Annotated in this window: 39 protein-coding genes and 2 rRNA genes (1 of these 41 only partly in view); 9 read left to right on the top strand and 32 right to left on the bottom strand. The window is 75.0% G+C overall.

Annotation, left to right across the window (positions count from 1 at the left end):
• Nucleotides 1-153 carry the 3' end of a hypothetical protein gene (locus tag ABT263_RS05840; RefSeq protein WP_329487705.1) on the top strand. It extends 618 nt beyond the left edge of the window, so only the last 153 of its 771 coding nucleotides appear in the window; its start codon lies beyond the left edge, outside the window; it ends in the stop codon at nucleotides 151-153.
• Nucleotides 154-562: 409 nt separating this feature from the next.
• Nucleotides 563-2719, top strand: coding sequence for a MinD/ParA family ATP-binding protein (locus ABT263_RS05845; protein ID WP_502885762.1), 2157 nt, complete (start codon nucleotides 563-565; stop codon nucleotides 2717-2719).
• Between the two features lie 95 nt (nucleotides 2720-2814).
• On the opposite strand, the gene ABT263_RS05850 is transcribed toward ABT263_RS05845, so the two are convergent.
• From ABT263_RS05850 to rimP, 10 genes are all read right to left on the bottom strand, one after another.
• Entirely contained in the window at nucleotides 2815-3759 is a 945-nt protein-coding gene (locus ABT263_RS05850) for a bifunctional riboflavin kinase/FAD synthetase (protein WP_329487707.1), read from the bottom strand.
• A 65-nt stretch (nucleotides 3760-3824) separates the two neighbouring features.
• Nucleotides 3825-7538, bottom strand: coding sequence for a trypsin-like peptidase domain-containing protein (locus tag ABT263_RS05855; RefSeq protein ID WP_352288006.1), 3714 nt, complete (start codon nucleotides 7536-7538; stop codon nucleotides 3825-3827).
• Between the two features lie 269 nt (nucleotides 7539-7807).
• Nucleotides 7808-8737: a tRNA pseudouridine(55) synthase TruB gene (gene truB, locus ABT263_RS05860; RefSeq protein WP_329487709.1), complete on the bottom strand. Its 930-nt coding sequence runs from the start codon at nucleotides 8735-8737 to the stop codon at nucleotides 7808-7810.
• Between the two features lie 34 nt (nucleotides 8738-8771).
• Nucleotides 8772-9875 (bottom strand): DHH family phosphoesterase, encoded by a 1104-nt coding sequence (locus tag ABT263_RS05865; protein ID WP_352288008.1) that lies wholly within the window; start codon nucleotides 9873-9875, stop codon nucleotides 8772-8774.
• Nucleotides 9876-9877: 2 nt separating this feature from the next.
• Nucleotides 9878-10318, bottom strand: a complete 441-nt coding sequence (rbfA, locus tag ABT263_RS05870; RefSeq protein WP_329487711.1) for a 30S ribosome-binding factor RbfA — start codon at nucleotides 10316-10318, stop codon at nucleotides 9878-9880.
• 154 nt (nucleotides 10319-10472) lie between these two features.
• Nucleotides 10473-10769, bottom strand: a complete 297-nt coding sequence (locus tag ABT263_RS05875) for a DUF503 domain-containing protein (RefSeq protein ID WP_329487712.1) — start codon at nucleotides 10767-10769, stop codon at nucleotides 10473-10475.
• 151 nt (nucleotides 10770-10920) lie between these two features.
• A complete protein-coding gene (infB, locus tag ABT263_RS05880; RefSeq protein ID WP_329487713.1) occupies nucleotides 10921-14082 on the bottom strand; it encodes a translation initiation factor IF-2 in 3162 nt (1053 codons plus the stop codon).
• A 249-nt stretch (nucleotides 14083-14331) separates the two neighbouring features.
• Nucleotides 14332-14580, bottom strand: a complete 249-nt coding sequence (locus tag ABT263_RS05885) for a YlxR family protein (RefSeq protein WP_329487714.1) — start codon at nucleotides 14578-14580, stop codon at nucleotides 14332-14334.
• Nucleotides 14581-14719: 139 nt separating this feature from the next.
• Entirely contained in the window at nucleotides 14720-15733 is a 1014-nt protein-coding gene (nusA, locus tag ABT263_RS05890) for a transcription termination factor NusA (RefSeq protein WP_329487715.1), read from the bottom strand.
• 57 nt (nucleotides 15734-15790) lie between these two features.
• Nucleotides 15791-16357 (bottom strand): ribosome maturation factor RimP, encoded by a 567-nt coding sequence (rimP, locus tag ABT263_RS05895; RefSeq protein ID WP_329487716.1) that lies wholly within the window; start codon nucleotides 16355-16357, stop codon nucleotides 15791-15793.
• A 1019-nt stretch (nucleotides 16358-17376) separates the two neighbouring features.
• On the opposite strand from rimP, the gene ABT263_RS38880 reads away from it, so the two are divergent.
• A complete protein-coding gene (locus ABT263_RS38880; RefSeq protein ID WP_502885763.1) occupies nucleotides 17377-17826 on the top strand; it encodes a ferritin-like domain-containing protein in 450 nt (149 codons plus the stop codon).
• A 130-nt stretch (nucleotides 17827-17956) separates the two neighbouring features.
• On the top strand, nucleotides 17957-18874 hold the full coding sequence (locus ABT263_RS05905; RefSeq protein ID WP_352288013.1) for an aminoglycoside phosphotransferase family protein: 918 nt from the start codon (nucleotides 17957-17959) through the stop codon (nucleotides 18872-18874).
• Here the strand turns inward: ABT263_RS05905 and ABT263_RS05910 are convergent.
• The 5 genes from ABT263_RS05910 to dxr all read right to left on the bottom strand — a co-directional run bounded on the left by ABT263_RS05910 (nucleotide 18847) and on the right by dxr (nucleotide 24395).
• The gene (locus ABT263_RS05910; RefSeq protein ID WP_352288016.1) at nucleotides 18847-19422 is read right to left on the bottom strand and encodes a GNAT family N-acetyltransferase; all 576 of its coding nucleotides are present in this window, start codon (nucleotides 19420-19422) and stop codon (nucleotides 18847-18849) included. The two genes, ABT263_RS05905 and ABT263_RS05910, sit on opposite strands and share 28 nt — an antisense overlap.
• 55 nt (nucleotides 19423-19477) lie before the next feature.
• Nucleotides 19478-20353 (bottom strand): GNAT family N-acetyltransferase, encoded by an 876-nt coding sequence (locus tag ABT263_RS05915; RefSeq protein WP_329492101.1) that lies wholly within the window; start codon nucleotides 20351-20353, stop codon nucleotides 19478-19480.
• Nucleotides 20354-20490: 137 nt separating this feature from the next.
• Nucleotides 20491-21651, bottom strand: a complete 1161-nt coding sequence (gene ispG, locus ABT263_RS05920) for a flavodoxin-dependent (E)-4-hydroxy-3-methylbut-2-enyl-diphosphate synthase (protein ID WP_329487719.1) — start codon at nucleotides 21649-21651, stop codon at nucleotides 20491-20493.
• A 140-nt stretch (nucleotides 21652-21791) separates the two neighbouring features.
• Nucleotides 21792-23096, bottom strand: a complete 1305-nt coding sequence (locus tag ABT263_RS05925) for a M50 family metallopeptidase (RefSeq protein ID WP_352288018.1) — start codon at nucleotides 23094-23096, stop codon at nucleotides 21792-21794.
• A gap of 54 nt (nucleotides 23097-23150) precedes the next feature.
• Nucleotides 23151-24395 carry a 1-deoxy-D-xylulose-5-phosphate reductoisomerase gene (gene dxr / locus ABT263_RS05930; protein ID WP_352288020.1) on the bottom strand — a complete coding sequence of 415 codons (1245 nt, stop codon included), beginning with the start codon at nucleotides 24393-24395 and terminating at the stop codon, nucleotides 23151-23153.
• A gap of 68 nt (nucleotides 24396-24463) precedes the next feature.
• Between dxr and ABT263_RS05935 the strand changes: the two genes are divergently transcribed.
• Nucleotides 24464-25129: an SDR family oxidoreductase gene (locus ABT263_RS05935; protein WP_352288021.1), complete on the top strand. Its 666-nt coding sequence runs from the start codon at nucleotides 24464-24466 to the stop codon at nucleotides 25127-25129.
• Between the two features lie 130 nt (nucleotides 25130-25259).
• Here ABT263_RS05935 and ABT263_RS05940 read toward each other — a convergent pair whose 3' ends face one another.
• From ABT263_RS05940 to ABT263_RS05950, 3 genes are all read right to left on the bottom strand, one after another.
• A complete protein-coding gene (locus ABT263_RS05940) occupies nucleotides 25260-26702 on the bottom strand; it encodes an aldehyde dehydrogenase family protein (RefSeq protein ID WP_352288023.1) in 1443 nt (480 codons plus the stop codon).
• 249 nt (nucleotides 26703-26951) lie between these two features.
• Nucleotides 26952-28520 carry a PucR family transcriptional regulator gene (locus tag ABT263_RS05945; RefSeq protein ID WP_329487724.1) on the bottom strand — a complete coding sequence of 523 codons (1569 nt, stop codon included), beginning with the start codon at nucleotides 28518-28520 and terminating at the stop codon, nucleotides 26952-26954.
• Between the two features lie 136 nt (nucleotides 28521-28656).
• Nucleotides 28657-30669, bottom strand: a complete 2013-nt coding sequence (locus ABT263_RS05950; RefSeq protein WP_352288026.1) for an ATP-binding protein — start codon at nucleotides 30667-30669, stop codon at nucleotides 28657-28659.
• Between the two features lie 300 nt (nucleotides 30670-30969).
• On the opposite strand from ABT263_RS05950, the gene gabT reads away from it, so the two are divergent.
• Both gabT and ABT263_RS05960 read left to right on the top strand, forming a co-directional pair.
• Entirely contained in the window at nucleotides 30970-32325 is a 1356-nt protein-coding gene (gene gabT / locus ABT263_RS05955) for a 4-aminobutyrate--2-oxoglutarate transaminase (RefSeq protein ID WP_352288028.1), read from the top strand.
• Nucleotides 32326-32831: 506 nt separating this feature from the next.
• Nucleotides 32832-33470, top strand: a complete 639-nt coding sequence (locus ABT263_RS05960; protein WP_352288030.1) for a phosphatase PAP2 family protein — start codon at nucleotides 32832-32834, stop codon at nucleotides 33468-33470.
• Nucleotides 33471-33767: 297 nt separating this feature from the next.
• On the opposite strand, the gene ABT263_RS05965 is transcribed toward ABT263_RS05960, so the two are convergent.
• Together ABT263_RS05965 and ABT263_RS05970 are read right to left on the bottom strand one after the other, a co-directional pair.
• On the bottom strand, nucleotides 33768-34439 hold the full coding sequence (locus ABT263_RS05965; protein WP_352288032.1) for a signal protein: 672 nt from the start codon (nucleotides 34437-34439) through the stop codon (nucleotides 33768-33770).
• A gap of 606 nt (nucleotides 34440-35045) precedes the next feature.
• Nucleotides 35046-35390: a DUF2218 domain-containing protein gene (locus ABT263_RS05970; RefSeq protein ID WP_352288034.1), complete on the bottom strand. Its 345-nt coding sequence runs from the start codon at nucleotides 35388-35390 to the stop codon at nucleotides 35046-35048.
• 176 nt (nucleotides 35391-35566) lie between these two features.
• On the opposite strand from ABT263_RS05970, the gene ABT263_RS05975 reads away from it, so the two are divergent.
• Nucleotides 35567-36193: a MarR family winged helix-turn-helix transcriptional regulator gene (locus tag ABT263_RS05975; protein WP_352288036.1), complete on the top strand. Its 627-nt coding sequence runs from the start codon at nucleotides 35567-35569 to the stop codon at nucleotides 36191-36193.
• On the opposite strand, the gene ABT263_RS05980 is transcribed toward ABT263_RS05975, so the two are convergent.
• Complete coding sequence (locus ABT263_RS05980; protein ID WP_352288072.1) at nucleotides 36084-37025, bottom strand: EamA family transporter; 942 nt, start codon at nucleotides 37023-37025, stop codon at nucleotides 36084-36086. The genes ABT263_RS05975 and ABT263_RS05980 overlap by 110 nt on opposite strands.
• Before the next feature lie 106 nt (nucleotides 37026-37131).
• Between ABT263_RS05980 and ABT263_RS05985 the strand changes: the two genes are divergently transcribed.
• A complete protein-coding gene (locus ABT263_RS05985) occupies nucleotides 37132-38037 on the top strand; it encodes a LysR family transcriptional regulator (RefSeq protein WP_352288039.1) in 906 nt (301 codons plus the stop codon).
• A gap of 73 nt (nucleotides 38038-38110) precedes the next feature.
• Here the strand turns inward: ABT263_RS05985 and ABT263_RS05990 are convergent, their stop codons facing one another.
• The 11 genes from ABT263_RS05990 to ABT263_RS06040 form a co-directional block, all read right to left on the bottom strand.
• Nucleotides 38111-38902, bottom strand: a complete 792-nt coding sequence (locus ABT263_RS05990) for a ZIP family metal transporter (protein WP_352288042.1) — start codon at nucleotides 38900-38902, stop codon at nucleotides 38111-38113.
• A 245-nt stretch (nucleotides 38903-39147) separates the two neighbouring features.
• A complete protein-coding gene (locus ABT263_RS05995) occupies nucleotides 39148-40878 on the bottom strand; it encodes a restriction endonuclease (protein ID WP_352288044.1) in 1731 nt (576 codons plus the stop codon).
• A 113-nt stretch (nucleotides 40879-40991) separates the two neighbouring features.
• Nucleotides 40992-42794, bottom strand: coding sequence for a hypothetical protein (locus ABT263_RS06000; RefSeq protein WP_352288047.1), 1803 nt, complete (start codon nucleotides 42792-42794; stop codon nucleotides 40992-40994).
• A 198-nt stretch (nucleotides 42795-42992) separates the two neighbouring features.
• On the bottom strand, nucleotides 42993-43307 hold the full coding sequence (locus ABT263_RS06005; RefSeq protein WP_352288050.1) for a cupin domain-containing protein: 315 nt from the start codon (nucleotides 43305-43307) through the stop codon (nucleotides 42993-42995).
• Between the two features lie 160 nt (nucleotides 43308-43467).
• On the bottom strand, nucleotides 43468-44124 hold the full coding sequence (locus tag ABT263_RS06010) for a YigZ family protein (RefSeq protein WP_352288052.1): 657 nt from the start codon (nucleotides 44122-44124) through the stop codon (nucleotides 43468-43470).
• A 173-nt stretch (nucleotides 44125-44297) separates the two neighbouring features.
• Nucleotides 44298-45587: a DUF6986 family protein gene (locus ABT263_RS06015; RefSeq protein WP_352288054.1), complete on the bottom strand. Its 1290-nt coding sequence runs from the start codon at nucleotides 45585-45587 to the stop codon at nucleotides 44298-44300.
• A 143-nt stretch (nucleotides 45588-45730) separates the two neighbouring features.
• Entirely contained in the window at nucleotides 45731-47308 is a 1578-nt protein-coding gene (locus ABT263_RS06020; RefSeq protein WP_352288057.1) for a DUF2637 domain-containing protein, read from the bottom strand.
• Between the two features lie 243 nt (nucleotides 47309-47551).
• Nucleotides 47552-48217, bottom strand: a complete 666-nt coding sequence (locus ABT263_RS06025) for a response regulator transcription factor (RefSeq protein WP_352288059.1) — start codon at nucleotides 48215-48217, stop codon at nucleotides 47552-47554.
• The gene (locus ABT263_RS06030; RefSeq protein ID WP_352288061.1) at nucleotides 48169-49578 is read right to left on the bottom strand and encodes a sensor histidine kinase; all 1410 of its coding nucleotides are present in this window, start codon (nucleotides 49576-49578) and stop codon (nucleotides 48169-48171) included. Before ABT263_RS06030 ends, ABT263_RS06025 begins: the two co-directional genes overlap by 49 nt.
• 249 nt (nucleotides 49579-49827) lie before the next feature.
• Nucleotides 49828-49944, bottom strand: a 5S ribosomal RNA gene (gene rrf / locus ABT263_RS06035).
• Between the two features lie 85 nt (nucleotides 49945-50029).
• Nucleotides 50030-50122: ribosomal RNA gene (locus tag ABT263_RS06040) — 23S ribosomal RNA — on the bottom strand; the annotation flags it as partial.

Here is a 50122-nt window from a genome sequence, read left to right on the forward strand (position 1 = left end):
GTGCTCTCGCTCGGCCCGCAGGACATCGCCGCGCTGCCCACCCTCGGGGACGACATGACGCTCTGGACGACCCGGATGCGCCGCCAGTACGTACGGACCGTCGCCGGGCAGGCCGAGCAGCAGGTCCTGGGCGGGGCACGACGCATGGACTGACCTGCCGGGACCCGATCGCGCCCCGGGCGAGATGAGACTCCGCCTTCAACGGGGGGTGGTGCACGGCCTAGTCTTTGATGCGGCAACGGCACCGCGACGAGCGGCGGCGAACACGAGGGAGCCCTAGGTGAGCAGCGATCGGGACGGCGTCTACGTCGGCGACAACGCGGCGGAGGACGACGACGACTGGTCCGACGCGCCCGACTACACTCCCCCGTCCTGGTACGTGCAGACGGACTCCGCGGCGGCTCCGGCCGCCGGTCCGGGCCCTGGTCCGGCCACCGGTCCGGCACCCGTCCAGGCGGGCGGAGCACCGGACGGGGCGGGCGCTCCGGCGGCGGGCGGCGGCCCGGCCGCGCCGGCACCGGCACCGGCGCCCGCCGTGGCACCGGTCCCCGCGCCCGCGCCCGTGCCCGCGGCCGAATCGTTCGTCGCACCGGCCGTTCCACCGGCCGTTCCCCCGGCCGCGGACGGTCCGGCGGCGGCGCCGGTCGCCGCACCGGCTCCGGTGCCCGCGCCTGCGCCCGTCCCGGCCGCCGAGCCGGCCCCGGCCGTCGCGACCGCCCCGGAGGCGGCCCCGCCGGTCCCCGCGCCGGCCACCCATGTCGAGGCGCAGCACGTCCCGTTCGCCGCGCCCACCGCCGGCGGGCCCGCGCCCGCCCCGGCGCCGGGCCCCGCCCCCGAGCAGCCGCAGGCCGCGGCGGCCCAGCCGTGGCCGCCGGCCGACGTGGCCGCGCACCAGCAGCCCGGCCCGGCCGTGCCCCCGCCGCAGCAGCCGTACGCGGAGCCGCAGCCCTACCCCGGGCCGCCGCAGCAGGCCCAGCCGCCGGCCTACGCCGAGCCCCAGCAGCAGGCGCCGCAGCAGGCCCAGCCCCAGCCCTACGCGGACCCGCAGCCGTACGCCCAGCCGCAGCCGTACCCGGAGCCGCCGCAGCAGGCCCAGCCGTGGCCGCAGCCGGCGCCGCCGCAGCAGCCGGCCGATCCCCAGGAGCAGCAGGCCGCCGCCTGGGCGGCCGCCCAGCAGGCACCCGGCCCGCAGGCACCCGGCCCCCAGGCGCCCGGCCCGCAAGCACCCCCGGTCGACCCCCGCCAGGGCGGCTGGCCGCAGCCGGCCCCGTACCAGCAGCCGCCGCAGCAGCCGGCCCAGCCCCAGCAGCCCCAGCCCCAGCAGCCGGGCCCCGCCCAGCCGTGGCAGCAGCAGTCCGGGGTCCCGCAGGCACCCGCCGCGTTCCAGCAGTCCGCCGCCCCGCAGCAGGTCTCGCACGGCGCACCGCTCGGCTACACGGCCGCCGTCGAGCTCTCCTCGGACCGGCTGCTGCGCAACCAGCCGAAGCAGCAGCGCCAGCAGCCGCGCTTCCAGTTCGGCGGCAAGGCCGCCGCGGCCGAGCGCGGCCGCAAGCTGGAGGTCATCCGGACGCCGGTGATGAGCTGCTACCGGATCGCGGTGATCAGCCTCAAGGGCGGCGTCGGCAAGACCACGACCACCACCGCGCTCGGCGCGACCCTGGCCAGCGAGCGCCAGGACAAGGTGATCGCGATCGACGCCAACCCGGACGCCGGCACCCTCGGCCGCCGGGTCAAGCGCCAGACCGGCGCGACCATCCGCGACCTGGTGACGGCCATCCCGCACCTGCGCAGCTACATGGACATCCGTCAGTTCACCTCCCAGGACCTGCACTCGGGCCTGGAGATCCTGGCGAACGACGTCGACCCGGCCGTCTCGACCACCTTCAACGACTCGGACTACCGCCAGGTCATCGACGTGCTGGGCCGCCAGTACCCGATCATCCTGACCGACTCCGGCACCGGCCTGCTGTACAGCGCGATGCGCGGGGTGCTGGACCTCGCCGACCAGCTGATCATCGTCTCCACGCCGAGCGTGGACGGCGCCTCCTCCGCGTCGACCACGCTGGACTGGCTCTCCGCGCACGGCTACGCCGACCTGGTGCAGCGCAGCATCACGGTGGTCTCCGGGGTCCGCGAGACCAGCAAGATGATCAAGGTCGAGGACATCGTCGCGCACTTCCAGACCCGCTGCCGCGGCGTCATCGTGGTGCCGTTCGACGAGAGCCTGGCGGCGGGCGCCGAGGTCAACCTCGACATGATGCGGCCCAAGGTCCGCGAGGCGTACTTCGAACTCGCCACCCTGGTCGGCGAGGACATCGTCCGCGCCCAGCAGGCCGCCGCCCAGCAGTCCGGCTGGCAGCAGCAGGCCCACCAGCCCCCGCAGCCCACCGCCCCCTACCCGGGCCAGCCGCAGCCGTACGCGGACCCGCAGCAGCCCTACCCGCAGCAGGCCCAGCAGCAGCCGTACCAGCAGCCCGGCCAGGGCGGCTACCCGGCCGGCGGGCCCGCGCCCGGCGCGCCGTGGGCCCCGCAGCCGGGGCAGGCCCCGCCGCCCCCGCCCGGCTACGGGTACCCGCAGGCCCAGCCGGGGGCCCAGCAGCCCCCGCAGGACTGGCAGCAGCAGCCCCAGCCGCCGGCCGGCGGGTACGGCTACCCGCAGCCCCAGCCGGGCGCGCAGCCGCCGCCCCCCGCCGGGTACGGCTACCCGCAGCAGCCGTAGCCGTAGCGAACCGAAAGGGCCCGCCGGGCCGTCCGTGGATCCAGGGGATCCGTGGACGGCCCGGCGGGCCCTTTCGGCATCCGCGACCGGTCCGGTCAGCCCCCGTCGGTGAGCTCGCGGGCCTGCTTCACGTCGTCGGCCATCCGGTCCAGCAGCGCGTCGATCGAGTCGAACTTCTCCATCCCGCGCAGGTAGGCGAGGAAGTCGACCGCGACGTGCAGCCCGTACAGGTCCAGGCCGACCCGGTCGATGGCGTACGCCTCCACGGTGCGGGCCGTGCCGTCGAAGGTCGGGTTGGTGCCGACCGAGATCGCGGCCGGCATCAGCTCGCCGTCCGCCGTCAGCCAGCCCGCGTAGACGCCGTCGGCCGGGATCGCGCTGTGCGGCACCGTGTCCACGTTGGCCGTCGGGAAGCCCAGCTCGCGGCCGCGCTGGGCGCCGCGCACCACCACGCCCTCGACCCGGTGCGGGCGGCCCAGCACCTCGCCCGCGCCGGCCATGTCACCGGCCGCGACCAGCCGCCGGATGAGGGTGGAGGAGAACGGCTCGCCGTCCCCGGCCGCCCCGCGCACCTGGAGGTCGACCACCTCGACGTCGAAGTCGGCGGCCCGGCCCAGCTCGGCCAGCAGCGCGACGTCGCCCGCCGCGCGGTGCCCGAAGCGGAAGTTCGGCCCCTCGATGACCAGCCGCGCGCCCAGCGCGTCCACCAGCACCTGCCGGACGAAGGTCTCCGGGGACTCCTGGGAGAACTCGGAGGTGAACGGCAGCACCAGGACGGCGTCCACCCCGAGCGCCTCGATCAGCTCCGCGCGGCGCGGCTGCGGGGCGAGCAGCGGCGGGTGGCTGCCCGGGCGGACCACCTCGCTCGGGTGCGGGTCGAAGGTGACCACGACCGAGCGGACGCCGAGCTCACGGGCGCGCTCGACCGCCCGGTTGATGATCAGCTGGTGCCCGCGGTGCACACCGTCGAACGACCCGATGGTGACGACGCTGCGTCCCCAGTCCCCGGGGATCTCCTCCAGGCCACGCCAGCGCTGCACCCTGACCGCTCCTTGTTCCCTACGGCGCGTACCTTCTGTACGCTCAAACGCTCAAACCCGAACCCCTATAGCGTGCCATGCGCCCGCCCCTGCTTCGGCACCGGAAGGCGGGTTGGGCGCACCACCGGCTGTCCGGTCCCGGACACCGGGGTGGGAACCGGCTCCCGGGGGGTCGCCCGGTCCGCCTCCCGCCCGGCCTCGGCGGCCTCCCGCGGGTCGCGCCCGGCCGCCGCCGGCTCCCGCAACCGGGCCGACCGGGGGCCGGCGGGCCGGGCCGGGGTCTCGCCCTCGGGCCACCGGGCCAGCAGCAGCGCGAACGCCGCCGAACGGCCCGCGCAGCGGGCCAGCAGCTCGTCCGCGTCCGTGAGCCCGGCCGCGGCGCGGGCCAGCACCGTCCGGGCCCGGGCCGGGCGCTCGGCCGCGCAGTGCTCGGCCAGCCGCTCCACGACGGCGGCGAGCACCTCCTGGTCGCCCTCGGTGGCCAGCAGGGTGTCCAGGAGTTCGCAGCGCAGGGCGTCGGCCTCGGCGTCGGCCACCGGGACCGCCAGCACCTGGGCGAACGGCCGCCGCACCGCCACCGGACCGGCCGCCAGGGCGCTGCCGAGCAGCACCCGCAGCTCCAGCCGGGCGGCCGGTCCCCCGGCGGCGCCACGCGTCAGCCGGCGGCCCAGGTAGTCGACGGCGACCGCGCCCGCCAGCGCCGGGCGCTCCCGCAGCAGCCGGGCCGCCAGTTCGGCGCCGCGCCGGGTGGCCTGCGGCGTCCGGGCGTCGGCCAGCACCCGAAGCGTCTCGGCGACGGCCGCGCCGGGGGCCGCCAGCCGCTGCGCGAACGCGGCCAGGACGGGCTCGGGATCGCTCTCCAGCGCCGGGGCCAGCGCCCGGGCGGTCAGGAAGCGGTCCTCGCCGTGCCGGTACGCCGCCAGCGCGGCCGGGAGGTGCCGGGCCCGGGCCCGGGGGTCGCGCACCAGCAGCGCCAGCGCGGCGCCGTGCAGGCACGGCTCCTCCTCGCGGGCGAGCAGGGCCAGCGCGGCGAACCGCAGCAACTCCGGTCCGGCCCCGCGCGCGTACGGCGCGGCCCGCAGCGCGTGCACGGCGGCGGCGACGTGCCGCTCGGGCCGCCGGTCGTGGCTCCAGCGGTCCACGGCGCGGCAGAGCGCCGACGGCTCCTCCCCGGCGAGCACGGTGAGCAGCGCGTCCGCCCGGGGGTGCGCCGCGTCGGCCAGCGCCTCCGTCAGGTCGTCCAGGGCCAGCGCGCGGTGGTGGTACAGCAGGTCGTGGGCGAGGTCGGCGACGGTGGTGCCGGGGCGGCCGGGCAGCCCGCGCGGGTCGTCGAACCAGGCGCAGAGCAGCGGCATCACCAGGGCCGGGTCGGCGCGCAGCCGCTCGGCCGTGGCGGCGAGGAACGGCCGCGCCGGTCCGTCGGCGGTGACCAGTCGGCGCAGGAGTGCCAGTTCGCTCTCGACCGGCAGGCCCAGACCGGTCCAGAAGCGCGGACCGAAGCGGCCCAGACCGGCCGCCGGGAGCCGCTCGAACCCGCCGGCCGCCGGTGCCACCTCGGCGATCCGGCCGGCCAACTGGGCGAGCAGCGCCCGGTGTTCGTCCAGATCGGGGCTGGCGGCCAGCCCGGCGGCGAGCAACCGGCCGGCCCACCAGCCGGGTTCGCTGCCCGGTGGGCGCAGGTCCAGCGCCCGCCAGAGCCGGTGCAGCCACGGGTCCAGGGCGGTGGCGCCCCAGGTCTCGGCCAGCCGCCCGAGCGCGGACGCCACCGGGGCGACGCGGTGCCGGGGCACCGTACGGGCCTCCCCCGGCGGCGGGGTGTCCTCGGCCTCGCCGAGGAGCAGCCGCAGCGCCGCGTCCAGGTCCAGGTGCAGGCCCTGGAGCCAGTCGGAGAACTCGCCGTGGGCGAGCCGGAAGCCCGGCCCCGCGGGCACGAACAGGCCCTCCGCCAGCACTGCGGCCGCCCAGTTGCCGGGTGGGAAGAGCTCCTCGAAGGCGGCCCGGCCGAGCCCGCCCTGCTCCGCGCCGAGCATCCGCCGGGCCGCCTCGTGCACCCGCCCGGCCACCGCGGCGGCCAGCCTGCGCACCCGGCCGGGCGACGGACCCGCCGGCCGCTCGGCACCCCGCCGGTGGGCGCCCGGGCGCCGGGGTCGCCCGTCGGCGGCGATCCGCTGGGCCACCCGCAGGCAGCAGAGGTCCAGGTGGGCCGCGAACAGCTCGCCGCGGCCCACCGGCTCCCCGCGCAGCCCCTGCGCCCACAGCTCCCCGGCCAGCCGGACGGCGAGCGGGTGGCGGGCGTCCGCGGCCGACGTCCAGTCCGGCGGCAGCCCGTAGCGGCGGCGCACCCGGTCGGCGGCCTCGGCCGGGAGCGGGCCGAGCCGGTGGACGGCGAAGCTCCCGGCCGCCCCCGCGCAGCGGCAACCGGCCCCGGCCGGCCCGGCCGTGGTGCCGCCCGCCGGTAACTCGTCACCGGCCCACGGCTCCCGGTCCCACGGCGGGCCGTCCCCGCCGTGCCGCGGACACCCCGCCGGCGCCGTGCCGGGCCCGGCCGCCGCGCGGTCGTCGTCGAGGCCCGCCAGCAGCTCCCAGGCCTCGTCCCCGCAGGCGGTGAGCAGCCGGGCCCCGACCGCCGTCAGCCACTCCCCGGCCGCCCGCAGCCAGGCCCGGTCGAGCGGGACGGGCGCCTCCTCGGGGCCGTCCAGCACGATCAGCAGCGGCCGCCGCGCGGCCGCGCAGAGGGCGGCCACGGCGTCCGGCCCGGGCGGCGGCCGGGTGCCGAGGTCGGCCGCCGCCGAGGCCAGCGCCCGCCGCACCGCCGCGGCGAGCGAGGCGTCCTCGGCGCGCAGGTCGGCGCCGCGCAGCCAGAGCGTGGGAAGCGCCCGGTCCTCGCCGCCGCGGCGGACGGCGAGGGCCGCGAGCTCGGTGGTCCGGCCGGAGCCGGGGGCGCCGACCAGCGCGGTGACCGTCGCCCGCGGATCGTCCCCGGCCAGGCCGTCCGGGCGGTCGACCCGGTCGGCGGCCAGGGCGGCCACCCGGCCGGGACCGGCCCCGGCGGCCGCCACCTGGGCGGCGGCCAGCCGCAGCACCCCCGCCAGGTTCAGCGCCGATCCGTACGCGGGGACACCGGCGGCGTTGCGCGCCAGCGCCTCGGCCAGCGCCGGCGCGCCCTCGCCCGACCCGCTGCCGTTCGCCGGGGCGGCGGTCAGCGCGCCGCCCTGCTCCGGGGCCCGCAGCGCCGGAGCGGCGACGCCGATCACGGCACCGCTGCGGGCGTCCAGCACCGGCGCCCCGGCGGGCACCGGCCCGGTGCCCGTGACGACCGGCACGTCCAGCAGCAGCACCCCGCCCAGCAGGTGGAAGCGGTCGGGCCGGGCGTAGACCGCGCCGGTGACGCCCAGCACGCCGCAGCGCAGGGCGACCGTCCGCTCGCCCTCGCCGGTGAACGCGGGCAGCAGCACCTCCCGCCCGGCGGCCACCGCGCCCGGCGCCGCGATCGGCAGCGGGGGCACCGGCAGCCCGCCGACGCCGTCGGTCCGCAGCAGGGCCAGGCCGTGCCCGGGCAGCGGCAGGACGCTGTCCGGGCCCAGCACCCTGGTCTGGCCGCCCGGGGTGTGCAGGACGATCCGGTCGAGGTCCGCGACGCTCTCGTGCGCGGTGAGGACGGTCCCCTGCGGGTCCGCGACGAACCCCAGCCCGCGCAGTCGTCCGTCGAGGTCGCGGATCCGCAGCAGGTAGCGCCCCGGATCGTCCGCCACCCCGTCGCCGTCCAGTGCTCCCGGCATGCGTGCAGCCCTCCCGGCAGGGCCGAGCGGCCCGGGAGGCGGACGCGTCGCGGCGACCTGCTCGCCGCCCGGGAGCCTGCCCGGTGCCGGGCGGGCCCGACCGCACCCGCGCCGCTCACCACCGGGGTTCACTTCGCGCGCTCCCCCGTGCGGGTGAGCCTCACCGGCCCCGCTCCGCCAGGTGCCCGCGCGGAACGCCGAGAGCCCCCCGCCGCCCCGGACGGGGGCGGCGGGGGGCTCGACCGGCACGCGGCCCGGAGCTCCCGGCGTCAGCCGACGAAGACGGCCACCGGCTTCGCCTGACCGCCGTGCTCCTCCACCAGCGCGAGGAACCGCCCGTCCGGCCCGTAGACCGCGATCGGACCGGCCACGCCCATCCCGGGCGCCTTCAGCCGGGCGCCGTGCGACAGCACCTTGGCCTGCTCGGCGTCGAGGTCCCAGCGCGGGAAGGCGGCCGCGGCGGCGTCGCCGATCGGCAGCACCTCCAGCGGAGCGCCGGCGTCACCGGTCACCGCCTCCTCCAGCTGCTCCAGGGTCCGGGCCGACTCCACGCCGTAGGGGCCCACCCGGGTGCGCCGCAGCGCGGTGAGGTGGCCGCCGACGCCGAGGCCGGCGCCGAGGTCGCGGGCCAGCGCCCGGATGTAGGTGCCGGAGGCGCACTCCACCGTCACGTCGAGGTCGATCACCGGGGTGCCGTCCTCGGCGACCGCGGCCCGCTGCTCGTGGACGGTGAAGGAGTGGATGGTGGTCGGCCGGGCCGCGAGCTCGAAGTCCTCGCCCTCGCGCACCCGCGCGTAGGAGCGCTTGCCGTCGATCTTGATCGCGCTGACCTTGGACGGCACCTGCATGATCTCGCCGGTGAGGGCGGCGATCCCGGCGTCGATGTCCTCCCGCCGCACGCCGTCGGCCGGCACGGACGCGGTGACCTCGCCCTCCCGGTCGTCGGTGACGGTGGTCTGGCCGAGCCGGACGGTCGCCTCGTAGGTCTTGGCGGTGAGCATCAGGTGGCCGAGCAGCCGGGTGGCCCGCTCGATGCCGATGACCAGCACGCCGGTGGCCATCGGGTCCAGCGTGCCGGCGTGGCCGACCTTCCGCGTCCCGGCCAGCCACCGCAGTTTGGCGACCACCCCGTGCGAGGTGATGCCCTCCGGCTTGTCGACGATGACCAGGCCGTCCGGGCCGGTTCCCTTGCGCTTCATCTGTTCTTTTCTCTGGAGGCTTCTCTGGAAGTGGTCAGCTGACGGGCCGCAGCGCGCCCCGGAACCGCTCCACCGCGTCGGCCACGGGCTCGCGGGTGGAGAATCCGGCCGCGAAGGTGTGCCCGCCGCCGCCGAGCCCGGCGCAGGCCGCCGCGACGTCCACCGCGCCCTTGGAGCGCGAGGAGCCCCGCAGCGTGCCGTCCGGGTCCTGCTTGAGCACCAGCGCGACCTCGGCCTCGGCCGGGCGGCGCAGGATGTCGATCAGGCCCTCGATCTCCTCGACGGTGACGCTGAACAGCGCCAGGTCCTGGTAGGGCACCCAGGTCCACACCAGGCCCAGGCCGCCGGCCGCGTCCGGCTCGTAGACGGCCCGGTCGAGCGCGGCCGCGAGCACCTTGAGGTAGCCGAAGGACGAGGTGTCCCACAGCTGCCGGGAGATCAGGTCGTGCCGGATGCCGGTGGCCAGCAGCCGCCCGGCGAGTTCGTGGGTGGCGGGCGTGGTGGCCCGGTACTTGAACGAGCCGGTGTCGGTGGCGACACCGGTGTAGAGGCAGGTGGCCAGGGCCTGGTCCAGCTCGACGCCGAGCCGGCGCAGCAGCTCGTCCACCAGGACGGCGGTGGCCGGCGCGCTCGGGTCGATCAGCTGGTGGGTGCCGAAGCCGGGGTTGGAGGCGTGGTGGTCGATGACCACCAGCACCGGCGCGGCGAAGGCCTTCTCGTGCAGCAGGCCCAGCCGGCTCTCGGCGGCCACGTCGAAGCAGAGCACCAGCTCCGGGACGGCGGGCACCTCGGAGGCCGGCACGATCAGCTCCTGGCCGGGCAGGAACGCCAGCGACTCGGGCACGATCTGCGGGTCGTCCCCGAAGGAGACCCGGACCTCGTGGCCCAGCCCGCGCAGGGCCAGCGCGGCCGCCAGGGCCGAGCCGAGCGCGTCGCCGTCCGGGCAGATGTGGCAGATGAGGTCGATCGACCGGGCGCGCCCGATCTCCGCGACCACCTGCTGCCAGACCAGCTCGAAGCCGGGCGCCTCGGCGCGCGGCCCCGGAAGCACCGCGAGGGCACCCTCCACCGTGGTGGTGGAGGACGCCCCCGCGACTGCTCCGGCCGTCGAACCGGTCGACGCCGGCTCACCTGCCATGACTACTCGTCCTCGTCGTCACGCTCGGACGCCGGGACCTTGTAGGGGTCCGCGTCACCGGCGTACTTCGCGCCCGCCGCGGTGGTGCGCACCGCGGCGTCGATGGCCCGGGCCCGGTCGAGCAGGTCGTCGATGTTCCGGGCGTTCTCTGGCAGCGCGTCCGCGACGAAGGTCAGCGTCGGGGTGAAACGCACCCCGATCTTGCCGACCTCGGAGCGGATCACTCCCTTGGCGCTCTCCAGCGCGGCGGCCGAGGCCTCGCGCTCGGCTTCGTCACCGAAGACGGTGTAGAAGACGGTGGCCTCGCGCAGATCGCCGGTGACCCGGGTGTCGGTGATGGTCACATAGCCCAGTCGCGGGTCCTTGATCCGGCGTTGCAGGGTCTCGGCCACGACCACCTGGATGCGGTCTGCGAGCTTGCGCGCCCTAGCGGTGTCGGTCACGTTGCCTCCTCGTGCAATGGGCCGGGTAACTCGGGCGTACTGCCTGCCCGTCGGGGCCCACGCCCCAAAGTACCGGCCCGCGCCCAGCCTTGTGGGCGCTCTCGGTCCTGATCTGTGTGAGAACGGCGACTCGCGCCGGTCCGTTCCGCAGACCTCATTCGTCGTCGTCGTTGTGGTAGCGCCTCCTGGCGGAGAGCAGTTCTACCTCGGGGCGGCCGGCGACCAACCGCTCACAGCTGTCCAGGATCTCGGTGACGTACCCGGCTTCGCCGGACACCACCGCCAGGCCGATCTCGGCCCTGCGGTGCAGATCCTGGTTCCCGGTCTCGGCAGCGCACACGCTGTACTTGCGCTGCAGTTCGGCCACGATGGGCCGCACGATCGAACGCTTCTCCTTGAGCGAATGTACGTCGCCCAGCAGCAGGTCGAAGGTGAGTGTTCCCACGAACATGTATGACAGGTCTCGCCGACCTGGAGGCCTCGGGGGCAGCCCTGGACCGGGCTGCTTCTCGTCATCGCTGACTACCCCAGGACCCTACACAGCGAGACCGGGGCCGGTCGACGGGAATACCACCCGTCGACCGGCCCCGGACACCACCCGCTTACGCGCGCGGCTTCTCGCGCATCTCGTAGGTCTCGACGATGTCCTCGACCTTGATGTCGTTGAACGACCCCAGGGTCACACCGGCCTCGAAGCCCTCGCGGACCTCGGTCGCGTCGTCCTTGAAGCGACGCAGACCCTCGATGGTGAGGCTCTCCGCCACGACCTTGCCGTCGCGGATGAGGCGGGCCTTGGCGTTGCGGCGCAGCAGGCCCTCGCGGACGATGACACCCGCGATGTTGCCGAACTTGGAGGAACGGAACACCTCGCGGATCTCCGCGGAGCCGAGGCGCACCTCCTCGTACTCGGGCTTGAGCATGCCCTTGAGGGCGTTCTCGATCTCCTCGATCGCCTGGTAGATGACCGAGTAGTACCGGACGTCCACGCCTTCCTTGTCGGCCGCGGCGCGCGCACGGCCTTCGGCGCGCACGTTGAAGCCGATGATGATGGCGTCCGAACCCATCGCCAGGTTGACGTCGGACTCGGTGATCGCACCCACACCGCGGTGCAGGATGCGGAGCTCGACCTCCTCGCCCACGTCCAGCTTGACGAGGGCGTCCTCGAGGGCCTCGACCGAACCGGAGACGTCACCCTTGATGATGAGGTTGAGCTGCTCGATCTCGCCCGCGGCGATGGCCTTGTCGAGGTCCTCCAGGGACACCCGGACCCGGCGCTGCGCGAACGCGGCGTTGCGGTCGCGGGCCGAGCGCTTCTCGGCGATCTGGCGCGCGGTGCGGTCCTCGTCGACGACGATGAAGCTGTCGCCGGCGCGGGGCACCGAGGTCAGACCGAGGAGCAGCACCGGGCGGGACGGGCCGGCCTCGGCGAGGCTGTTGCCGTTCTCGTCCAGCATCGCGCGGACGCGGCCGTAGGCGTCGCCGACCACGATCGAGTCGCCGACGCGGAGGGTACCGCGCTGCACGAGCACGGTCGCCATGGCGCCGCGGCCCTTGTCGAGGTGGGCCTCGATGGCGATACCCTGCGCGTCTTGCTCGGGGTTGGCCCGCAGGTCCAGCGAGGCGTCCGCGGTCAGGACCACGGCCTCCAGCAGCTGGTCGATGTTGAGGCCCTGGCGCGCGGAGATGTCGACGAACATGGTGTCGCCGCCGTACTCCTCGGCCACCAGACCGAACTCGGTCAGCTGACCGCGGACCTTGGTCGGGTCGGCGCCCTCGACGTCGATCTTGTTGACCGCGACCACGATCGGCACACCCGCGGCCTTGGCGTGGTTCAGCGCCTCGACCGTCTGCGGCATGACACCGTCGTTGGCCGCGACCACCAGGATCGCGATGTCGGTGGACTTGGCACCACGGGCACGCATGGCGGAGAACGCCTCGTGACCCGGGGTGTCCAGGAAGGTGATCGGGCGCTCTTCGCCGTTCACGATCGTGGCCACCTGGTAGGCACCGATGTGCTGGGTGATGCCACCCGCCTCGCCGGCCACCACGTTCGACTTGCGGATGGCGTCCAGCAGTCGGGTCTTACCGTGGTCGACGTGGCCCATGACGGTGACGACCGGCGGGCGCGGGGCCAGCTGGTCCTCGTCGCCCTCGTTGGCACCGAAGTCGATGTCGAACGACTCCAGCAGCTCGCGGTCCTCGTCGTCGCGGCTGACGATCTCCAGGATGAAACCCATCTCGCCGGCCAGCAGCTCGAGGGTCGCGTCGGAGACCGACTGGGTCGCGGTGACCATCTCACCGAGGTTGAACATCACGGAGACGAGCGCGGCCGGGTTGGCGTTGATCTTCTCCGCGAAGTCCATCAGCGAGGCGCCGCTGGACAGGCGAACGGTCTGGCCGTTGCCGCGGGGCAGCATCACACCGCCGACGGACGGGGCCTGCATGGCCTCGTACTCCTGGCGCTTCGCCCGCTTCGACTTGCGACCACGGGCCGGACGGCCACCGGGGCCACGGCCGAAGGCACCCTGCGTGCCACCACGGGCACCCGGGCCGCCGGGACGGCCGCCGAAGCCACCGGGACGCGGACCGAAGCCGCCGCCGCCACCGGGGGCACCGCCACCGGGACGGGGGCCGCCGAAGCCACCGGTCGGGCGCGAGCCCGGACCGGCCGGACGACCGGCGAAGCCCGGACGGGCGCCACCGGCGCCACCCGGACCACCGGGACGGCCGCCGGGGCCACCGGGGCCACGGCCGCCGGGGCCCGGACGCGGGCCCGGGGCCGGACGCTGCGGCATCATGCCGGGGTTCGGACGCGGCATGCCGGACGGGCTCGGGCCACCGGGACGCGGACCGGCCGGACGGGGCATGCCGTCGGGACGCGGGGCGCCACCGGGGCGCGGCGCGCCACCGGCGCCGGGGGCACCGGCGGGACGCGGACGGTCGCCACCGGGACGCGGACGGTCACCGGCACCGGGAGCGCCGGCGGGACGCGGACGGTCGCCACCGGGACGCGGACGGTCACCGGCACCGGGGGCGCCGGCGGGACGCGGACGGTCGCCACCGGGACGCGGACGGTCACCGGCGCCAGGGGCACCGGCGGCCGGACGGGCACCGGGCGCGGCCGGACGGCGGTCGCCGGGGCGGGCCATTCCGGTCGCGCTGCCCGAGGTGAACGGGTTGTTGCCCGGGCGCGGGCCGGCCGGGCGCGGGCCCGGACGGGCACCACTGCCGGCGGCGGGGCCGGCCGGGCGCTGGGCCTGCGCGGCCGGGCGCTGCGCCTGGGTCTCCTCGGCCGGGGCCGGGGAGGAGAACTCGGCCGCCGGAGCAGCCGGGGCCGCGGGCGCGGCGGCGGGGCGAGCCGCCGGGCGCGGGCCCGGGGTCGGCGCGCCGGCCGGGCGCGGAGCGGCCGGGGCGGCCTGGGCGGGTGCGGCCGGGGCGGCGGGCGCCGCGGCAGCGGGGGTGGGACGGGGTCCCGGGGTCGCGGCAGGGCGCGGACCCGGGGTCGGGGCACCCGGCCTGGGTGCGGCCGCACCGGCGGCGGAACCGCCGGCGGGCTGGGGCGCCGCGGGCTTCCGCGGGCCAGGCTTGGCAGCGCCACCGGTGGGGGCGACTCCCAGCGCGTCAGTCAACTTGCGTACGACCGGCGCCTCGATGGTCGAGGACGCCGAACGGACGAACTCACCCAGCTCGGTCAGCTTGGCCATCACGGCCTTGCTCTCCAAACCAAGTTCCTTGGCGAGTTCGTAAACCCGGACCTTAGCCACTTCACTCCTGATCTATGAGTCCGGGGTGTCTCGTCCGCCGGACCGTCGCTACTTCATGGGCGTACCCATCGCGTACTCATCGCGTACTCATCGAGTGCTCATCGCAATCTCGACCTACTTCCACATCGCGAGGTACCTGACTGGTGGCACGGCGTGCGGCTGCCCGCGCACTGTGCTTGGTGCGGTGGTTCTCCGCCGCGTGGAGCGGCGGCCGTAACGGGGAGGTGCCCGCCAGAGGCCTGAGGAAGCTCAGGGCGCCGGGGTGTCGCCTGCCCGCTCCCCGATGTACTCGCGGAGCCGCTCGGTGTCGAGTGTGCCCTGGAGCCGGAAGGCCCGGGGGAACGCCCGACGGCGGACCGCGAGGTCGAGGCAGGCCGGATCGGGGTGCAGGTGCGCGCCCCGGCCCGGCAGCGCGCCACGCGGATCGGGGACGCAAACGCCCTCGACCGCCGTGACACGCAACAGCTGGTGCTTGGCCGCACGCTTGCGGCAGCCCACGCAGGTGCGTTCCGGGCGTGCTCGGACGTGCGTCCGGCCAGACGAAGGCAAGTCTACCCCTCCGAAGGGACATGGCGCCGCCCCGCCGATCCGGGGTGGAACGGCGGGGGGCGGTGGAACGGTGGTGCCCGGGGCGCGACTACTCGGCCGAGGACTCCCGGCCGCCGTCGTCGGACTGCCCCTCGGTGTCCGGGCGGATGTCGATCCGCCAGCCGGTCAGGCGGGCGGCCAGGCGGGCGTTCTGGCCCTCCTTGCCGATCGCCAGCGACAGCTGGTAGTCCGGCACGATCACCCGGGCGGAGCGCTGCTGGAGGTCCACGATCTCGACGCTCGTCACCCGTGCGGGGGACAGCGCCGCGGCGACCATCTCGCGCGGGTCCTCGGACCAGTCGACGATGTCGATCTTCTCGCCGTGCAGCTCGCCCATCACCGCGCGCACCCGGCTGCCCATCGGGCCGATGCAGGCGCCCTTGGCGTTCAGCCCGGACCGGCGCGACCACACCGCGATCTTGGTGCGGTGACCGGCCTCACGGGCGATCGCGGCGATCTCGACGCTGCCGTCGGCGATCTCCGGCACCTCCAGGGCGAAGAGCTTCTTCACCAGGCTGGGGTGGGTGCGCGAGAGCGTCACCGACGCGCCGCGCACGCCGCGGCGCACGGCCACCACGTAGCACTTGAGACGGGTGCCGTGCCGGTAGTCCTCGCCCGGGACCTGCTCCTGCGGCGGCAGGATGGCCTCCAGCTTGCCGATGTCCACCAGCACGTTCTTCGGGTCGTTGCCCTGCTGGACGACACCGGTGACGATGTCGCCCTCCTTGCCCGCGTACTCGCCGAAGGTCTGGTCGTCGGCGGCGTCGCGCAGGCGCTGCATCATCACCTGGATGCCGATGCTGGACGCGATCCGGCCGAAGCCGCTCGGGGTGTCGTCGAACTCCTTCGGCTCGACGCCCTCGTCCAGCTCGGCCGGGTCCTCGGTCGCCCAGACCGTCACGTGGCCGGACTTGCGGTCCAGCTCGACCCGCGCGCGGCGGCGCGAGCCCTCGGTGCGGTGGTACGCGGTGAGGAGGGCCGACTCGATGGACTCGACCAGCAGGTCGAAGGGGATGTTCTTCTCGTTGACCAGCGTGCGCAGGGCACTCATGTCGATGTCCACGGCTACGCCTCCTCGTCTTTCGTCACGTTCGTCATGGTGCGGTCGGTGGGCAGGTCGTCACTGCGCACCGTCGTCCCCCTCCTCGGCGCCGTCGTCCGCCGAGTCGTCGTCCACGAAGTCCTGGGCCTGGTCGAGGAGCTCGTCGTCCTTGCGGTTGAACTCCACCTGGACGCGCGCCCGGGACACCTCGGTGTACTCCAGGCGGCGCTCCTTGGGCCGGCCGCGGCCCTTCACCGGCTGCACCTCGACCAGCGCGCCGTCCTCGTCCGCCTCCAGCACCCGGGCGACGATCTCCCCGCCGTCGACCAGGTGGATCGCGGCCAGCCGGCCCTCGGCCCGGCGCCAGTGGCGGGGCTCGACCAGCGGGCGCTCCGCGCCCGGCGAGCCGACCTCCAGCACGTACGCGCCGGTGCCCATCACGTCGGAGGTGTCCAGGGCCTCGCCGACCACCCGGCTGAACTCCGCGATGGCGTCCAGATCCACGCCGCCGTCGGCGTCCACGTCGATCTGCACCTGGCGGCGGCTGCCGGCCTGGGTGACCTTGACGTCCTCCAGGTCCAGGCCCGCCTGGGCGGCCAACGGCTCCAGCAACGCACGCAGCCGGTCGATGTGGGTGGTGCTCATCCGGGTGGACTCCTCGGCCGCGTCTGCTGTTGTCAGAGGGCGCACCGCGCCGTCCGGCGCCGGACGGGCGCAGGCCGGGTCGCGGCAGCTCGGCCCAAATCCTATCCGGTGAAGTCGCCAACCACCGATTCCGGACCACGTGCGGGCGCCCGGGCGCCACCCACTGCGAGCAAGGTCACACCGGTGGGGCGTGGTCCGGGGCCTGGGAATCCGGGGCCGGACCCGTGAGGATTCTGTAATCATTCACGCCAACGAGGGCACGCAGGCCGTCCTCCCGCACACGCCCCGGAGTGACCCCGATGCAGCCGCCCAGCCGACGGACCCTGCTGGCCCTCGGACTGTTCCTCGCCACCGGCGGCGCCCTCGCCGCCTGCACCGCCTCCCCCGACGAGGGCGTCGGGGGCGGGGGCGAGCACCGGCGGCCCGACCCGGACGAGCCGGTCCGGCTGCGCGCCGTCGACGCCACCGACGCGCTGCTGGCCGGGTACGACGCCCTGCTGGCCGGGCCCGGGGCCGGGCAGGCCGGGCAGCTCCAGCCGCTGCGGGCCGAGGTGCTCCAGCACCGGGCCGCCCTGGCCGCCGGGCTGCCGGGCCCCGCCGCCTCCCCGTCGCCGTCCGCCTCCCTGTCGCCGTCCCTGTCGCCGTCCGCCGGCGGGTCCGGGTCCCCCTCGGGATCCCCCGGATCGCCGCCCGCCACCGCCCCGGCCCCGACGGTGACGACCGTCGCGGCCCTCGCCGCGCTGGAGCGGCAGACCGCGCAGACCCGGCTCGCCGACCTCGGCGCCGCCTCGCCCGGGCTGGCCCGGCTGCTCGCCTCGGTCTCCGCGGCCGGGGTGCTGCACGCCGTCGCCCTGGGCGACCCCGCTCCGGCCGCCGCTCCGCTGCCCGGGCCCACCGACCCGCCCGGCGGGCCCGCCACGCCGTCCGGCACCGCCCCGGCCACCCCGGACGCCTCCCCCGCCGCCTCCGGCGGCACGGCGGGCCCCGCCCCGGAGGCGCTCACCGCCCTCCAGGGCGCGCTGGCCGCCGAGCACGCCGCGATCTACGGCTACGGCGTGGTCGGCGCCCGGCTCCCGGAGGACCAGCAGCGCACCGACGCGCGGACCGCCCTGGCCGCCCACCAGGCCCGGCGGGACGCCTGGCAACGGCTGCTCGGCGGCGCCGGGGCCACCCCGGGCGCGGCGGCGGCCGGCTACCAGCTGCCCTTCGCCGTCACCGACGCGGCCGGCGCCGGCCGGCTGGCCGCGCACCTCGAAAGCCGGCTCACCGCGGTCTACGCCGACCTGGTCGCCGCCGTCGCCGCCCCACAGCGCGGCAGTGCCGCGGACGCGCTCCGCGACTGCGCGCTGCGCGCCCGCCGCTGGGGCGCCGCCCCGGCCGCGTTCCCCGGCCTGCCCGACCCCGCCGGCACGCCCGCCACGACGGGCCCCGCCACCGCCGGCCCCGACCCCGCCGGCCCGGCCGCCTGACCCCCGGCACCGCCCTGACCTGCGAACGCGCCGCCACCGCTGCCACCCCGGATCGCTGACCTGCGGTTTCACCGCCATGGCCGACAATGGACGGGTAGCACCACGGGGGAAGCACAACCGGAAGGCCGGCATGTCGGGAGCACCAGGGCAGATCACCGTCCCCGCATGGCTGGCGCGCAGCGTCGGCGCGGACGAGGAGGGCCGGCACTGGCTCACGGGCCTGCCGGCCCGGGTCGGCGCCGGGCTGGCACGCTGGGACCTCACCCTGGAGCGGGTGGCCGACCCGGGCGGCAGTCTGAGCCTGATCGCCTACGTGCACCGCGACGACCTGAGCCCCGCCGTCCTCAAGACCGGGCTGGTCACCCCGGAGACCGACCGGGAGCACGCCGCCCTCGCCCAGTGGGCCGGCCGCGGCGCCGTCCTGCTGCTGGCCGCCGACCCCGCCGAGGGATCGCTGCTGCTGGAGCGGCTGCACGGCGACATCCCGCTGCGCTCGCTGGCCGAGCCGAAGGCGATGCTGGAGGCGACCAGCCTGCTCCACCGGCTCTGGGTGGAGCCGCCCGGCGACCACGGCTTCGCCACCCTCGCCGACCGGACGGCCACCACCGCCGCCGGACTGCGCCGGCGCGGCGCGCTGCCGGGCGCCGCCGAGGCCGCCCCGCTGGTCACCGAGGCGCTGGCGGCCGCCGAGGGCCTCTGCGCCTCGGCCGACGAGGAGGTGCTGCTGCACGGCGACTTCCACCACGGCAACGTGCTCGCCGCCGACCGCGCGCCCTGGCTGGCGATCGACCCCCGGCCGCTGGTCGGCGAACGCGCCTACGACCTGGCCCGGCTGGCCCTGGACCGGGCGGACACCCTGGTCGGCTCCCCGGGCGTCCCCGCCGCCGTCCGCCGCCGGCTGCACCAGCTCGCGGACGCCCTGGACGTGGACCGGGACCGGCTGCGCGGCTGGACGCTGTTCCGGGCGGCCGACCTCGGCCTGCGCGCCCTGGCCGCGGGCCGCCGGGAGGACGCCGAGCTCTACCTGGAGTTCGCCGGCGCGCTCTGAGCCGGTCCGGTCCCCCGCAGCGGCAGCTCCGCGCCCATCACCGCGTACAGGCGCTCGGTGTTGGGGAAGTGCACCGCCCGCGCGAGGTCCCGGTAGCCGAGCGAGCGGTAGAGCCGGCGGGCGGGCGTCTCGGCGTCGATCGCGGAGAGGATGGTGCGCGACAGCCCGGAGCGCGCGCAGAGGGTCCTGATCAGGGTGGAGCCGATGCCCTGCCCCTGGAACTCGGGCAGCACGTGCAGTTCGGTGATCGCGAAGACCTCGTCCAGCCAGGCGCCGTGGCCGCCGGCCTCCAGATAGGGCTGGATCACGGTGCTCCACCAGTGCTCCCGGCGGTTCGGCATGCCGTAGCCGAAGCCGATCAGCCGGCCGCCGCTGAGCGCGCCCAGCGCGATCACCCCGGGCTGCTGGGCGTGCCGCCCGACGATGTGCAGCCGGACCAGGACCTCCTCGGGGGTCAGCCCGAACGCCACCGCCTGGACGTCGAGCGCCTGCGGAGCCCATGCCGCAAGGTCGATGGCCTCGATCGTCACCCCGGTCAGCTGATCCATGCCCCGGACGTTACTACCCGTCCGGCCCCCCACGCGGGCGGAGGCGGCAAGGAGCTCAGAACAGCACGCTCATGAACGCCCCGACCTCGCGGAAGCCGACCCGGCGGTAGGCGGCGCGGGCCCGCAGGTTGTAGTCGTTCACGTAGAGCGAGACCACCGGGGCGACCTCGCGCAGGGCGATGTCCAGGACGGCGGCCATGCCGGTCTCGGAGAGGCCGCGGCCGCGGTGGGCCGGGTCGACCCAGACGCCCTGGATCTGGCAGGCGCCCTCGGTGACGGCCCCCACCTCGGCCTTGAAGACGACCTGGCCGTCCTCCGTGAAGCGCGCGAACGAACGCCCGGTGGAGATCAGTTCGGCGACCCGGGCCTGGTAGAGCAGCCCGCCGTCACCGGCCAGCGGGGAGACCCCGACCTCCTCGGTGAACATCGCCACGCAGGCCGGCATCAGCGTCTCGATCTCGCTCCGCCGCACCCGCCGTACCAGCGGGTCGGGCGCGATCTCGGCGGACGGCACGGCCGTGGCGAGCAGCGGCTGGTGGGCGCGGACCTCGCGGGCCGGTCCCCAACTGCGTTCCAGCAGGGCCCAGAGGGCGGCGGTGGCCTCGGCCGGGCCGACGATCGAGGAGCAGCGGCGGCCCTGGCGGCGGGCCCGTTCGGCGAAGGCCTGCACGGCCTGCGGGCCGGCGTCCACGAGGACCAGGTTCGCGCCGGCGTAGCAGAGCGCGTCCAGCTCGCCGCGCTCGTCGTACCAGCCCCACATCTCGCCGCCGAGGCGCCAGGGGTCCAGCCCGACGGCCTCCACCCTGGTCGCGACGAAGGCGTTGGCGACCGGATCGCGCCGGAGCACCGCCAGGGTGTCCGCGAGGTCGGAGGCCTCCAGGACGCGCGTGGTCGCCAGGGCGCGGACGGCCTGGAACGAGCTGGGGAGCATCACACCTCGATCGAGCATCGAGACAGCACCTCACTGAGACGACTCTGGCCGCACCCTACTCCGTGGCCCCACCCGGCTACGGCCGCGGGGCCGTCCGCGCACGGACGGCCCCGCTTCCGGAAACTACTGCCCGCCGGTCACTCCGCGGCGGTCACGGTCGGCGCACCGGACTCGACGCCCTCGGCCTGCATCTGCTCGGCCAGCTTGAGGGCCTCCTCGATCAGGGTCTCCACGATCTTGGACTCGGGGACGGTCTTGATGACCTCGCCCTTGACGAAGATCTGGCCCTTGCCGTTGCCGGAGGCGACCCCGAGGTCGGCCTCGCGGGCCTCGCCCGGACCGTTGACGACGCAGCCCATGACCGCGACGCGCAGCGGCACCTCCATGCCCTCCAGGCCGGCGGTGACCTCCTCGGCGAGCTTGTAGACGTCGACCTGGGCGCGGCCGCAGGACGGGCAGGAGACGATCTCCAGACCGCGCTGGCGCAGGCCGAGCGACTCCAGGATCTGGTTGCCGACCTTGATCTCCTCGGCCGGCGGGGCCGACAGCGAGACCCGGATGGTGTCGCCGATGCCCTCGGCGAGCAGCGCGCCGAAGGCGACCGCGGACTTGATGGTGCCCTGGAAGGCGGGACCGGCCTCGGTGACCCCGAGGTGCAGCGGGTAGTCGCAGGCCGCGGCGAGCTGGCGGTAGGCGTTGATCATCACGACCGGGTCGTTGTGCTTGACCGAGATCTTGATGTCGCGGAAGTCGTGCTCCTCGAAGAGCGAGCACTCCCAGAGCGCGGACTCGACCAGCGCCTCGGGGGTGGCCCGGCCGTACTTCTCCAGCAGGCGCTTGTCGAGCGAGCCGGCGTTGACGCCGATCCGGATCGGGACGCCGGCGCCCTTGGCGGCCTTGGCGATCTCGCCGACCTTGTCGTCGAAGGCCTTGATGTTGCCCGGGTTGACGCGGACCGCGGCGCAGCCGGCGTCGATCGCGGCGAACACGTACTTCGGCTGGAAGTGGATGTCCGCGATGACCGGGATGCCCGACTTCTTCGCGATGATCGGCAGGGCGTCGGCGTCGTCCTGGGACGGTACGGCGACCCGCACGATCTGGCAGCCCGAGGCCGTCAGCTCGGCGATCTGCTGCAGCGTGGCGTTGATGTCGGAGGTCACCGTGGTGGTCATCGACTGCACCGAGACGGGGGCGTCGCCGCCGACCGGCACGTTGCCGACCATGATCTGCCGGGAGACTCGGCGCTTGGCGAGCGGCTTGAGCGGCAGGGACGGAATACCGAGCGAGATCGCGGTCATGTGCGCAGGGTTCCCCGGGGTTGAGGTGTGGTCGGTCCGGCCGTTCGACGGCCTGGGCCGGGCGCGCCGATGAAACGCGCGCCCGGCCCCCAACGGTACGGCACGGTGGTGGCCCCGGGCACACCAGCCGTACCGGGCGACTAGCTGATCTTGACCGGGTTGACCAGGTCGGCGACCAGGACGAGCAGGGTGAACCCGATGAAGACGCTGGCCACGACGTAGGCCAGCGGCATGAGCCGGGCGACGTCGAACGGACCGGGGTCGGGCCGCTTGAACAGGCTTGCGAATCGGCGGCGCACCGACTCCCACAGGGCGCCGGCGATGTGGCCGCCGTCCAGCGGGAGCAGCGGCAGCATGTTGAACAGGAAGAGCGACAGGTTGATGCCGGCCAGCAGGTTCACGAAGTACGCGATCCGCTGGGTGCCCGGGATGTCGAGCGAGAAGACCTCGCCGCTGACCCGGGCGGCGCCGACCATGCCGATCGGCGAGTCGACGTCGCGCGGGGCGCCGTCCACCACCGAGTTCCACAGCCCCGGGACCTTGCCCGGCAGGGCCACCAGCGACTTCACACCGCTCTCGGCCATGTCGTACATCCGGTCGAGGGATTGCCCGACGCCGAGCCGGACGACACCGCTGGTCGGGGTGAAGCCGAGGAAGCCCGCCTGCACCGTCTCGCCCTTGACCGGCATCCCGTTGCCGTCGTACTTCTGGACGTCGTTGACGGCGATGGTCGGGGTGAGGGTGAGCTGCTGCCCCTCGCGCTCGACCACCACCGGCACGGTCTTCCCGGCCGAACGGCGGATGTCCGCCTGGAGCTGGTCGTAGTCGCCGATCCGGTCGCCGTCGAAGGAGACCACCTTGTCGCCCGGCCGCAGCCCGGCCTGGGCGGCGGGGGTCTTCGGCGCGTCGGCCGGGCAGCTGTCGGTCGGCTGGCCGGCCTTGACCACGCATTGCGCGACGGTGCCGATGGTCGGCACCGTCATCGAGACGCCGAAGCCCATCATCACGGTCAGGAAGAGCCCGAAGGCCAGGACCAGGTTCATGAACGGCCCGGCGAACATGACGATGACGCGCTTCCACGGCTTGCGGGTGTAGAAGAGCCGGCTGTCGTCACCCTCCTGGAGCTCCTCGTACGAGGCCTCCCGGGCGTCCTCGATCATGGTCCGCCAGGGCGAACTGCTGCGCTTGGTGATCCGCCCGTCCGCACCGGGCGGAAACATCCCGATCATCCGGATGTACCCGCCCAGCGGGATCGCCTTGACGCCGTACTCGGTCTCGCCCTTCTTCCGGGACCAGACCGTCGGACCGAACCCGACCATGTACTGCGGCACCCTGATGCCGAACAGCTTGGCCGTGGAGAGGTGGCCGAGCTCGTGCCAGGCGATCGAGATCAGCAACCCGATCGCGAAGACCAGGATGCCGACCACCGTCAAAACCGTTGCCACCGCAGGCCCTCCGTCATTGCTCTCCGCTCGTCGTCCGGTCGTCCGCCGGAGCCGTCAGCCCGACGCCAGCTCGCGGGCCCGGGCGCGGGCCCAGTCCTCCGCGTGCAGGACGTCCTCGACGGTCAGAGAAGTTCCCGCCGCGGCCCGCCCGCTGTCGTACTGTCCGTGCTCGGCCACGACCTTGGCAACAGTGTCCACGATTCCCGTGAAGGCGAGGCGGCCCTTCAGGAAGGCCTCCACGCACTCCTCGTTCGCCGCGTTGAACACCGCCGGCGCCGTCCCGCCGAGCGATCCCACCTCGCGGGCCAGCCGGACCGCCGGGAAGGCCTCGTCGTCGAGCGGGAAGAACTCCCAGGTGGCGGCCTTCGTCCAGTCGCAGGCGGGCGCCGCGTCCGGGATCCGGTCCGGCCAGCCCATCCCCAGCGCGATCGGCATCCGCATGTCCGGCGGGCTGGCCTGCGCCAGCGTGGAGCCGTCCGTGAACTCCACCATCGAGTGGACCACCGACTGCGGATGGACCACCACCTCGATCCGGTCGAAGGGCACGTCGTACAGCAGGTGCGCCTCGATCACCTCCAGGCCCTTGTTGACCAGGGTGGCCGAATTGATCGTCACCACCGGCCCCATCGCCCAGGTCGGGTGCGCCAGCGCCTCCTGCGGCGTCACCCCCGCCAGCTGCTCGCGGGTCCGGCTGCGAAACGGGCCGCCACTCGCCGTGACCACCAGCTTGCGCACCTCGGCGCGGGTGCCGCCGGCCAGCGCCTGGAACAGCGCGGCGTGCTCGGAGTCCACCGGCACGATCTGCCCGGGCTTCGCCACCGCCTTCACCAGCGGACCGCCGACGATCAGCGACTCCTTGTTCGCCAGCACCAGCACCCGGCCCGCCCGCAGCGCCGCCAGCGTCGGGCGCAGGCCGATCGACCCGGTGATGCCGTTCAGCACCGAGTGGCACTCCATCGCGGCCAGCTCGGTGGCCGCGTCCGGGCCCGCCAGCACGGCGGGCAGCGGACGCCCCGCCGCCTTCGCGGCCAGCGCCTCGCGCAGCGCGGGCTCGGCCGCCGGGTCGGCGACCGCCACGGTGTGCACGCCCAGCTCCAGGGCCTGCGCGGCCAGCAACTCCACCCGCCCGCCGGCCGCCGACAGGGCGACCACGCGGAACCGGTCCGGATTGCGGCGCACCACGTCGATGGCCTGGGTGCCGATCGAACCGGTCGAGCCGAGGATCACCAGCTCCCGGGGAGCGGAGGGGTCCTTCACCACGGGGGTGAAGCGCAGCTGCGGGTGGGCGAGCGAAGTCATGCGCCCATTGTGTCCTGCCGGCCGGGTTCCACAGGACGCCGGGACGCGTCCCCGCTACCGTCGGAGCCATGCGTACCGTCATCGCCGGAGGCCACGGACAGATCGCGCTCAAGCTCGAACGTCTGCTCGCCGAGCGCGGCGACCGCCCCGCCGGCCTCATCCGCCGCCCCGAACAGGCCGGGGACCTGGCCGCCGCCGGAGCCGAGCCGCTGCTGCTCGACCTGGAGAGCGCCACCGCCCCCGAACTCGCCCGGCTGCTGGCGGGCGCCGACGCCGTGGTCTTCGCCGCCGGCGCCGGCCCCGGCAGCGGCGCCGACCGCAAGAACACCGTCGACCGCGACGGCGCCGTCCTGCTCGCCGACGCCGCCGAACTCGCCGGGGTCCGGCGCTACCTGATCATCTCCTCGATGGGCGCCGACGCCCAGGCGCACTACCCGGCCGACCCGGTCTTCGAGACCTACCTGCGGGCCAAGGGCGCCGCCGACGACGCCGTGCGCGCCCGCACCGCGCTCGACTGGACGGTGCTGCGCCCCGGCCGGCTCACCGACGGCGCGGGCACCGGCCTGGTCCGGCTCGCTCCCTCGGTCGAACGCGGCGCGGTGGACCGCGCCGACGTGGCGGCGGTGCTGGCCGAGCTGCTGCACGAGGCGGGCACCGCCGGGCAGACGCTGGAGCTGGTCGCCGGCAACGCCTCCGTGGCGGAGGCCGTCGCGGCCGCGGCCGGCCGGGTCTGAACCTCCCCCGGACACGCCGAGGGGCCCGGTACCGCCGCGCTGCGGCGGTACCGGGCCCCTCGGGCCGTTCGGGCCGTTCGGGCCGTTCGGGCCCCTCAGCGTGCCGGGAGCCCTTCGGGATCGTTCGGGATCAGAGGTCGAGGCCGGTGAGGACCAGGACCTTCTCCACGGTGTAGTCGTCCATCGCGTACTTGACGCCCTCGCGGCCGACGCCGGAGTCCTTGACCCCGCCGTACGGCATCTGGTCGGCGCGGTAGGACGGCGCGTCGCCGATGATCACACCGCCGACCTCCAGCTCCCGATGGGCGCGGAAGGCGGTCTGCAGGTCACGGGTGAAGACACCGACCTGCAGGCCGAAGGCGGAGTCGTTGACGGCGGCGAAGGCCTCGTCGGTGCCGTCCACCCGGTGCAGCGACAGCACCGGGCCGAACACCTCGGCCTTGGCCAGGATCGCGTCGGCGGGCAGCTCGGCGAGCACGGTCGGGGCGAAGGTCGCGCCCTCACGGGTACCGCCGGTGAGCACCTTGGCGCCCTTGGCCACGGCATCGTCCACCCAGGACTCCACCCGCTTCGCGGCGTTCTCGTCGACCAGCGGGCCGACGTCGGTGGCGTCGTCGTTGGGGTCGCCGGTGACCTGCGCCTCGACCTTGGCCACCACCTTCTCCACCAGCGCGTCGTACACCGACGCGTCGGCGATCACCCGCTGCACCGAGATGCAGGACTGGCCGCCCTGGTAGTTGGCGAACATCGCGATCCGGGTGGCGGCCCAGTCGAGGTCGGCCTCGGAGGACCAGTCGGCGAGCACCACGGCCGCGGCGTTGCCGCCGAGCTCCAGGGTGGTGTGCTTGCGCGGCACCGAGTCCATGATCTGGTAGCCGACCTTGTCCGAACCGGTGAAGGAGATCACCGGCAGACGCGGGTCCTGCACCAGCGCGGGCATCCGGTCGTTCGGCACCGGCAGGACGCTCCAGGAGCCGGCCGGCAGGTCCGTCTCGGCCAGGATCTCGCCCAGCACCATCGCGGAGAGCGGGGTGGCCGGAGCCGGCTTGAGGATGATCGGGGCGCCGACCGCGATCGCCGGGGCGACCTTGTGGGCGACCAGGTTCAGCGGGAAGTTGAACGGGGCGATGCCCAGCACCACGCCGCGCGGGAACCGGCGCACCACCGCGAAACGGCCCACGCCGCCCGGGTCGGTGTCCAGCCGCATGGTCTCGCCGTTGGTCCGGCGGGACTCCTCGGCGGCCCAGCGGAAGACGGAGACGGCACGGCCGACCTCGCCGCGCGCCCACTTGATCGGCTTGCCGTTCTCGGCGGTGATCAGCTGGGCGATCTCCTCGGTGCGCTCGGCCAGGCGCTTGGCCACGTGGTCCAGCGCGGCGGCACGGACGTGCGCGGGGGTCGCGGCGAACACCGGCAGCGCGGCCACGGCGGCGTCCAGCGCCTCCTCGACCTGGGCCTCGGTGGGGACGCTGACCTTGCCGACCAGGCGGCCGTCCCAGCTGTTGTGCACCTCGAAGTCGGCGTCGCCGCTCGCCCGGCGGCCGGCCAGCCAGAAATCGTACGTGGTGGTCACCGTGGTACCGGCCCTCTCCTCGTCGTCCTCACGGCCCCACGGACGTGGAACCAGAACCGAGGGTAGGGGCGGCGGCGCGCCGACCGGGTTGGCCACGTAGTAGCGTTCGCCTCCGCGCTCACTCCATCCCGTCCAGCGGACGGGCCGGGTTCCGGTGCTCCGCCGCCCGGGTGGGCGGGCGAACGTCACCCACCGGTCGGCTGCTCCGCCACTGCTCCGCTGCTCGGCTACTGCTCCGCTGCTCCTCGCCTACTCTTCGCCGGAGCGAAGGGCCAGCCAGAGTTCCATCCGGACGTCGGTGTCGTCCAGCGAGCGGCCCAGCAACTCCTCGACCCGCCGCATCCGGTAGCGCAGCGTGTGCCGGTGCACGCCCAGGTCGGCGGCGGCCGCGTCCCACTGGCCGTGTCTGGAGAGCCAGGCGCGCAGCGACGCCACCAGGTCGCCGCGGGCGGTCCGGTCGTGGTCCCGCAGCGGGCGCAGCAGCCCCTCCGCGAACGCCGTCACCGCGTCCTCGCCCAGCAGCGGCAGCAGCGAGCCGGCGCCCACCTCCTCGTGGTCCACCGCGCGGCGACCGCCGCGCAGCGCCACCGCGAGCGCCCGCTCGGCCTGCGCGTTCGCGGTGCCCGCCTCCTCCAGCGCGGCCGGCGCCGAGACCCCCAGCGACAGGCCCTCGTGCTCCTCCACCGCCCCCAGGCAGGCCCGGTGCACGGCACCGTTGTCCAGTGCCAGCACCATCAGCCGGGGCCCGTGCGTGCCGCCCTCCTCGCGCGCCACCAGCAGCTTCTCCCCCACCCGGGCGCCGGCCTGCTCGGCCCGGTCGCCCAGCTCGCCGAGCGCCTCCGTGGCGTCCACGCCCTGGCCGGCACCGGCCACCATGACCCGGACCGTCCCCTCCGGCAGACCGCCGAAGAGCCCGGCCGCCACCTGCCGGGCGGTCGCCACCTCACCCGCCAGCACCATCCGCAGCAGCGCCGCGCCCATCCGCTCCTCCGCCTGGCGCAGCTCGCGCGAGCGCTCCAGGGTGAGGGTCAGCAGCGCCACCGCCGCGTTCAGCACGTACCGCTCGGTCGGGGTGATCCTGTCCTCGGTGCCGACCGCGAGGAAGCCCCGGGCCCGGCGGTCCGCCCCCAGCGACTGGACCACCACGTAGTCCTCGTCCGCGGTGTCTATCCCCGGCGAACGCCCCTGCAGCGCGGCGCTCGACGGCGCCGGGCGCCGGCGCAGCCGGTCCACCTCGGCCGCCAGCCGGCCGGCCCGGCGGGCCGCCCAGTCCGGGGCCACCACCGAGAGCGCGCCCGAACCGTCGTACAGCGCCGCCCAGCCGCCCAGCCGCGCCGCCAGCCGGCGCACCACGGCCGTGGTGCCGTCCTTGCCGAGCGCCGCCCGGGTCAGCTCCTCCTGCGCCTCGAAGCTGGTGGTGACCGCCTCGTACTGCTCGGCGGCCAGGGCCGCCGACACGACCTTGCTGATCGCGATGAACGGCGTCGGCTCCGGCACCCGCAGCAGCGGCAGCCCGCGCTGGGCGGCCGCGTCCACCAGGGGCTGCGGCACCTCGGTGTGCGACAGGCCGACACCGAGGCCGAGCCCCACCACGCCCGCGTCGGCCAGCCGGTGCACGTACGCCTGCAACCCGGCCGCGGTGCGGCCCAGCTTGATCCCGGTGGTGAGCAGCAGCTCACCACCTTCGAGGAAGGGCGTCGGGTCGTCCAGCTCACTGGTGTGCACCCAGCGGACCGGCCGCTCCAGGTGGTCCGCACCGGCGAGGACCGTCAGATGGAGCGAGGTGTTGCGGACGACGGAGGCGAGTGTGGGAGGCATGGCACCTTCGGGGGACGACCTGACCGCGCCGTTGCGGCCGGGCGAGGAGAGGGCTGGGGAATCTGGTGGGGGTCTCTCCCCTCATTATGGACGCTCCGGACAACCGGCACTGCCGAATCCACCTCGGAGGCGAGCTTCAGCCCCGCAGGTCCACCAGCAGCGGCGGCACCTGCTCGCCCGAGACCACGGTCAGCGAGATCACCGCATGGCCCGCCGGCAACGCGTGCGCCAGGTCCGACGGCGACCAGCGCAACCGCTCCACGTCCCGGGTGGTCACCGACTCGGTCTGCGCCGTCGTCCCCGACAGCGCCTTGCGCCCCAGCCGCCCGGCCCGGCGGACCAGCCCGCCCGAGGTGTCCGGCGCGTGCGTCACCGCCGTCTCCCGGACCAGGTGCGTGCCCCAGGCCTCGGAGAACATCCGGCCGTCCCACGGCGCGATCCCCGGGAACACCATCCGGCAGCCGACCGCCCCGAACAGCGGCGCCCGCAGCGCCTCGGGCAGATCGACCAGGGTCCGCAGCAACAGCACGGCGCCGGCGTTGGCCGCGCGCAGCCGCTGCAGCCCCCGGACGATGTGCGCGTCCAACGCCGTCGACGCGTCGTCGACCACCAGGCCGGCGAAGAGCGAACGGTCCTCCCGGGCCGCCGCGGCCTGCACGAACTGGCCCACCAGCAGCCGCGACAGCATCCGCGCCGCCTCCGGGTGGCTGCGCTCGGGCAGCTTCACCCGCACCCGCAACGGGTGGTCCAGCACCCGCATCGCGAACGGCGGCCGGCCGGTACCGTCGGTCGCGAACGCCCCCTCGAAGGCCGGCCGGTCCAGCAGGGCCAGCCGGTCCGCCAGCAGCGCCCCCGGGTCGTCCGCCCGGCCGCGCTGGCGCTCCCGGTACTCCAGGTCCCGCTCGTACGCCGCCAGTCGGCCCGCCGCGCGCAGCGCCTTCACCAGCGCCTCCAGGGCCTCCGGCTCACCGCCGAGCAGCGCCCGCAGCTCGCGCACCGCCGGGTAGCGGCCGAACCCGGCGCGGAACGGGCCGACCACCTGCTGCAGCGCCGTCCGGGCGGTCTCCGCCCGGGCCGTCAGCTCGTCCGGCAGCAGCGCCTCGGCCAGCCGGGCAGCCGCCTCGTCCGGATCCTGCACCGCCCCGTAGAGGTCCAGCCCGTACGCCGAGCCCCGGTCCCCCGGCGCGATCACCACGTCGTACCAGGCGTCCGGCCCCAGCTCCGCGTCGGCCGCGCCGATCACCACCGCGCACGCCGTACCGGCCAGCGCCTGGAGGCAGAGCGCCTCGGCGACCGGCCGGGCCAACCGCGCGGTCTTCCCGGTGCCCGCCGGGCCGACCGCCAGCAACGAGGTGCCCAGCAGCGACGGGTCCAGCGCGAAACCGGCCGCCCGGTGCGTCAACGGGTTCTTCGGCACGTCCTGCGCCGTGCCCAGCCGCACCTGGCCCAGCAGCAGATCGTGCTGCTCCTCCCGCCCGGCCAGCTCGCGCGCCTCGGAGGGGTGGGCGAACGCCGCCGCGCCCCGGGCGGCCACCTGCTCGACGAAGGCCGGCACGAACACCGGGTCGGCCTGGGCCGACTCCCAGGCCCGCTGGATCCGCACGTAGTCGACGTCCCCGACGGGCTCGCCGTCCAGCCGTCCCGCCGCCGCGGCCGCCCCGCCGAGCCGCAGGGCCGCCCACGGGTCACGCGCCCACTCGGCCTGCGCCGCCACGCCCTCCTCGGCGGGCTCCTCCGTGGTCACCGTGCGCGCCATCAACGGCGCCACGTACCGCCGCCACACCTCCGGCCAGCGGCCCATCCGGCCGAACACCTTGATCACGACAGCGAGCACGAGCACGTTGAGAGTCAGAATGACCGACACGGCCACGAAGGCGGACTGGGTCGGAAGCACACCAATCAGCGTCGTCGCGTACTTGGCGAGTTCGACCCCGTACACATAGGCCAGCCACCCCACCACCGCGTTCAACCCCGCTCTCAGCAGCAGGGGCCAGGTCGGGACCTTGGCGTCGTCCGCCCGGTCGGGGTCGACCTGGTCGTAGCCCTGCCGGTAGACGCCCGGGGCGGCGTCGGGGCGGGGGGCGGCGACCCAGGCGGCGAGGTCGAAGGGCGGGGGTGCCGCGGGGCGGCCGGGACGTTGGTGCGGCATGGGTGTCGCAGGTGCGGCAGCGGTCCGCTCGCCGTGGCCCCGTGCCCCGTCCAGTCCCATGTACGGCCCCGCTCCCTCGCCCGCCCGGCCCGACCACCGTCGGTCCCGCCATACCCATGCCGCCGCACCGGCGACACGCCCGCGCTCAATGTAGTGGAGCGTGGGCTGCCGGTAGTCGCACTCCCTGCGCTGGCCGCCCCGGACAAGTCGGACGGCCCAGTGCTACCGAGTGGCGCATGCCCGCCCGGGGAGGGCCGCCGTAGCCTGCGAAGCACCGAGCCGAGAAGTCTGGAGAAACCCATGAGCGCCGCAACGCCGCTCCCGCAGGAGCGCCGCCTGGTCACCGCGATCCCCGGTCCGAAGTCGCAGGAGCTGCAGGCCCGCAAGCTGGGTGCGGTGGCGGCCGGCGTCGGCACCACCCTGCCGGTGTACGTGTCCCGTGCCAACGGGGGCGTGCTGGAGGACGTGGACGGCAACTCGCTGATCGACTTCGGCTCCGGCATCGCCGTGACCAACGTCGGCAACAGCGCCGAGGCCGTGGTGGCCAAGGCGACCGAGCAGCTGGCCGCCTTCACCCACACCTGCTTCATGGTGACCCCGTACGAGGGCTACGTGGCCGTGGCCGAGCAGCTGAACGAGCTGACCCCGGGCGACCACGACAAGCGCACCGCGCTGTTCAACTCGGGCGCCGAGGCGGTCGAGAACGCGGTGAAGATCGCCCGCGCCTACACCAAGCGCACCGCCGTCGTGGTGTTCGACCACGGGTACCACGGCCGCACCAACCTCACCATGGGCCTGACGGCGAAGAACATGCCGTACAAGCAGGGCTTCGGTCCGTTCGCGCCGGAGATCTACCGGGTGCCGGTGGCCTACCCGTACCGCTGGCTGACCGGCGCGGAGAACTGCGCCGCCGAGGCCGCCGCCCAGGCGATCGACATCATCAACAAGCAGATCGGCGCCGAGAACGTCGCCGCGATCATCATCGAGCCCGTCCAGGGCGAGGGCGGCTTCATCGAGCCCGCCAAGGGCTTCATGCCGGCGATCGTGGAGTACGCCAAGGCCAACGGCATCGTCTTCGTGGCCGACGAGATCCAGACCGGCTTCTGCCGCACCGGCCAGTGGTTCGCCTGTGACGACGAGGGCATCGTCCCGGACCTGATCACCACCGCGAAGGGCATCGCCGGCGGTCTGCCGCTGGCCGCGGTGACCGGTCGCGCCGAGATCATGGACGCCGCGCACGCCGGCGGCCTGGGCGGCACCTACGGCGGCAACCCGGTGGCCTGCGCGGCCGCGCTGGGCGCCATCGAGACCATGAAGGAGCAGGACCTCAACGGCAAGGCGCAGCGGATCGGCGAGATCATGCTCGGCCGTCTGCGGGCCCTGCAGGAGAAGTTCGCCCACCACGACTCGGTGCGGATCGGCGAGGTCCGCGGCCGCGGCGCGATGATCGCCGTGGAGCTGGTGAAGCCGGGTGGCAAGGAGCCGAACGCGGAGGCCACCGCGGCCATCGCCAAGGCGTGCCACGCCGAGGGCCTGGTGGTCCTGACCGCCGGCACCTACGGCAACGTGCTGCGCTTCCTGCCGCCGCTGGTCATGCCGGAGCACCTGCTGAACGAGGGCCTGGACATCCTGGAGAACGCCTTCGCCACCGTCTGAGCGGCGGCGCCCCCACCGGGCCGCCCGTGACCGGGTGGCACCGACCCGCCGGAGGGATTCCGGACAGCATCGAACGGCCCGTGCGGACACCTCGTCCGCACGGGCCGTTCGGTCGCTCCGGGCGGTTTCGTCCTGGTGTGCGGGGCGGGCCGCCGCACCGCCCACCAGGGGTGAAGATGCTGTGCTGAATCGCTGAAGCTCCTCAGTGCGCCGCGGCCGTTGACGTAGTGTCATGACAGATGGACAGCGAGCCCCAGCCATTGGCGGACCCGTCCGCGGCACCGCCCCCACCGGCGGATCCGCAGGTCGCCCGCGAGGACAACCAGGCCGACCCGCAAGGGCCGGCGCACACCGAAGGCCGATCGACCGACCGTCCGACCCATACCCCCCGGGGCGCGCGGAACGGCGATCATCAGAGCCGCCCCGGAGCTCTCCCCCCTGCTCCGGGGCGGCCACTTCGCGTTCAGGAGCGCCTGGCGGGCCCGGCCGGGTCGGCGGCCCTTCCGGTGGCGCTGGCCACCGTGCTGGTGCTGATCTCCTGGCAGGTGGCCGTCGACGGACCGCTGCTCGGACTGGACCGCTGGGTCCGGCACGGCGTCCGGGAGACCCGGCACGACCTCCACAGCACGCTGCTCAACCATCTCGGCGAGGCCCTGTCGGACCTCGGCGGCTCCGTCCCGGCGATCCCGGTCCTGCTGGCCGCCGGGGCATTGGCGGCCTGGCGGTCCCGCCGGGCCGGGGCGGCGCGCCCGTGGCTGCCGGCGCTGATCGCGGTGCTGACGGCCGGGCTGATCCCACTGCTGGTCGTCCCGGCGAAGGCCGCGTTCGCCCGGCCGGGGCCGTTCGGGATGCCCCTGGCGCCGGACCAGTGGGGCTGGTACCCGTCCGGCCACACGGCGACCGCGACCCTCTCCTACGGGGTGGCCGCGTTCCTGCTGGCCCGCACCACCGGCGCCCGCGCTCGGCGCCGCCTGTACGCGGCCGCCGCCCTGCTCGCGGCCGGCGTCGGCCTCGGACTGGTGTGGAGCGACTACCACTGGCTGCTGGACGTGGTGGCCGGCTGGTGCCTCGGCGGGCTGGTGCTCCGGGCGCTCGCCGAGCTGCCACCGGCCCGGAACGGCCGCGACTCCCGGCGCCACCCCTAGCTGATCGATTCCGAGGGATCGCCTGCGCGTATGGGAGGAGGGAGTCCACCGTCACTGTGTGAAGACAGAGTTGGACTCCCTCGCGACCGCACTCGATGGGATGACCGACGACCTGCTGAAGGAGTCGCCGCAGTTCAGGCGTGCCCCAAGATGGCAATTCCCGGCCACTTCCAGGCGGCCGGGACAGTGACTTTTCGGCGACGCACGGGATTCGGGGTGCACCGGGCCAGCTGGGCAGGTCCCCTCGGCTCACGGTCGGCGGCCGTCCTCGCTCCCCATGCCGCAACTGATGGATGATCAGACCGCATCGGTGGGGGTCGGCCGGGCGACCTGGAGGCGGTAGTCCACGGAGGTGGAGAAGGTGCCCGACTCGCCCCGAAGGCTCAGCTCGTGGCTGCCGGGGGCGAGGGGGTCCAGCCGGACCCAGAGGCCGCAGGACCAGGTATTGAGGGGGCCGGCCGTGGTGGTGAACGGGTTGCCCTTCCGCGGGTTCATCCGGATCGGGGTGGAACCGAGCTCCTCGGGGGTCAGGGAGCGTCCGTCCAGGGTGGCGCTTCCCTTGGCGGCGTTCATGAACTCCAGGCAGTCCGCGGACTCGCCGAACAGGTTCACCAGCGGGAAAACGACCGGCACCCCGACGGGGACGGTGCAGGTGCGGGTGGCCGCGCCGCCGGTGGTACCGGCGAGGAACCAGATGCCGTCCTCCTGGCCCTGGCCGCACAGGTGGCCATCCTGATCGAGGACCGGGTTGCGGTCCTCCGCGGTGGCGGTGGCCCAGTTCCACCAGCGGGACTGCAGCTCCGGCGAGGTGAGGCTCTGTACAGCGAGCGGGGTGCTCGGTTCGGGCGAGGGCTCGTCCGAGGCCGGGGGTGCGGGCTGCGCGGTCCTGTCGGCTGCCGGGGCGGAGGTGCAGGCCGTGGTGAGGGCCAGGGCACCGACGAGCAGGCCGGCCAGTCGTCTTGCAAGCATGATCGGAAACCTTACGACATGGTGTGCGACCCGCGACGAGCCGGCGTCCGGCACCTGCTCCCCCGCCGACCGCATCCCCGTTGTCGAAGCGCTCCCGGACGCCGTCCGCAGAGCAGACGTCCGCCCGGCCCCTGCCCGGCGCCGGGTCAGCCCGACGGCTCGGCCGTGAGTGCCCGCTACCGAGAACACGCCTCAGGAGGACGGATTCTTCCCGAACCTGGATGCGCACCTCGCTCGTGAGCTGAAGGCGTCGAGCCGTTCGCCCTGGCAGCTCCTGGACGGGGCCGACTGGGACCTGACCACCCACCGCCTCCTGTGCGCCGGCCCCGTGGGCGGCGTCAGCTGCTTCGTGGCGACCTGGTCACTCTGAAGCGCCGACCTCAGTAAAGCCCCGGGCTCCGGCCACCGTTGATCGCCAATGGGTACGAACGCACTGTCGAACACGGTGGCCGCAGGTCAGACCGTCAACTTGCCCCCGGCGCTGGCGCCGGCGGTGCCGAAAGGCAGCCCAGGCGTCGGATGGGGAATCAAGAGAGCGGCTTCGCCCAGCGCCTGAGCGGGGCTTGGTCAACCTCCAGGACCGTCACCACCCCTGGAATCAATCATCTAGCCCTCGGTGGGCTCGGCGGGCTCGTCGTTGCGCTGGACGAGGCCGGGCTCGCCGTTGTCGCGCTGCCAGCTGACGACCAGCTCGTCGCGGGCGCCGAAGCGGACCAGGTGACGGCCGACCACGTCCTCCAGGCCCGGCAGGTTCTCGGTCTCGCCCTCGACGGTGAGCAGCAGGGCGTCGGGGGCGGCCTCCAGCGTGGCGGTGCCGCGGCCGAAGGTCAGGGTGCCGCGACCGGTCTCCTCCGACCAGTCGGCTTCGATCTTGCGCCCCATGTGGGCGGCGAGCTGCTTGGCGTAGCGGGCGGACCGGTCGGTGGCGACGCGGGCTTCGGAACGGGGCACGGGCCCTCCAGAATCACGGGAGGGAACTTAGGTTGCCCTCACTCGGAACCAAGCTAACCCAGATAGTGAGCCAGACTCAACAACTTTACGGAGCCCTCGTCCGTGGCGCGTCCTGCCCTGCTCCCGCCCCCGGACCGGCCTATACCCTTGGTCGACACCTGCCGAGGAGAGCCCCCATGACCACCACGCCGACCGACGACGCGGGGAGCTCCTCCACCGGCCCCGGCACCGCCCGGGACGGCGCCGCGGCCCCGGACGTCACCGTCGCGCCGGACGGCACCGCAGTGCAGGACATCGCGGCCCAGGACGCCGCAGCGCAGGACACCACCGCCGAGCTCGCCGACGCGATGACCAGGGCGATCAAGCGGATCCGCCGCCTCACCAGCGAGCGCCTGGAGCCCTTCGGCATCACCCCCGGTCAGGGCCGCGCCCTGCGCACCCTCGCGCACGCCCCCGGCTGCGAGCTGCCGGACCGCGCCATGCGCCTGGGCGATCTGGCGGAGCGGCTGCACATCGCCCCCCGTTCGGCCACCACCGTGGTGGACGCGCTGGAGGAGGCGGGCCTGGTCGAGCGCACCCCGGACCCGGCCGACCGGCGCGCCGTCCGGATCGTGCTGACGACGGCCGGCCGGTCGGCGGTGGAGCGGATCGGGCAGGTCCGGCACGAGGTGGCGCAGGAGTACTTCGGCCCGATCAACCCGGCCGACCAGGACGCCCTGCTGCGAGCACTGCGCTCCGCCGAGAGCGCGTACGCGGCCACCATGCCGCCGCGCCGGACAGCGCCCCCGGGCGCAGCGCGGTGATCCCGATCCCGGCGATCACCAGCAGCGCCGCGCAGCCGGCCACCGGGCCGATCCGCTCACCGAGCAGCAGCCAGGCGGAGGACATCCCGAACACCGGGACCAGCAGCGAGTAGGGCGCGACCGTGGTGGCGTCGTAGCTGCGCAGCAGGAAGCTCCAGGCGACGAAGCCGAACAGGGTGGAGACCAGTCCGACGTACCCGATCGCGCCCAGTCCGGCCGGGGTGAGGTCGCGCAGGGCCCGCAGGTCGGCGGCCGGGCCCTCGACCAGCAGCGAGAGCCCGAGCAGCGGCAGCGGCGGGACGGCGCTGACCCAGACCATCCAGCGCAGCGCGTCGCGCGGGGCGGCCTTGCGGGTCAGCACGTTGGACAGCCCCCAGGCGACGGCGGCGAGGACGACCAGGACGAAGGCCCCGACCGGGCCGCCGACGCCGTGGTCGACGGCGCTCAGTCCGATGCCGGCGAGCGCGATCCCGAGGCCGGCCAGGCGCTGCGGGCCGGGCCGCTCGCCCAGCAGGACGGCGGCGAACAGTGCAGTGAAGACCGCCTGGCCCTGCAGGACCAGCGAGGAGAGCCCGGCCGGCATCCCGGCGTGCATGCCGAGGAAGAGCAGTCCGAACTTGACCACCCCCAGCACCAGGCCGACCCCGAGGACCCACCGCCACGCCACGCGCGGCGGGCCGACGAAGAAGACCGCCGGGACGGCGACCACCGCGAAGCGCAGGGCGCAGAAGAGCAGCGGCGGGAAGTTCTCCAGGCCGACGTGGATCAGGACGAAGTTGAGGCCCCAGACGGCGGCGACCAGGACGGCCAGCGCGATGTGACGCGGTCTCATGCTGCCGCCGGGGGCGGCCGGTGTTGCGGTCATGGGTCGAGGATGGCCGCCACCGACCGTGTAGCACCAGCGATGAATTCTGAAGGGCGGGCTTTAGCATTGCTGCATGATGGATCTGGGACGCCTGCGGGCGCTGCACGCGGTGGCCGTGCACGGTTCGGTGGGCGGGGCGGCGGCCTCGCTCGGCTTCACGCCGTCGGCGGTCTCGCAGCAGATCGCCAAACTGGAGCGCGAGACCCGGACGGTGCTGCTGGAGCGTCAGGGCCGGGGCGTGGTGCTGACCGACGCCGCGCGCGAGCTGGCCGTCACCGCGCAGGCGGTGCTGGGCCTGGTGGAACAGGCCCAGGTGCGGCTGGAGGAGCAGCGCGGCCGGGCGGTCGGGCGGCTCCTGGTGGCCGCCTTCGCCACCGGCGCGCGCGGACTGATGCCGGGCGCGCTCGCCGACCTGCGCGAGCGCTGCCCCGACCTGGACGTCCGGCTGCTGGAGAGCGACCCGTACCCGGCGGCCGAGCTGGTGGCCCGGGGCGAGGTGGACCTGGCGCTGGTCCAGGACTGGCCGACCGTGCCGCTGCCGGTGCAGGAGGGCCTGGTCCGGCTGGACTTCGGCCCGGATCCGGTGGACCTGCTGCTGCCCGCCGCGCACCCGCTGGCCGGGGAGGCCGTGGTCCCGGTGGAGCGGCTCCGCGGGCAGTGCTGGATCAGCGTGCCGCCTGGCAACATCTGCCACGACTGGCTGGTCCGCACGCTGCGCGAGGTCGGCGAGGAGCCCGACGTGCGATACCAGGTCGGCGAGTTCGAGACCCAGATCGCGCTGATCGCGGCGGGTCTGGGGATGGGGCTGGTGCCGCGGCTCGGCCGGGGCGCCCTGCCGCCGGGGGTGGTCGCCCGGCCGGTCGTGCCGGAGCCGGCCCGGCGGGTGTTCGCGCTCTGGCGCGCCCAGGCCTCCCGGCGACCGGCGATCACCGAGGCGCTGGCCGCGATGCGGGACCGGTGGGCCGCCCTGGCGGCGTGAGCGCGGGCCCGGCCCGGGTGAGGGGCCGCCCCGGCCGGGTGTGCGGCCGCCGGGGCTGCCCGGGTCCGGCCGTTCAGCCGGCGAACCCGATCACCAGCCACATGAAGCCCACCCCGAGGATGGTGCAGAGCAGGGTGGCGCGCGAGGGGTGCGGGCTGTGCGCCTCGGGGAGGATGTCGGAGGTCGCCAGGTAGAGCAGGAAGCCCGCGAAGAACCCGAGGTAGAGGCCGAGCAGTTGCTCGGGGATGGTGAACAGCAGGGTGATCGCGGCGCCGGTCACCGGTGCCAGGGCGTCGGCCGCGAGCAGGGTCAGCGCCCGTCGGCGGTCGTTCCCGTACAGCCGGGTGATCGTGTAGGTGTTGAAGCCGTCGGCGAAGTCGTGGGCCACCACGGCGACGGCGACCACCGTCCCGACGGTGGTCCCGGCCTGGAAGGCCGCGCCGATCGCGAAGCCGTCCATCACGCTGTGGCCGACCAGGGCGAGCGCCGCGGTCAGCCCGATCCCCGGCGCGGACGTTCCCTCGGCGACCGCCGGTTGGGCGTGCGCATGGGTGTGGACGTGCTGGTGGCCGTGGGTGTGCGCGGCGTACTCGCCCTCGTGGCCGCGGTGGATGGCGACCGCCCGCTCGACGACGTGGATCGCCAGGAACCCGGCCGCGAACATCAGCAGCGCCTGCGGCACGCCGTGGATCTCCCCGGGCGCCTGGTGCAGCGCCTCCGGCAGCAGGTCGAAGGCCACCACCCCGAGCATCAGCCCGGCGGCGAACCCGAGCACCAGATGGCGCCGGTCACCGGTGCGCTGGGCGACGTAGCCACCGATGAGCGTCATCAGGAAAGCGCCGGCGGCGACCAGGATCGCGGTCATCCCACCTCCCCCGTACCGGAGACCCTACGCATCCCCTCGCCTCCCCCGTGTCCTGAGCGTCCCGGGCAACCCCTCGGGCGTCCCGGGCGTCCCGTGCCCCGGTGGGACGCCCCGGACCGGGCACGCCCCGGTGCCGGTGCCCCCAGCCTCGCCCGGTGCCCGGGGCGCCGCCCGCCGGGCGGTCCGTGAGGGTGAGCCGCGAGAGCACCCGGGCACCCGTCGGGCTCGCGGCCCGGCCGACCCGTTCAGTGACCGGAGGCGAGCGGTAGCCCGAGGTGGGCGCGGGCGAGCTCCCGCACGCCGTCGCCGTCGACCAGATGGATGTGCTGGTGCCCGTCCTCGCCGGTGAGGTCGAGCGCCTCGTCGGTGAACCGGCCGGTGGTCAGCCGCAGACCGCGCTCGGCGGACTCCTCGCGGACGGCCTCCGCCAAGGTCCTGATCTCCTCCTCGCCCACCGCCCCGGACCCGCGGGAGGCCCAGACCACCCAGCGCCCGGGCAGCGCGCTGCCCGCCGCCCCCTCCCCGGTGGCGACCAGGCCCGCCGGGCCGCGCAGTCGTACGCTCCACTGCTCCAGCCCGCCGCGGGTGAGCAGTTCGCGGACCAGGTGGGCGAACTCGTTCGCCGAGAGGTCCGGCGCGGACGGCACGGTGGCGCCCGCCAGGGCGGCCGGTTCGACGCCCGCCCTGGCGTAGGGGTCCGGGGTCACGGCGGCGCCGAGCTGGCGCAGCCGGACCAGTGCCTCGTCCTGTTCGGCGTCCGCGTAGACGCCCTCGCCGTCGTGCTCCTCGTAGGGGGCGGCCGCCGGCAGCAGCCTGGTCCGGGCGAGGGCGTCGCGGTCGGCGTCCACGCTCACCAGGCAGAGCGGCTCCGCTCCGGCGGACTCGCGCAGCCAGCCGTTCAGCACCACCCCGGCCAGTATCTCGTCGGTGTCGACGGCATCGGCGGCCTGCAGCGCGCGCAGGGCCAGCCGGGCGACCAGCCGCAGGTAGTCGGTGGCCCGGTCGGCCGGCGGGCGCGGCACCGGGAGTATCTCGCCGTCCGGGGCGAGCCGGTACCCGGTCAGCGACGGCACCAGGTCGAGGGACGGCAGGTCGAGGTCGAGCACGGCGGTGCGGGTGAGCGGGCGGAAGACCGCCCGGCAGGGTGCGGGTACGTCCTGGGTGGCCGTCTCGGCGGCCGCCAGCGCCCGCTCCAGCAGGGACTCGACCGCGGCCGGCTCGGCCAGCCGGTACGCCCGCCGGCACTCCTCCAGGGTCTCGTTGTACTCGCGGACCGCGCGGGCCCTGGCCTGCTCGGCCTGCTCGTGGACCCGCCGCGACTCGTCCTCGGCCGGGCGGTCGGCCCCGGCCCGCCGGGTGCGCCACTCCCGGAGGGCACGCTGGTGGGTGAGCCGGGCCTGGGCCAGCTGGCGCTGGAAGCCGGAGTCCAGCAGTCGCCGGGTCGGCGGCTCGTCGGGGTCGGCCCCGGCCGGCCGCTCGGGCGCGTAGTCCTCCCAGCGCGGTTCGGCGTCGGCCTCGTCGCCGCCCGGGCCGGTGGCCGCGTAGGGCCTCGGCTCGTAGTGGCGGAGCTGGCTCTCGAAGTCCATCGCCGAGACGGGCAGCGCGGCCCGCCGCAGGAGGTCCGCGAGCCGCTCGTGCTCGGCCCGGACGGTGACGGACCGGTGGTGGGTCAGCGCGGCGGCCCGGGTGTGCGCGGCGACCGCCTCGTCCGCGCCCTCCGGGCCGGTCAGGCCGTCCGCGCCGGTCAGACCGTCCGGGCCGCCATGACCGCCGGCCGCCCGGTCGGCCGGGCCCGGCGAGCCGGGTGGCCCGTCGGGCCCGTACGGACCATCAGGCCCGTCAGGCCCGGACGATCCGTCGGGTCCTTCCGGACCGTCCGGACCGCTGACGCCGAGGTCGCGGAAGACCGAGGCCAGGAAGCCGGGTTGGGGGGCCATCACGGCGCCGTCGGGCTGGCCGTCTGCTGAGTGCTGCATCGGTCGCGGTTCCCCCATGCTCGTCCGGCGCCTGCCCGGGGCGGCCGGCGAGCCTACGGGCCGCCCCTGCCGGACATTGTCCACCGAACGGGCGCACCGGTCAGCCAAGCCTCTCAGTTGGTCCGGGTGTTGGTCAGGTGCAGGCCGATGTAGCCGACATAGATCCGGCCACTGCCCGAACAGTCGTCGAGGTAGTGCAGCCGCGGGGCCGTCCGCCCCCCGCCGATCCGCAGGTGCGCGCCCATGAACGCCCGCCGGGAGGCGTCCACGCACTCCGGTACCGGAAGTATCCGCTCGCGCTTCCACTTGGTGTGGCTGAAGACCGTCCGCGACTCCCCGCGCACCGCCTTGCGGGGCGGGAAGCGGTGGCGGCCGGCCGGGGTGTGCTCGCACCACTGCTTGAAGTCGCCGCCCGCCTCGCCGCGCACCGCCGCCTCGGCGTACTCCTGCAGGGACGTCAGACCGCCCCAGGTGAGCCGGGCCCAGCCGGCCCCGGCGCACCGCAGGTCGTCCAGGGCGAGCGCGCTCTTCTGGTCCCCGGTGAAGGTGAGCAGCGGGAACTCGTCCAACCGGGCCATCAGTTCGGTGAAGCTGTCCGGCACCGCCGGGAACCCGGGAGCGCCCGGTGAGCCCGGTGAGCCCGGTCTGCTGGCCGCCCCGGGCGCGGCCGGGCGGCGCCCCGCCGAACCCGGGCCGGCGCAGAGCCGACCGGCCGGCCCCCGGGACTGGACGCCGCGACGCGGCCCGGTGACCGACCCGCCCGGCGGCTCGTCGGCCGCCGACGGCACCCGGCGGCCCCGGCGGCGCTCCCGGCGCAGGCTGTGCCGCACCCGCTCCAGCTCGTCGGCCCTCGCCTGCTGCTCGGCGTGGTCCTGCTGCTCCTCGTGGGCGAGCGCCGCCCGCTCGGCCCGGGCGGTGGCGTCCTCCGGGCCGGTTCCCGGGCGGGCCGCGGTCGCGGGCACCCGCAGCACCGGGACGGCGGCCAGCGGTGCCGGCAGCGGCAGCTCGGCGGCGAGCCGGCGCGGTTCGCGGGCCAGCAGCCCGGCCGCCCGGCGCAGGTCCTCCTCGATCCGGTGGCGGGCCAGCACCGGATGCCGCGCACCGTCCGACCGGGAGGCCGGATCGACCTCGGGCTGATAGGTGCGCACCGCCCCGCCGTAGACGGTGTGGTACTCCAGTGCGACGTTGAACTCGGTACGGGCGCCCGGATCCAGGACGTAGGCGGTGGCGAGGCCGGGGAGTTGGCGGCAGAGCGGGCGGACGACGTCCTCCACCCAGCTGTCGAGGTCGTGGTTGACCGGAACGCTCGCCACCACGACGGGCAGCCGGCGCTCCGGATCGCAGAGCGCGTCGATCAGACCGTCGACCTCGGCGGCGGTCAGCACCCTCGGCGCCGACTGGACGGCGGCCGGGCCGTCGGTGGCGTCCAGCAGCGGCAGCAGGCTGCGGGCGAGTTCGGGCACCGGCACCCGGCACGGCGTCCGTACCCCGGTGCCGGTGGTGTGCGTCTCGGCCTCCAGCCGGACCCAGGTGCGGCCGTCGCCGCCGGTCGCCGTGGTCAGCGTGAGTTGGTGGGTGCCGTGCGGGGCCGGGGTGCGCAGCCGGCGGCGGTCGTAGCGCCCGGCCCCCGGGCCGCCCCGCAGGGGGCCGCCGTCGCGGTCGAGCATGACCCGGTCGCCCAGGCGCAGGCGTTCGGCGGGGACTTCGGCGGCCTCGGCGGCGACGGACCGGTGGGCGGCCGGCGGGGGCTCCTCACAGCCTTCGTGTTTCAGCCAGGCGGCGAGGCGCTGGTCCGCCAGGGCCACGGCGTCGGCGTGCGGGAGCGCGGTGGTGACGGTCATCCGATAGGGCGTCGCGAGGCCCCTGGGGCCGGGCAGACCGGCGCGGGCGGGCGACGAGGAACGGTCTGAGGTCATGCGCATACCTCCGTGGTGCGGTGGTGGGGTCTGTCGTCCTCCATCGATGGGGGTGTGTTCGTCCGGTTCTTGCCGGATCCTTGCCCAGGAAACGCCACAGCCCGGAGCGGAAGTTCCAACTCCGGGCCACGTCAATACGTTCGAGTGAATCTGCTCAAGCCGACCGCCGGACCGGACCGGCTTCTGCTGCGGCCGGGCTCAGCCCTCCGCGCGGCCCGCGCCGCTGCGGCTCCACTCCGGTTCGGCGACCGGCACCGCCAGCGGGCAGCCATCCGGGGCGTCGTAGTCGGCGATCAGCACCACGGGGACGGTCCCGTGGTTGCGGCCGACGTGGACGTGGACCGGCCCCGCCTCCTCGACCAGCGACTCGCCCGCCCGGCTGACCTCGACCCGGCCGTCGTGCAGGGTCCGGGTCAGCGTCCCCGACAGCACCACCACGTCGACCCGGCCCGGGTGGTAGTGCCAGCCGGTACTGGCGCCCGGGGGCAGGGTGATGGTCTGGACGAGGGACATCTCGGTTCGGCCTCCTGGTCGGCGATCCGCCCAGGCTAGGCAGGGTGCGGGAGGACGGGAACCCGGCCGGACCCGATCTGGCCGAAAGTCTGTCCGACCCCCGGCCCGGTCGCCCCGCGAACGCCCGCCCGAGCGTCACCCCGCGCCGCGGGGAACCGGCTCAGACCGGCACCTCGACATACGTCCGACCCGCCGCCACCGCCACCGCGGTACCGCCGGTCGCCTCGGCCAGCCAGGTGCGGAATCCGGCCACCTCCGGCTCCGGCACCCCGACCTCGATCCGCACCCCGGCCGCCTCGTACGCGAGGTCGCTCACCGTGTAGCCGGCCGCCCGCAGGTCGTTCTCGACCCGCCCGGCCCGGGTGTGGTCCGCCGCGACCGCGAGCAGCGCCACCGGCCGCCGTTCCAGCAGCCCGACCGCGTCCACCGCCTCCGACACCGCGCTCCCGTAGGCCCGGACCAGGCCGCCCGCCCCGAGCTTGATCCCGCCGAAGTACCTGGTCACCACGGCCGCGGTGTCGGTCAGCCCGCGCCGGCGCAGCACCTCCAGCATCGGCACCCCGGCCGTACCGCCGGGCTCCCCGTCGTCGCTGGAGCGCTCGCGCCGCTGCTCGTCGCCGACCACGAAGGCGGTGCAGTTGTGCCGCGCGTCCCAGTACTGCTTGCGGATGCCCGCGATGAACGCCTGCGCCTCGTCCTCGTCGGTGACCCGGGCGAGGTGGCAGATGAAGCGGGACTTCTTGATCTCGATCTCGTGGCTGCCCGCGTGCCGGATGGTCAGGTACTGCCTCGGGGTCGGCTCCGGCGTGGCGGACATGGTGCGGCGGTTCTCCCGGAAGACGGCGAAGGCTGGCGGCGGCCCCACGTGGTTCCGGGGCGCCACCGCCAGCCTAGGCCCTGCCCGTCCGGTCACCGGTCCGGGCCGGAGAGCGCCGGGTCGGAGCGGGGACGACTCGGGGCGGCGACGACTCGGAGCGGGGCCGGGAGGGCTCAGCGGCCGGCCAGCGCGTCCAGCCGGGCGCGGTCCAGCCCGGTGAGCGAGAGGACCTCGGCGAGGTCGACCGCCCCGCAGTCCAGCCCGCGCAGCAGGTAGCCGCTGAGCGCCCGGGCGGTCGCCGGCTCGTCCATCACGTCGCCGCCGGTCTTGGCGACGTACGCCGCCAGCCGGGCGGCGGCGGCCGCCAGGCCCTCGCGGTAGAAGGAGTACACCGCGACGTAACGGGTCGGCAGGTGCGCCGGGTGCATGTCCCAGCCCTGGTAGTAGGCACGGGCCAACGAGCGGCGGACCAGGTCGTGGTGGAGCTTCCAGGCGGCGTGCACCTGCTCGGTGGACCCGGTCGGGATGACGTTGGTCGACCCGTCGGAGAGCCGGACCCCGGTACCGGCGGCGGCCACCTGCATCACCGCCTTGGCGTGGTCGGCGGCCGGGTGGTCCATGCTCTGGTAGGCGGCGCCGACCCCGCAGGCGGCGCTGTAGTCGAAGGTCCCGTAGTGCAGACCGGTGGCCCGCCCCTCGGCGGCCTCGATCATCCGGGCGACGGTGGCCCGGCCGTCGGGGCCGAGGATCGCCTGGGTGGTCTCGATCTGGATCTCGAAGCCGATCCGGCCGGCCGGCAGCCCCGCCGAGCGCTCGAAGTCCGCCAGCAGCCGGACCAGCGCGGTGACCTGCTCGGCGTAGGTCACCTTGGGCAGCGTGAGCACCAGCCCCTCGGGCAGGCCGCCGGAGGCCAGCAGGGTGGTCAGGAACAGCTCCAGGGTGCGGATGCCGCGCTCGCGGACGGCCGCCTCCATGCACTTGATCCGGATGCCGACGTACGGCGGGGCGCTGCCGTCCGCCACGGCGGCCGCGATCAGCTCGGCGGTCCGGACGGCGGCCGCGTCCTCCTCGGCATCGGGCCGGGGGCCGTAGCCGTCCTCGAAGTCGATCCGCAGGTCCTCGACCGGCTCCCGCTCCAGCTTGGCGCGGACCCGGGCGTGCACGTCGGCGAGCAGCGCGCCGTCGGCCACGCCGAGCGCGCCGGCCAGGGCCGCCGGGGTACCGGCGTGCGTGTCGAACGCCTCCAGCGCCTGTCGGCCCCAGTCGCGGACGGTGTCGGCGCCGAAGGCGTCGGCCGGGACGTAGACGGTGTGCACCGGCTGCCGGCTGCCGGAGTCGCCCGGGTATCGGCGGGCCAGGTCGGCGTCGACCGGGGCGAGCAGCGCCTCCACGGCGGCACGCGCCGCTCCGGAGAACGAGGCTCCGCCCGCCGGACCGGTACCGTCCACCTCGACCTGCGACATCCGTACTCCTCCGTGCCGAACCAGCGCTTCAACAGTTTGTTGAGGCGAAGGTAGCCCCGCCGGGGTCGGGCGTCAATGGCCGACCGAGCGGCGGACGGGCGGGCGGGCGGCAGGCGGCTCCGGCTCCTGGGCGGGTCGGCCGGTCAGTCCCTCCCGGCGGCGGCGTAGCGGTCGCGCAGCTCGGGGAAGAGCTCGGCGACGTCCTTGTGGTGCACCGAGCCGTCCGGCCGGGTGCCGGTCACGCCGTACTCCTTGGTCAGCCAGTCCGCGAGGCGCTGCGGACTGGGCTCCTTCTCGAAGGTGTCGATGTAGCTGACCAGCGCCGTGTAGCAGAGCTCGGGGTCGAGCCGCGACGGCGCCGGGCGGGAGGCGGAGTCGTACGGGCGGCCGGAGCCCTCGGCCGCGTCCGGCTCCGGGGCGAAGCCCTCCTCCTGCGGGTAGTCGGCCTCGCGGACGTACGCGGCGTCCTGCGCGTAGCCGGGCTCCACCGGGAGGTCCGCGTAGCCGACGCCGTCCGGACCGGTGTGGACCTCGGACTGCGCGACGGCCTGGGGGGCCGCCGCTCCGCCGGGACGGGCGGCCGGGCGCGCCGCCGGCTGCGGCTCGGGCTGGGCGGCGGACGGCCGCGGCGGCTTGAACCACGGCGAGGCCTGGCCCGGCACCCGGCCGCCCGGGGAGCCGTCGCCCTGCGGCCCGGTGGTCCGCACCGGGCGCTCGGTCCAGACGTTCAGCTCCTCCCCGGGCTGCGGCGGCGCCTGCTCCTCCTCGGCGGCCGGCTCCTGCGAGGCCCGCAGCCGCACCGCGGCCAGCTTGGCCAGCATCGGCGCGGCCACCTCCGCGGGCACCGGCGCCACGGCGGGCGCCGCCGCCTCGGACCGGACCTGCTCCACCTGGAGGCCCTCGGGCCGGGCGTTCTCCGGCCGGGCGTTCGCGGGCTGTGCCTGCGCGAGCGGCTGCGCCTGCGGCTCGGTGCCGGCGGCAGCGGCCACCGGGATGGCGGCGGCCGGCGTCCGGCTCTCCCGGAGTTCGGTGGCCGTGCGGGACTCCTCGTCCAGCCGGTCGAGCAGCGCCGGGTCCAGTGGCACCCCGTACTTGGCCAGCTTCAACGGCAACAGCGCCTGGATCGGCGCCGAGCGGCGCCAGCCGCGCCCGTACCGGAAGCGCAGCTGCGCCCGGTAGACCAGCCGGTTCTGCTCCAGCCGGACGACCTCGTCGTAGGAGCGCAGCTCCCAGAGCTTCATCCGCCGCCAGAGCCGGAAGGTCGGCACCGGGGAGAGCAGCCAGCGCATCAGCCGGACGGACTCCATGTGCCGGTCGGCCGTGATGGCGGCGATCCGGCCGACCGCGTGCCGGGAGGCCTCGACGACGACCACGAACAGCACCGGGATGACGGCGTGCATGCCCATCCCGAGCGGGTCGCCCCAGGAGGCGGCCGCGTTGAACGCGATGGTGGCGACGGTCAGCAGCCAGGCGGTCTGCCGCAGCAGCGGGAAGGGTATGCGGAGCCAGGTCAGGACGAGGTCCAGCGCGAGCAGCACGACGATGCCGGCGTCGACACCGATCGGGAAGGCGTAGGAGAAGGCGCCGAAGCCCTTCTCGGACGCCAGCTCCCGCACCGCGTTGTACGAACCCGCGAAGCCGATGCCCGAGATCAGGCAGGCCCCGGCGGCGACCAGCCCGAGCAGGCTGCGGTGAGCCTTGGTGAGCGGAGGGCGTGCCATAACGTCTATCAACCCCTGGGTGTCGGCTGCGGCCGTGCGCTGCCTCGGCGCCGGTTCCCGGTGGTCGGGGCGCCGGACGACCGAGCAGCCGCCGGGCTCGGCCCACCGGAGTTTACTCGCACAGCTGTTTCAGCTTCCTCGCAGCCCGGGGTGGAACCGGCCCCGGCGGACACCGGGCGCGGGCCCCGTGTCGACCGGGTGTCGGCCGCGTGCCGATCGGGTGCCGACCGGCCGGGCGGGGCGTCAGGCCGGCCGCGCCGCCGTCCCGTTGAGATAGGCGAGGACGGCCTGGACCCGGCGGTTGGCGTCGTCGGCGGGGGCCAGACCGAGCTTGGTGAAGATGTTGGCGATGTGCTTCGCCACCGCGCCGTCGCTCACCACCAGCCGGGCCGCGATCGCCGAGTTGGAGCAGCCCTCCGCCATCAGCTCCAGCACCTCCCGCTCGCGCGGTGAGAGGTGGTGGAGCGCGCCCGGCCGGCGGGAGGTGCGCTGCACCAGCTTGGCGATCACGTCCGGGTCCATCGCGGTGCCGCCGGCCGCCACCCGGCGGACCGCGTCGATGAACTGGTCGGCGTTGAAGACCCGGTCCTTCAACAGGTAGCCGACCCCACCGGTGCCGTCCGCCAGCAGCTCCCGCGCGTACAACTGCTGCACGTGCTGCGAGACCACCAGCACCGGCAGGCCCGGGATCTCCCGGCGCGCCTGGAGCGCGGCCTGCAGGCCCTCGTCGGTCAGCGTCGGCGGCAGCCGGACGTCGACCACGGCGACGTCCGGCCGGTGCGTCAGCAGCGCGTCCAGCAGTTCGGGGCCGGTCTCGACCGCCGCCGCGATGGTGAAGCCGTGCGCTTCCAGCAGCCGGATCAGGCCTTCGCGAAGGAGGTAGAGGTCCTCGGCGAGGACAACTCGCACGGCAGCTCCAAGGTGATGGTGGTCGGACCGCCCGACGTGCTGTCGATGGCCAGGACACCGTCGAAGGTACCCAATCGCCGCTCGATCCCGCGCAGGCCGGTGCCCCGGCTGGGATCCGCCACACCGACGCCGTCGTCCGTCACCGTGACCCGCAGGTTGCCGGCCCGGTAGAGGATGTCCACCCAGACCTGCTCCGCGCCCGAGTGCTTGGCCGCGTTGGCCAGCAGCTCGCAGATGCTGAAGTAGACGGCGGCCTCGACCGGCGCCGGCAGCCGGTCCGGGAGGCTCACGCACACCTCGGTCGGCAGGGCGCTGTCCAGCGCCAGCAACTGCACCGCGTCGCCCAGTCCGCGCTCGGCGAGGACCGGCGGGTGGATGCCGCGCACGAGGTCGCGCAGCTCCTGGAGCGCCCGGGCCGAGGACTGCCGGGCCTCGGAGAGGAGTTCGCGGGCGGCCACCGGGTCGGTCTCCAGCAGGTGTTCGATCGTGCCGAGGGTCATCCCGATCGCGACCAGCCGTGCCTGGGCACCGTCGTGCAGGTCCCGCTCGATCCGGCGCAGTTCGGCCGCCTGGTTGCCGACCGCGTCCGCCCGGGTCTCCGTCAGCTGGGCGACCCGCTTGGTCAGCTGGGCGTGCGAGGCGCGGCCGTCCTGGTCCAGCACGCGCCGGGCCAGTTCCACGTAGCCCCGCACCGCGTACGGCGCCAGCACGACGCCGAGCGCCATCAGCAGCAGCCCCAGGACGACCGAGACCAGCGGGGAGGCGCCGGCCGGATCGATCGGCCCGTACTCCCGGTATTCCACCGGAGCGGTCACCGCGTAGCCCGCTCCGCCCACCAGCAGACCGGCCACCGGCAGGGCGAGTGCGGCCGCGGCCGCCGGGCTGATCACCAGCCAGGCGATCTCCGACCGGGTGGCCCGGTCCCGGGCGGCCCAGTGCAGCAGGTGGGCGAGCTTCGCGACGCCGTGGGAGCGGTGGTACGAGTACCCCGTCCACCAGTGGCCGCGCTCGTCCCGCTCCAGCGCCGGCCGGGGGGCGTACTCGACCGGCAGCCGGATCCCGTACCAGCGGGCGAGTTGACCGCGCGTCCGGTTCGCGACCCGGCGCACCAGCAGGCCGGCGGTGGCCGCGCCCGCGAGGGCCGCCGCGAGCAGGGTGAACACGGTGCCCAGGTCATAGGGGTCCAGCATCGAGTTCACCGCACCACCGGCGAAGGACGCCGCCAGGATCGGCAGGGCGACGGTGGGTACCGCCCCCAGCGCCACCAGCGCCAGCCGCACCAGACCGCGGCCGCCCGCCAGGAAGGCCGCCTCCGTCTGAGCGCGTACGCCCGCGCCGCTCGTTCGGTTCGCTGCTGTCACGGATGCTCCTGGGGCCGGTACCGGTCGTCGTCCACCCAGTGTCGCCGGGTGGCAAGGGGCGGGGCACTGGCTGTCGCACCCCGATTCCGGGGTGGACCTAGCACCACCCCCGGAGCGGCACTCCGTCCCGCCGGGCCGGTCGATCCCCGGCGAACCGCAGCCACCCACCGCGAATGGCGCCGGAGAATGCACCTGGAAACGCAAAGAACCCCCCGATCCGTACGGATCGGGGGGTTCTTTGGAATGATTGTTCGGCGGCGTCCTACTCTCCCACAGGGTCCCCCCTGCAGTACCATCGGCGCTGTGAGGCTTAGCTTCCGGGTTCGGAATGTAACCGGGCGTTTCCCTCACGCTATGACCACCGAAACACTATGAAACTGTCAACCGCACCCACGACAGGCCATGTCATGGGGGTCGTTGTTTCAGAACAACACAGTGGACGCGAGCAACTGAGGACAAGCCCTCGGCCTATTAGTACCGGTCAACTCCACCCCTTACGAGGCTTCCATATCCGGCCTATCAACCCAGTCGTCTACTGGGAGCC

This window comes from Kitasatospora sp. NPDC001603 (assembly GCF_040298365.1).
GTDB lineage: Bacteria > Actinomycetota > Actinomycetes > Streptomycetales > Streptomycetaceae > Kitasatospora.

Coding starts and splice junctions, on each gene's coding strand:
- ABT263_RS05855 (WP_352288006.1), bottom strand. CDS start 7,538: ATGCCGGGAGCACTGGACGGCGACGGGGTGGCGGACGATCCGGGGCGC.
- truB (WP_329487709.1), bottom strand. CDS start 8,737: ATGAAGCGCAAGGGAACCGGCCCGGACGGCCTGGTCATCGTCGACAAG.
- ABT263_RS05865 (WP_352288008.1), bottom strand. CDS start 9,875: ATGGCAGGTGAGCCGGCGTCGACCGGTTCGACGGCCGGAGCAGTCGCG.
- ABT263_RS05875 (WP_329487712.1), bottom strand. CDS start 10,769: ATGTTCGTGGGAACACTCACCTTCGACCTGCTGCTGGGCGACGTACAT.
- rimP (WP_329487716.1), bottom strand. CDS start 16,357: ATGAGCACCACCCACATCGACCGGCTGCGTGCGTTGCTGGAGCCGTTG.
- ABT263_RS05905 (WP_352288013.1), top strand. CDS start 17,957: ATGTCGGGAGCACCAGGGCAGATCACCGTCCCCGCATGGCTGGCGCGC.
- ABT263_RS05910 (WP_352288016.1), bottom strand. CDS start 19,422: ATGGATCAGCTGACCGGGGTGACGATCGAGGCCATCGACCTTGCGGCA.
- ABT263_RS05915 (WP_329492101.1), bottom strand. CDS start 20,353: ATGCTCCCCAGCTCGTTCCAGGCCGTCCGCGCCCTGGCGACCACGCGC.
- ispG (WP_329487719.1), bottom strand. CDS start 21,651: ATGACCGCGATCTCGCTCGGTATTCCGTCCCTGCCGCTCAAGCCGCTC.
- dxr (WP_352288020.1), bottom strand. CDS start 24,395: ATGACTTCGCTCGCCCACCCGCAGCTGCGCTTCACCCCCGTGGTGAAG.
- ABT263_RS05935 (WP_352288021.1), top strand. CDS start 24,464: ATGCGTACCGTCATCGCCGGAGGCCACGGACAGATCGCGCTCAAGCTC.
- ABT263_RS05945 (WP_329487724.1), bottom strand. CDS start 28,520: ATGCCTCCCACACTCGCCTCCGTCGTCCGCAACACCTCGCTCCATCTG.
- ABT263_RS05950 (WP_352288026.1), bottom strand. CDS start 30,669: ATGCCGCACCAACGTCCCGGCCGCCCCGCGGCACCCCCGCCCTTCGAC.
- gabT (WP_352288028.1), top strand. CDS start 30,970: ATGAGCGCCGCAACGCCGCTCCCGCAGGAGCGCCGCCTGGTCACCGCG.
- ABT263_RS05965 (WP_352288032.1), bottom strand. CDS start 34,439: ATGCTTGCAAGACGACTGGCCGGCCTGCTCGTCGGTGCCCTGGCCCTC.
- ABT263_RS05975 (WP_352288036.1), top strand. CDS start 35,567: ATGACCACCACGCCGACCGACGACGCGGGGAGCTCCTCCACCGGCCCC.
- ABT263_RS05980 (WP_352288072.1), bottom strand. CDS start 37,025: ATGAGACCGCGTCACATCGCGCTGGCCGTCCTGGTCGCCGCCGTCTGG.
- ABT263_RS05985 (WP_352288039.1), top strand. CDS start 37,132: ATGATGGATCTGGGACGCCTGCGGGCGCTGCACGCGGTGGCCGTGCAC.
- ABT263_RS05990 (WP_352288042.1), bottom strand. CDS start 38,902: ATGACCGCGATCCTGGTCGCCGCCGGCGCTTTCCTGATGACGCTCATC.
- ABT263_RS05995 (WP_352288044.1), bottom strand. CDS start 40,878: ATGCAGCACTCAGCAGACGGCCAGCCCGACGGCGCCGTGATGGCCCCC.
- ABT263_RS06000 (WP_352288047.1), bottom strand. CDS start 42,794: ATGACCTCAGACCGTTCCTCGTCGCCCGCCCGCGCCGGTCTGCCCGGC.
- ABT263_RS06005 (WP_352288050.1), bottom strand. CDS start 43,307: ATGTCCCTCGTCCAGACCATCACCCTGCCCCCGGGCGCCAGTACCGGC.
- ABT263_RS06010 (WP_352288052.1), bottom strand. CDS start 44,124: ATGTCCGCCACGCCGGAGCCGACCCCGAGGCAGTACCTGACCATCCGG.
- ABT263_RS06015 (WP_352288054.1), bottom strand. CDS start 45,587: ATGTCGCAGGTCGAGGTGGACGGTACCGGTCCGGCGGGCGGAGCCTCG.
- ABT263_RS06020 (WP_352288057.1), bottom strand. CDS start 47,308: ATGGCACGCCCTCCGCTCACCAAGGCTCACCGCAGCCTGCTCGGGCTG.